Origin of the sequence: Chryseobacterium lathyri, from assembly GCF_019970085.1 — a bacterium.
Classification (GTDB): Bacteria; Bacteroidota; Bacteroidia; order Flavobacteriales; family Weeksellaceae; genus Chryseobacterium; species Chryseobacterium lathyri.
This window is the reverse complement of record NZ_JAHXYG010000003.1, coordinates 690,939-748,609: the sequence shown is the minus strand read 5'-3', so window position 1 is coordinate 748,609 and position 57,671 is coordinate 690,939. Positions and strand designations below refer to the sequence as shown.

At 36.9% G+C, this 57,671-nt stretch carries 58 protein-coding genes and 1 other RNA gene (2 of these 59 cut by a window edge); 14 read left to right on the top strand and 45 right to left on the bottom strand.

Translation table 11 applies throughout. The features are described from left to right. The 5 genes from LC418_RS12850 to LC418_RS12830 form a co-directional block, all read left to right on the top strand. On the top strand, positions 1–630 hold the 3' portion of the coding sequence (locus LC418_RS12850; RefSeq protein ID WP_111961053.1) for a PLP-dependent cysteine synthase family protein. It extends 408 nt beyond the left edge of the window; 630 of the gene's 1,038 nt are visible here — the last part of the coding sequence; the start codon falls outside the window, past its left edge; it ends in the stop codon at positions 628–630. 82 nt (positions 631–712) lie between these two features. Next, positions 713–1,984 carry an aminotransferase class I/II-fold pyridoxal phosphate-dependent enzyme gene (locus LC418_RS12845; protein WP_223559411.1) on the top strand — a complete coding sequence of 424 codons (1,272 nt, stop codon included), beginning with the start codon at positions 713–715 and terminating at the stop codon, positions 1,982–1,984. A gap of 76 nt (positions 1,985–2,060) precedes the next feature. Further along, a complete protein-coding gene (locus tag LC418_RS12840) occupies positions 2,061–2,948 on the top strand; it encodes a DMT family transporter (RefSeq protein ID WP_223559401.1) in 888 nt (295 codons plus the stop codon). A 64-nt stretch (positions 2,949–3,012) separates the two neighbouring features. Next, positions 3,013–3,795 (top strand): hypothetical protein, encoded by a 783-nt coding sequence (locus tag LC418_RS12835; RefSeq protein ID WP_223559400.1) that lies wholly within the window; start codon positions 3,013–3,015, stop codon positions 3,793–3,795. Between the two features lie 99 nt (positions 3,796–3,894). Then, positions 3,895–6,084, top strand: a complete 2,190-nt coding sequence (locus LC418_RS12830) for a B12-binding domain-containing radical SAM protein (RefSeq protein ID WP_223559399.1) — start codon at positions 3,895–3,897, stop codon at positions 6,082–6,084. Between the two features lie 79 nt (positions 6,085–6,163). Here the strand turns inward: LC418_RS12830 and LC418_RS12825 are convergent, their stop codons facing one another. From LC418_RS12825 to atpD, 3 genes are all read right to left on the bottom strand, one after another. Next, entirely contained in the window at positions 6,164–6,985 is an 822-nt protein-coding gene (locus LC418_RS12825) for a hypothetical protein (RefSeq protein WP_223559398.1), read from the bottom strand. A gap of 80 nt (positions 6,986–7,065) precedes the next feature. Continuing rightward, entirely contained in the window at positions 7,066–7,347 is a 282-nt protein-coding gene (locus LC418_RS12820) for a FoF1 ATP synthase subunit delta/epsilon (RefSeq protein ID WP_111957931.1), read from the bottom strand. 83 nt (positions 7,348–7,430) lie between these two features. Then, positions 7,431–8,939: a F0F1 ATP synthase subunit beta gene (gene atpD, locus LC418_RS12815; RefSeq protein WP_111957933.1), complete on the bottom strand. Its 1,509-nt coding sequence runs from the start codon at positions 8,937–8,939 to the stop codon at positions 7,431–7,433. Between the two features lie 206 nt (positions 8,940–9,145). On the opposite strand from atpD, the gene LC418_RS12810 reads away from it, so the two are divergent. Continuing rightward, the gene (locus LC418_RS12810) at positions 9,146–10,066 is read left to right on the top strand and encodes a bifunctional riboflavin kinase/FAD synthetase (protein WP_223559397.1); all 921 of its coding nucleotides are present in this window, start codon (positions 9,146–9,148) and stop codon (positions 10,064–10,066) included. Here LC418_RS12810 and LC418_RS12805 read toward each other — a convergent pair. Further along, the gene (locus tag LC418_RS12805; RefSeq protein ID WP_223559396.1) at positions 10,063–10,416 is read right to left on the bottom strand and encodes an MmcQ/YjbR family DNA-binding protein; all 354 of its coding nucleotides are present in this window, start codon (positions 10,414–10,416) and stop codon (positions 10,063–10,065) included. The two genes, LC418_RS12810 and LC418_RS12805, sit on opposite strands and share 4 nt — an antisense overlap. Before the next feature lie 97 nt (positions 10,417–10,513). Here LC418_RS12805 and LC418_RS12800 point away from each other — a divergent pair, with 97 nt between their 5' ends. Further along, positions 10,514–11,170, top strand: coding sequence for an NAD(P)H-binding protein (locus LC418_RS12800; protein WP_111957940.1), 657 nt, complete (start codon positions 10,514–10,516; stop codon positions 11,168–11,170). 120 nt (positions 11,171–11,290) lie between these two features. On the opposite strand, the gene LC418_RS12795 is transcribed toward LC418_RS12800, so the two are convergent. The 11 genes from LC418_RS12795 to LC418_RS12745 all read right to left on the bottom strand — a co-directional run bounded on the left by LC418_RS12795 (position 11,291) and on the right by LC418_RS12745 (position 21,412). Further along, positions 11,291–11,866, bottom strand: coding sequence for a glutathione peroxidase (locus tag LC418_RS12795; protein WP_223559395.1), 576 nt, complete (start codon positions 11,864–11,866; stop codon positions 11,291–11,293). 84 nt (positions 11,867–11,950) lie between these two features. Beyond that, positions 11,951–12,613 carry a histidine kinase gene (locus tag LC418_RS12790; protein ID WP_111957944.1) on the bottom strand — a complete coding sequence of 221 codons (663 nt, stop codon included), beginning with the start codon at positions 12,611–12,613 and terminating at the stop codon, positions 11,951–11,953. Positions 12,614–12,691: 78 nt separating this feature from the next. After that, positions 12,692–13,414 (bottom strand): 3-deoxy-manno-octulosonate cytidylyltransferase, encoded by a 723-nt coding sequence (gene kdsB / locus LC418_RS12785; RefSeq protein ID WP_111957946.1) that lies wholly within the window; start codon positions 13,412–13,414, stop codon positions 12,692–12,694. Positions 13,415–13,661: 247 nt separating this feature from the next. Beyond that, entirely contained in the window at positions 13,662–14,915 is a 1,254-nt protein-coding gene (locus tag LC418_RS12780; RefSeq protein ID WP_111957948.1) for a pyridoxal phosphate-dependent aminotransferase, read from the bottom strand. Positions 14,916–14,935: 20 nt separating this feature from the next. After that, positions 14,936–15,844, bottom strand: coding sequence for a hypothetical protein (locus LC418_RS12775; RefSeq protein WP_223559394.1), 909 nt, complete (start codon positions 15,842–15,844; stop codon positions 14,936–14,938). A gap of 10 nt (positions 15,845–15,854) precedes the next feature. Further along, complete coding sequence (locus LC418_RS12770) at positions 15,855–17,570, bottom strand: phospho-sugar mutase (RefSeq protein WP_223559393.1); 1,716 nt, start codon at positions 17,568–17,570, stop codon at positions 15,855–15,857. 72 nt (positions 17,571–17,642) lie between these two features. After that, a complete protein-coding gene (locus LC418_RS12765; RefSeq protein WP_111957956.1) occupies positions 17,643–18,344 on the bottom strand; it encodes a GIN domain-containing protein in 702 nt (233 codons plus the stop codon). Positions 18,345–18,351: 7 nt separating this feature from the next. Next, complete coding sequence (locus tag LC418_RS12760) at positions 18,352–19,080, bottom strand: DUF3667 domain-containing protein (RefSeq protein ID WP_223559392.1); 729 nt, start codon at positions 19,078–19,080, stop codon at positions 18,352–18,354. An 18-nt stretch (positions 19,081–19,098) separates the two neighbouring features. Continuing rightward, positions 19,099–19,473 carry a hypothetical protein gene (locus LC418_RS12755; protein WP_223559391.1) on the bottom strand — a complete coding sequence of 125 codons (375 nt, stop codon included), beginning with the start codon at positions 19,471–19,473 and terminating at the stop codon, positions 19,099–19,101. Between the two features lie 372 nt (positions 19,474–19,845). Continuing rightward, positions 19,846–20,796 (bottom strand): glycosyltransferase family 2 protein, encoded by a 951-nt coding sequence (locus tag LC418_RS12750; RefSeq protein WP_223559390.1) that lies wholly within the window; start codon positions 20,794–20,796, stop codon positions 19,846–19,848. 16 nt (positions 20,797–20,812) lie between these two features. Beyond that, on the bottom strand, positions 20,813–21,412 hold the full coding sequence (locus LC418_RS12745; RefSeq protein ID WP_223559389.1) for a DUF4199 domain-containing protein: 600 nt from the start codon (positions 21,410–21,412) through the stop codon (positions 20,813–20,815). Positions 21,413–21,542: 130 nt separating this feature from the next. Between LC418_RS12745 and ffs the strand changes: the two genes are divergently transcribed. Further along, an RNA gene (ffs, locus tag LC418_RS12740) (signal recognition particle sRNA small type) lies at positions 21,543–21,640 on the top strand. A 103-nt stretch (positions 21,641–21,743) separates the two neighbouring features. Here the strand turns inward: ffs and LC418_RS12735 are convergent. From LC418_RS12735 to gyrA, 6 genes are all read right to left on the bottom strand, one after another. Then, positions 21,744–22,430, bottom strand: coding sequence for a metal-dependent hydrolase (locus tag LC418_RS12735; protein ID WP_223559388.1), 687 nt, complete (start codon positions 22,428–22,430; stop codon positions 21,744–21,746). A 210-nt stretch (positions 22,431–22,640) separates the two neighbouring features. Beyond that, positions 22,641–23,087, bottom strand: coding sequence for an SRPBCC family protein (locus LC418_RS12730; RefSeq protein WP_223559387.1), 447 nt, complete (start codon positions 23,085–23,087; stop codon positions 22,641–22,643). A gap of 16 nt (positions 23,088–23,103) precedes the next feature. After that, a complete protein-coding gene (gene menA / locus LC418_RS12725) occupies positions 23,104–24,033 on the bottom strand; it encodes a 1,4-dihydroxy-2-naphthoate octaprenyltransferase (RefSeq protein WP_223559386.1) in 930 nt (309 codons plus the stop codon). Between the two features lie 90 nt (positions 24,034–24,123). Continuing rightward, positions 24,124–24,960 (bottom strand): 1,4-dihydroxy-2-naphthoyl-CoA synthase, encoded by an 837-nt coding sequence (locus LC418_RS12720; protein ID WP_111957974.1) that lies wholly within the window; start codon positions 24,958–24,960, stop codon positions 24,124–24,126. Positions 24,961–25,116: 156 nt separating this feature from the next. Continuing rightward, positions 25,117–26,142: a tetratricopeptide repeat protein gene (locus LC418_RS12715; RefSeq protein ID WP_223559385.1), complete on the bottom strand. Its 1,026-nt coding sequence runs from the start codon at positions 26,140–26,142 to the stop codon at positions 25,117–25,119. Positions 26,143–26,170: 28 nt separating this feature from the next. Continuing rightward, on the bottom strand, positions 26,171–28,759 hold the full coding sequence (gene gyrA / locus LC418_RS12710; protein WP_111957978.1) for a DNA gyrase subunit A: 2,589 nt from the start codon (positions 28,757–28,759) through the stop codon (positions 26,171–26,173). A 147-nt stretch (positions 28,760–28,906) separates the two neighbouring features. Here gyrA and LC418_RS12705 point away from each other — a divergent pair, with 147 nt between their 5' ends. Then, positions 28,907–29,221, top strand: a complete 315-nt coding sequence (locus LC418_RS12705) for a DUF4286 family protein (protein WP_111957981.1) — start codon at positions 28,907–28,909, stop codon at positions 29,219–29,221. A 43-nt stretch (positions 29,222–29,264) separates the two neighbouring features. Here LC418_RS12705 and LC418_RS12700 read toward each other — a convergent pair whose 3' ends face one another. From LC418_RS12700 to LC418_RS12690, 3 genes are all read right to left on the bottom strand, one after another. Further along, the gene (locus LC418_RS12700) at positions 29,265–29,498 is read right to left on the bottom strand and encodes a hypothetical protein (RefSeq protein WP_223559384.1); all 234 of its coding nucleotides are present in this window, start codon (positions 29,496–29,498) and stop codon (positions 29,265–29,267) included. Between the two features lie 171 nt (positions 29,499–29,669). After that, a complete protein-coding gene (locus LC418_RS12695) occupies positions 29,670–30,164 on the bottom strand; it encodes a GNAT family N-acetyltransferase (RefSeq protein WP_111957985.1) in 495 nt (164 codons plus the stop codon). Positions 30,165–30,169: 5 nt separating this feature from the next. Beyond that, positions 30,170–30,682, bottom strand: coding sequence for a DUF421 domain-containing protein (locus tag LC418_RS12690; RefSeq protein WP_111957987.1), 513 nt, complete (start codon positions 30,680–30,682; stop codon positions 30,170–30,172). 128 nt (positions 30,683–30,810) lie between these two features. Between LC418_RS12690 and LC418_RS12685 the strand changes: the two genes are divergently transcribed. Continuing rightward, entirely contained in the window at positions 30,811–31,359 is a 549-nt protein-coding gene (locus LC418_RS12685; protein WP_223559383.1) for a YqhG/Tai3 family protein, read from the top strand. Positions 31,360–31,408: 49 nt separating this feature from the next. Here the strand turns inward: LC418_RS12685 and LC418_RS12680 are convergent, their stop codons facing one another. Continuing rightward, positions 31,409–31,543, bottom strand: coding sequence for a bacteriocin-like protein (locus tag LC418_RS12680; RefSeq protein ID WP_111957991.1), 135 nt, complete (start codon positions 31,541–31,543; stop codon positions 31,409–31,411). 197 nt (positions 31,544–31,740) lie between these two features. Here LC418_RS12680 and LC418_RS12675 point away from each other — a divergent pair, with 197 nt between their 5' ends. Further along, a complete protein-coding gene (locus LC418_RS12675) occupies positions 31,741–32,220 on the top strand; it encodes a hypothetical protein (RefSeq protein ID WP_223559382.1) in 480 nt (159 codons plus the stop codon). Between the two features lie 36 nt (positions 32,221–32,256). Next, the gene (locus LC418_RS12670) at positions 32,257–32,637 is read left to right on the top strand and encodes a DUF7079 family protein (protein ID WP_111957995.1); all 381 of its coding nucleotides are present in this window, start codon (positions 32,257–32,259) and stop codon (positions 32,635–32,637) included. A 46-nt stretch (positions 32,638–32,683) separates the two neighbouring features. Here the strand turns inward: LC418_RS12670 and uvrA are convergent, their stop codons facing one another. The 5 genes from uvrA to LC418_RS12645 all read right to left on the bottom strand — a co-directional run bounded on the left by uvrA (position 32,684) and on the right by LC418_RS12645 (position 40,662). Continuing rightward, positions 32,684–35,515, bottom strand: a complete 2,832-nt coding sequence (gene uvrA / locus LC418_RS12665) for an excinuclease ABC subunit UvrA (RefSeq protein WP_223559381.1) — start codon at positions 35,513–35,515, stop codon at positions 32,684–32,686. Positions 35,516–35,776: 261 nt separating this feature from the next. Further along, positions 35,777–36,706 carry a DUF3829 domain-containing protein gene (locus tag LC418_RS12660; RefSeq protein ID WP_111957999.1) on the bottom strand — a complete coding sequence of 310 codons (930 nt, stop codon included), beginning with the start codon at positions 36,704–36,706 and terminating at the stop codon, positions 35,777–35,779. 27 nt (positions 36,707–36,733) lie between these two features. Then, positions 36,734–38,617, bottom strand: coding sequence for a type VI secretion system baseplate subunit TssF (locus LC418_RS12655; RefSeq protein ID WP_223559380.1), 1,884 nt, complete (start codon positions 38,615–38,617; stop codon positions 36,734–36,736). Between the two features lie 25 nt (positions 38,618–38,642). Continuing rightward, positions 38,643–39,083 (bottom strand): GPW/gp25 family protein, encoded by a 441-nt coding sequence (locus tag LC418_RS12650; protein ID WP_111958003.1) that lies wholly within the window; start codon positions 39,081–39,083, stop codon positions 38,643–38,645. Between the two features lie 163 nt (positions 39,084–39,246). Continuing rightward, a complete protein-coding gene (locus tag LC418_RS12645) occupies positions 39,247–40,662 on the bottom strand; it encodes an APC family permease (RefSeq protein ID WP_111958005.1) in 1,416 nt (471 codons plus the stop codon). A gap of 143 nt (positions 40,663–40,805) precedes the next feature. Here LC418_RS12645 and LC418_RS12640 point away from each other — a divergent pair, with 143 nt between their 5' ends. Continuing rightward, positions 40,806–41,315 carry a DUF4920 domain-containing protein gene (locus tag LC418_RS12640; protein WP_111958007.1) on the top strand — a complete coding sequence of 170 codons (510 nt, stop codon included), beginning with the start codon at positions 40,806–40,808 and terminating at the stop codon, positions 41,313–41,315. 81 nt (positions 41,316–41,396) lie between these two features. On the opposite strand, the gene LC418_RS12635 is transcribed toward LC418_RS12640, so the two are convergent. Beyond that, entirely contained in the window at positions 41,397–42,506 is a 1,110-nt protein-coding gene (locus tag LC418_RS12635) for a M14 family zinc carboxypeptidase (protein WP_223559379.1), read from the bottom strand. A gap of 840 nt (positions 42,507–43,346) precedes the next feature. Here LC418_RS12635 and LC418_RS12630 point away from each other — a divergent pair. Beyond that, complete coding sequence (locus LC418_RS12630) at positions 43,347–43,883, top strand: helix-turn-helix transcriptional regulator (protein ID WP_223559378.1); 537 nt, start codon at positions 43,347–43,349, stop codon at positions 43,881–43,883. A 58-nt stretch (positions 43,884–43,941) separates the two neighbouring features. Here LC418_RS12630 and LC418_RS12625 read toward each other — a convergent pair whose 3' ends face one another. From LC418_RS12625 to LC418_RS12560, 14 genes are all read right to left on the bottom strand, one after another. Continuing rightward, the gene (locus LC418_RS12625) at positions 43,942–44,961 is read right to left on the bottom strand and encodes a T9SS type A sorting domain-containing protein (protein WP_223559377.1); all 1,020 of its coding nucleotides are present in this window, start codon (positions 44,959–44,961) and stop codon (positions 43,942–43,944) included. A gap of 225 nt (positions 44,962–45,186) precedes the next feature. After that, complete coding sequence (locus tag LC418_RS12620; RefSeq protein WP_223559376.1) at positions 45,187–46,353, bottom strand: proline dehydrogenase family protein; 1,167 nt, start codon at positions 46,351–46,353, stop codon at positions 45,187–45,189. A 64-nt stretch (positions 46,354–46,417) separates the two neighbouring features. Further along, positions 46,418–47,347, bottom strand: coding sequence for a UbiA family prenyltransferase (locus tag LC418_RS12615; RefSeq protein WP_223559375.1), 930 nt, complete (start codon positions 47,345–47,347; stop codon positions 46,418–46,420). A gap of 10 nt (positions 47,348–47,357) precedes the next feature. Beyond that, positions 47,358–48,284: a mevalonate kinase family protein gene (locus LC418_RS12610; RefSeq protein ID WP_111958398.1), complete on the bottom strand. Its 927-nt coding sequence runs from the start codon at positions 48,282–48,284 to the stop codon at positions 47,358–47,360. 205 nt (positions 48,285–48,489) lie between these two features. Continuing rightward, positions 48,490–49,980 carry an MFS transporter gene (locus LC418_RS12605; RefSeq protein ID WP_111958019.1) on the bottom strand — a complete coding sequence of 497 codons (1,491 nt, stop codon included), beginning with the start codon at positions 49,978–49,980 and terminating at the stop codon, positions 48,490–48,492. Positions 49,981–50,086: 106 nt separating this feature from the next. After that, positions 50,087–51,265 carry an acetyl-CoA C-acyltransferase gene (locus tag LC418_RS12600; RefSeq protein ID WP_223559374.1) on the bottom strand — a complete coding sequence of 393 codons (1,179 nt, stop codon included), beginning with the start codon at positions 51,263–51,265 and terminating at the stop codon, positions 50,087–50,089. Positions 51,266–51,321: 56 nt separating this feature from the next. Continuing rightward, a complete protein-coding gene (locus LC418_RS12595) occupies positions 51,322–51,735 on the bottom strand; it encodes a hypothetical protein (protein WP_223559373.1) in 414 nt (137 codons plus the stop codon). Beyond that, positions 51,732–52,136 (bottom strand): hypothetical protein, encoded by a 405-nt coding sequence (locus LC418_RS12590; protein ID WP_223559372.1) that lies wholly within the window; start codon positions 52,134–52,136, stop codon positions 51,732–51,734. The genes LC418_RS12595 and LC418_RS12590 overlap by 4 nt, the downstream gene beginning before the upstream one ends. A 149-nt stretch (positions 52,137–52,285) precedes the next feature. Then, positions 52,286–53,377, bottom strand: a complete 1,092-nt coding sequence (locus LC418_RS12585) for a hypothetical protein (RefSeq protein ID WP_223559371.1) — start codon at positions 53,375–53,377, stop codon at positions 52,286–52,288. Positions 53,378–53,462: 85 nt separating this feature from the next. Continuing rightward, a complete protein-coding gene (locus LC418_RS12580; protein WP_223559370.1) occupies positions 53,463–54,179 on the bottom strand; it encodes a hypothetical protein in 717 nt (238 codons plus the stop codon). After that, positions 54,145–54,699, bottom strand: coding sequence for an RNA polymerase sigma factor (locus tag LC418_RS12575; protein WP_111958047.1), 555 nt, complete (start codon positions 54,697–54,699; stop codon positions 54,145–54,147). Before LC418_RS12575 ends, LC418_RS12580 begins: the two co-directional genes overlap by 35 nt. 116 nt (positions 54,700–54,815) lie before the next feature. Then, positions 54,816–56,198: a nucleoside permease gene (locus tag LC418_RS12570; RefSeq protein WP_111958049.1), complete on the bottom strand. Its 1,383-nt coding sequence runs from the start codon at positions 56,196–56,198 to the stop codon at positions 54,816–54,818. A 20-nt stretch (positions 56,199–56,218) separates the two neighbouring features. Then, positions 56,219–56,818 carry a bifunctional nuclease family protein gene (locus LC418_RS12565; RefSeq protein WP_111958051.1) on the bottom strand — a complete coding sequence of 200 codons (600 nt, stop codon included), beginning with the start codon at positions 56,816–56,818 and terminating at the stop codon, positions 56,219–56,221. A gap of 189 nt (positions 56,819–57,007) precedes the next feature. Beyond that, positions 57,008–57,671: the 3' portion of an electron transfer flavoprotein subunit alpha/FixB family protein gene (locus LC418_RS12560; protein ID WP_223559369.1), read on the bottom strand. 284 nt of this gene lie beyond the right edge of the window; only the last 664 of its 948 coding nucleotides appear in the window; its start codon lies off the right edge, out of view; the stop codon is at positions 57,008–57,010.

Sequence of the window (57,671 nt, the reverse complement as noted above, 5' to 3'; positions counted from 1 at the left end):
GCTTCAGAAACGCCAAATTCAGTTTACATCAATCAATATTTTAATGAATTGAATATTGATGCACACTACCAGACTACCGGTCCTGAAATTTGGGAGCAGACAGAAGGTAAGGTTACCCACCTCTTCGCCTGCACTGGAACGGGTGGAACATTGTCCGGTTCGGGTAAATTTTTAAAAGAAAAAAATCCGGATATCAAGATTATTGGTGTGGATGCTGATGGTTCTATCCTGAAGAGCTACCACGAAACAGGAGAAATCCATAAAGAAGATGTTCATCCTTATCAGATTGAAGGAATGGGGAAAAACTTGATCCCTGCTGCCCTGCTTTTTGATAAAGTAGATGAGTTTGTAAGGGTAAATGATGAAATGTCTGCCTACAGAACCCGAGAAATAGCCCTTAAAGAAGCTATTATGGGAGGATATACCACAGGAGCCGTAACCCAGGCGCTGATTCAGTATGCACAGTCTCACGAGCTTACCAAAGATGATATTATTGTCCTGATCTACCCTGATCACGGATCAAGGTATATTACTAAAGTATACAGTGACAAATGGATGGCCGAACAGGGTTTTGTAAATAACTGCGTACACAATTACGATGAAGTTTTCAAGACAGAATTCATTAAATAGATTTAAATAAACCACGATACAAATCAAGCCTTTTGTGTTTTACAGGAAAGGCTTTTTTTACTTAAAATTACGATACAAAATGTTGGATATTTTTGAAAGAATAAAAGAAAATCCAGGACCTCTTGGACAGTTTGCAGATTACGGAGAAGGGTATTTCATTTTCCCGAGATTAGAAGGACCTATCGGCCCAAGAATGCAGTTTCAGGGAAAAGAAGTGATTTTCTGGAGTGCTAATGACTATTTAGGATTATGCAACCACCCTGAGGTGCTGGAAGCTGACGCTAAAGCCGCTGCAGAATATGGGATGTTCTATCCTATGGGAGCCAGGGCAATGTCCGGTGAAACAGAACAACACCTTCAGCTGGAAAAAGAACTGGCAGATTTTGTACAGAAAGAATCAGCATATTTATTGAATTTCGGCTACCAGGGAATGGTTTCTACTATAGATGCTTTAGTGAGCAGAAACGATGTGATCGTATATGATGTAGATTCGCATGCCTGTATTGTAGACGGTGTAAGACTTCACTCCGGAAAAAGATTTACCTACAGACATAATGATATTGAAAGTCTTGAAAAAAACCTTCAAAGAGCAACCAAAGTAGCAGAAGAAACCGGAGGTGGTATTCTTGTGATTACAGAAGGTGTTTTCGGAATGAGAGGTCAGCAGGGAAAACTTAAAGAGATCTGCGATCTTAAATCTAAATACAGCTTCAGACTTTTAGTAGATGATGCACACGGATTCGGGACTCTTGGAAAAACAGGAGCCGGAGCTGGTGAAGAGCAGGGATGCCAGGATCAGATTGATGTATACTTCTCTACTTTTGCTAAATCTATGGCTGGTTTCGGAGCTTTCCTTGCGGGAAATAAAGAAATCATCAGATACCTGAAATTCAACTTAAGATCTCAGATTTTTGCTAAATCTCTTACCATGCCAATGGTAATCGGAGGTTTAAAAAGACTGGAACTTTTAAGAACCAGACCGGAAATTAAAGCCAAGCTTTGGGAAAATGTAAATAAATTACAAAGCGGACTTAAAGAAAAAGGATTCAATATTGGAGATACAAACACCTGCGTAACACCAGTAATGATGCAGGGAACTCCGGTGGAAGCCACACTTCTTGTAAAAGATTTAAGAGAAAATTACAGGATTTTCACCTCTGTAGTGGTTTACCCGGTTATTCCGAAGGGAATGATCCTGTTGAGATTAATTCCTACCGCTTCCCATACGGATGCAGAAATTAATGAAACATTAGCTGCGTTTGAAGCCATTCATGATAAATTAGTAAGTGGTTACTATAAAGAGCAAGAACAAAAACTTCTGCAGGAGCAGGGTTTAAGTTTTAAGGCGATTTAATGAAAAGATAAAAACCACTGAAAATTTCAGTGGTTTTTTTTATTACATATTCATCCTATCAAATTTGTGATTAAAAATGAAGTTCAAGGGTTATTTGTTAGGCATACTGTCGTCCGTCTCATTCGGACTGATCCCTATTTTCATCCTGCCGCTGAAGCAGGCCCATTTCTCTATGGATATTACGCTGTTCTATAGATTTTTGTTTTCTGCCTCAATGGTTGGCGGATATCTGCTGTATTCCGGAGAAAGCTTCAGGATCAATAAAAAAGAGGCTTTGATTCTTGCTGTTCTGGGAGTCTGCTATGCCCTTTCTTCAGAATTTTTGTTCATTGGGTATGATTTTCTTACCCCGGGAATTGCTTCTACCGTCCTGTTTATTTATCCGGTTATTGTAGCTTTGATCATGTTTTTCTTTTATAGGGAAAAACTCACAAAACTTTCTATAATCTCTCTGTTTTTAGCTTTTGCAGGGGTTATTGTTTTATGCTTAAAAGAAAATGGCCTGGAGATCAATTTTGCAGGTCTTGGAATTGTGATGCTGAGCTCATTATTTTATGCGCTTTATATGGTGATCGTTAATAAATCTGATCTTAAAGTATCAGGATTCAAGCTCTCATTCTACTCCATGCTTTGTACTTCTGCATTTTTTATGGTAAAAGCTTCCGCTGAAGGTGAATCTTTTGCCATCCCTTCCGTATCCATTTTTTTAAATTTTATTGTTTTTGCTTTTCTCACCACCGTTATTTCAAGTCTGTGTTTGGTGTATGCTATAAAATATATCGGGTCCACGCCAACTGCTATTTTAGGAGCATTGGAACCTGTGGTTGCAGTGATGGTAAGTGTCTTCATGTTTCATGAAAAATTTACGGTAAATCTTCTCATCGGTATTACGCTTATCCTTTTAGGAGTAACCTTTAATGTTATTGCAGACAACAGAAAGTCGAAGCTTACTCAGCCCACATAAAGTGACTGGCAGACAATTAACTGTTCTATAACAATTTTTTATATTATATTTACTCAACAAACTGATGAGCAAATACAATATGCGAATTATTCCGAAGATCGTTTTTTCTCTTATTACAAGAATATTTTTATGTACAGCTTTGTTGTTTTCGGAACCTGTATCATGGCAGTTTAGATTTCTATGCGTGATCATTTTTTGTATTCCCTGGATAAGATTTTTCATGAATGATTTTGACAGGAAAAATATTGATCTGTATCTTAGGTATAAGCTTCTGTTTCTTACCACCCCTGTTTTATATGCCCTTATCCTTTGGAAATTTTTTGAATGGTATCATTTCAGTTTAATTACCCAGTTAATTTTATTCCTTTTACCGGTAATAGTAAGTTTTTTTATTAAAACGAAAAGTAAAGATATTTCAGGCAACACTCAGAACATCCTACAGACAATGAATTACTATTGCATTCCGTTCTTTTTAGCGGTCAATATATCTTTTGATTTTTCCAAACCATCATCGAAAGAATATTTTATTACCTATAAAGCCAGTCCTATAGAAGAAAAATGGGATTCAGAAGGTTACTATAAAATTACGAACTATCAGTTTAAGGTTATTCCAAAAGAAAAAATGAATACTATTGAAGTTAAGAAATATAACATTCCTGCCAAATATAAAAACAATTATGAATATTTGAATTCATATTATTTAAAAGAATCTCCAAAATCTCTTACCATATATGTAAACCGCAAAACGTATCATAAATTTGGAAAAGGAAATTATCTTGATATTGAAACCTATTCCGGATTATTTGGGATAGAATGTACCTATTATCATTGGAAACTTAAGCACTAATCACTAAGCTTTATAAAGAATTAAAAAATACTTTTAAACTTTCCTGCTTAGCTTTTTCATTTTAGATGAATTTAAAATAACTTTGCAAAAATTTCCTGTTTGAAAGATCTTCTTCTCATTACTCCACCTTTTACCCAGCTCAATACTCCTTATCCGGCAACAGCTTATATAAAAGGCTTTCTGAATACCAAAAATATTTCCAGCTACCAAGCCGATCTGGGACTTGATGTTATTTTGGAGTTATTTTCGAAAAACGGACTTGAGAAAATTTTCAGCACAAAAATCAATCATCAGGAACTCTCAGAAAATTCACAACGGATTTATGCATTACGGGAAGAGTATTTAAGAACAATAGATCAGGTGATTCCTTTTTTACAGGGAAAAACCCCTACGCTGGCCAGACAGATCTGCAGCATGAATTTTCTGCCGGAAGCCTCCCGTTTCAACCAGCTGGATGATATGGATTTTGCATTTGGCAATATGGGGCTTCAGGATAAGGCGAAGCATCTGGCTACCCTATATTTAGAAGATCTTTCTGATTATATTATTGAAAATATTGATTCGGATTTCGGATTCAGCAGATATGCAGAACGTCTCGGAAAAAGTGCCAATTCTTTTGATGAGCTGTATTCAAAACTGTCAAATAATCCAACCTTTATTGACAGCTTTACCCTTAAAATTCTTCAGGAAAAATTAGAATTAGTTCAGCCAAAATTGGTATGCTTTTCAATCCCGTTTCCAGGAAATCTGTATGCCGGATTCAAATGTGCCCAGTTCATTAAAAAAAACTATCCCCACATTAAAACTGCGATGGGTGGTGGTTTCCCCAATACCGAATTGCGGGAAGTAAAAGATCAGAGAGTTTTTGAATTTTTTGATTTTATCACTCTTGATGATGGTGAGCTTCCTCTCGAGCTTCTTTACAACAACTTGCATATTTCAGAAGAAACCGCAGAGTACAAGAGAACATTTTTAATTGAAAATCAAGAGGTTACTTATAAAAATAATTCTAAAAGACACGATTATAAGCAGGCAGGTATCGGTACACCAGATTATACAGATTTAAAATTAGACCAGTATATTTCAGTGATTGAAATTGCCAACCCAATGCACAGTTTATGGAGTGACGGAAGATGGAACAAACTGACCATGGCCCACGGATGCTACTGGGGAAAATGTACATTCTGCGATATTTCTCTGGACTATATCAAAATCTACGAGCCTATTTCTGCTAAAATTTTAGTGGACAGAATGGAGGAGCTCATTAAAACAACAGGTGAAACGGGATTCCATTTTGTGGATGAAGCTGCACCACCGGCATTGATGCGGGAAGTTGCATTGGAAATTCTTCGCAGAAATCTTGTGGTTACCTGGTGGACCAATATCCGGTTTGAGAAAAGTTTCACCCGTGATTTATGTTATCTGTTAAAACTTTCGGGATGCGTTGCCGTTTCCGGAGGGCTGGAAGTGGCCAGCGACCGGTTGTTACAATTGATAGATAAAGGTATTTCTGTAGAGCAAGTTGCAAAGGTAACAAGAAATTTCACGGAAGCCGGAATCATGATTCACGCTTATCTGATGTATGGCTACCCTACTCAGACTGTCCAGGAAACAGTAGACTCTTTGGAAATGGTAAGGCAGATGTTTGAGATGGGAATTCTTCAAAGTGCTTTCTGGCATCAGTTTGCTATGACAGCGCATTCGCCTGTCGGAATAAATCCTGAGGAATTTGGAGTGACTCCTCTGAAGCAGGAAATTCTGTTTGCCAACAATGATATTGATTTTAAGGATAAAACCGGAATCGATCACAGCCAGTTCAGCTTTGGATTGAAAAAATCTCTTTTTAATTATATGCACGGAATCAATTTTGAATTTCCGCTTCAGGAATGGTTTGATTTTAAAATTCCAAAAACAACAGTTCATCCTGATTATATTCATGACTGTCTTCTGGATGATACCCAATTCGGCTTTAAAGGCAACTCTAAGGTTGTTTTCCTGACTAAAAACGTAATCGCTGAGAATCGCATAAAAAATAAAAAGAAATACTCCGGTGCATATACGCTTCTTACATTCCATTTAAAAACCAACATTGTAAAGATAGATCTGGAGCAGGATAAAGCGGAATGGCTGATGAAAGTGCTGGAAGAAAATTCTATAGAAAACCCTAAAAAAGTTACAGCTCAACAACTTAAGAATCAGTTTGAAGAAAATTTTGAAGATTTTGAATTATTCTGGTTTTCAAAACCTATACAGCAGCTTAAGGAAAATGGGGTGATTTTAAGTCTGTAATTTTTTAAAATTTATTAGAAAAAAAATCCTGGAAATTAAATTCTCAGGATTTTTATCAATATTCAAAATCAATATATTTTTATTTTTCAGCATTTCCTTTTACAACGTCACCAACAATCACTTTTTCCTGGACTTTAATAAAATTCGGGTCCATAATTGCTATTCTTTCTGCAATGGCTTTATAAGTAGGAAATTTTAACAGAGAAGCCCTGCCGGACATTTCCCTGTAGATGGTAAAAATTTTTCCGTTAGCTGTTTTGATCTGCTTTGTTGTGGTAATATATTTTCCAATATATTTACTTTTAGCATCATATACCTCAATATCTATGAAAGTTTTATCGGTAATGGTATCTTCAGAACCAAAACTTACCGGAAGATTGGTAAAATATCCGACAGGAATACCGTTGCTAATGATCTCTCCTACTTTATTAACCTCAATGTTGAGCTTATCAATTTTACTTCTGGTGGTATAGGCATCTTTGGTTTTGGTATCCAGCTTTCTTTTAGGAATATTTTTAAATATATCATCCAGGTTTTTAATATTGATTCCTTTATTATCAATAATCTTCAGACCTTTAATAGAAGTATAAACTGCTGATTTTTCTTCTCCGGAAAATGCTGACGGAGAAATATAGTCCATTTCTATTGTCTTATCCCTGTTGTAAACCCTGTTGAGTTTTATATAACTGTCTCTTACGGAATCCACTATACTTTTATCTACGAATTCTATGGTATACATCGGGGTCTCGTTCAGATCCATGAACGTATAGATACTGGATTTGTTGGAGATCTTGGCAACATGAACGCCATCAAGACTTATGATACCTCTTTTGGTTTTGAAATTTTGGGCATTACACAAAATTGCCAGAACGGTAAAGAATATGATTGTACTTTTCTTCATAGAATCAGACTTTTACACAACATAAAAAAAGTGTAACCAAAGTTACACTTTCTTGAAAATATATTTAGCTTTTCATTTAATTATTCACAAAGGATGATTCCTTTATCATGATTAAATTCTACAACACCGCTTTTGATAGGGTAAGAAAAAACAGAGTCTTTCTCATTTTCTTTAGTAAAGTTTTTAGCATAAGCTTCACCCACTGAAGATGTGAAAAGCTTTACTTTACCTCCGATCAAAGAAGAAACAATTGCTGCGTGATTTTTCATAATGTGGAATTCACCACTTTTTCCCGGCAACAATACAGAGTCTACTTCTCCTTCAAAAACTACGTATTCTGGTGTTAAAATTTTTATATTCATATTTCTTAGATTAAAGAGAAAAGAGAAAAGAAAAAAGAAAGAGACCATGTCTTTGTTCTTTTTTCTTTATTCTATTTATCTAGTTAAGCGTTTTCAGCTAACATTTTTTGTCCAGCCTCGATAGCTTCCTCGATGGTTCCTTTTAAGTTGAACGCAGCTTCCGGTAAATGGTCTAGTTCACCATCCATAATCATGTTGAATCCTTTGATGGTATCTTTGATATCCACCAATGATCCTGGAATACCTGTAAACTGTTCAGCTACGTGGAAAGGCTGAGATAAGAATCTCTGAACTTTTCTGGCACGGTAAACTACTGATTTATCTTCTTCAGAAAGTTCTTCCATACCAAGAATTGCGATAATATCCTGAAGCGCTTTGTATCTCTGAAGAATTTCTTTTACTCTCTGAGCGCAGTCATAATGTTCATCACCGATAATTTCCGGAGCAAGGATTCTTGACGTAGAAGCCAATGGATCCACTGCAGGATAAATACCCAATGAAGCAATTTTTCTGTCTAGTACCGTGGTTGCATCCAAGTGAGCAAACGTAGTTGCAGGAGCCGGGTCAGTTAAGTCATCCGCAGGTACGTAAACTGCCTGTACTGATGTAATTGAACCGTTTTTAGTAGAAGTAATTCTTTCCTGCATCGCTCCCATCTCAGAAGCAAGAGTCGGTTGATAACCTACCGCTGACGGCATACGACCAAGAAGTGCAGATACCTCAGAACCAGCCTGTGTAAAACGGAAGATGTTATCTACGAAGAAAAGTACGTCTCTACCTTGTCCGCTTTCACCACCGTCTCTGTAGTACTCAGCCAATGTAAGACCAGAAAGTGCTACTCTGGCTCTTGCACCTGGCGGCTCGTTCATCTGTCCGAAAACGAATGCAGCTTTAGATTCTTTCATAGCTTCTAAGTCTACTTTAGAAAGATCCCAACCTCCGTTTTCCATAGAATGCATGAAATCATCACCATATTTAATAATTCCTGATTCAAGCATCTCTCTCAAAAGGTCATTTCCTTCTCTCGTTCTTTCACCTACTCCGGCAAAAACTGAAAGACCTCCGTGTCCTTTTGCAATATTGTTAATCAACTCCTGGATCAATACTGTTTTACCTACACCGGCACCACCGAACAATCCAATCTTACCCCCTTTTGCGTAAGGCTCAATAAGGTCGATTACTTTAATACCTGTAAATAAAACTTCTGCAGAAGTTGAAAGTTGATCAAATTTTGGAGCTGGTCTGTGAATTGGCAGACCACCTTCTTTAGAAATATTTTGAAGTCCGTCGATAGCATCCCCAACAACGTTGAATAGTCTTCCGTTCACAGCTTCACCAATTGGCATTGTAATAGGATTTCCGTATCCGATTACTTCCTGCCCTCTTTGAAGACCGTCTGTAGCATCCATTGCAATACATCTTACTGTATCTTCACCAATATGCTGCTCTACTTCTAAGACTACTTTTTCACCGTTTCCTTTTGTAATTTCTAACGCGTCATAAATACTTGGAATTGCTTCCACATCTGTGAAGACAACGTCGATTACCGGACCAATAATTTGAGAAATTTTACCTTTAATTTGGTTTGCCATTGCTAAATTTTTTCTTGGTGCAAATATAATGATTCTTCATAAACCTACAATTGGTAAAAAAAAGATTTTTATCATACTTTTTTGTTAATGTACCAATATAACAATTTACCAGTCTAGCAATTATTTCTCCGCAAAAAATATTGGTACATTGTTATATTGATACATTGTTACATTATGTATATATTTGCAGTCAAATTTTTTCCGTTTTGAAAGTTTTCAAGAATTTTAAAGATTATCCCTCCCAAAAGCCTTTAGCATTGTCTCTGGGAATGTTTGACGGAGTACATCTCGGGCACAAAAGTATCATCGATGAACTGATTAATGTGGGTACAGAGAATAATCTGGAGACAGCGATCCTTACTTTCTGGCCGCATCCGCGTTTTGTTTTTAACCCGAATGAAGATCTTAAGCTTCTGAATACGCTGGATGAAAAGAAACAGCTGATCGAAAAATACGGAATCAATCATTTGTTCCTGAAAGAATTTGATGAAGAATTCAGAAACCTTACAGGTGAAGAATTTGTACGTCAGATCCTCATTGACAAACTGAATGTTAAATACCTTATTATTGGCTACGACCATTCATTCGGAAAAAATAAGAGCGGAAATTTCGAGCTTCTTCAAAAGCTTTCCAAAGAACTGGATTTTGTTGTTGAACAGATGGAAGCGATCAATCTCCACGAAAACAATATCAGCTCCACGAAAGTACGCAATGCTCTTCTGACAGGAAATATTAAAGAAGCCAATGAAATGCTCGGTTACTCCTACTCTGTTTCCGGAACCGTTGTTCATGGGAAAAAAATTGGAAGGACAATTGGCTATCCTACAGCTAACATTGATGCTGAATCTATTAAACTTCTGCCTAAAAAAGGAGCTTATATTGTAGAAACCGAAGTAAAAGGCCAGCAATATAAAGGAATGCTCAGCATTGGTACCAATCCTACTGTAAACGGAGAAAAATTAACCGTTGAAGTCTATATTCTTGATTTTGAAGGCGATATTTATGATGAAAAGATCACGGTAAGATTCAGGGATTTTCTTCATGACGAGATCAAATTCGAAGGCCTTGAAAAATTAATTGAGAGGTTGGATGAAGATAAAAGGCTGACCCGGGAGTTTCAATTCTAATTATTTATAATTTCTTCTTTTGCTTTTTTCGTTAATGAATTAAAAACCAATTCATAAGACTGATCTATTAACTTATAGATAAGATCTCTTTTCAAACCATCAGCCATGACAGAATTCCAATGGGTTTTATTCATGTGAAATGCGCCTGTGATCTGCGGATGCTGTTCTCGGAGTTCTGCGCTCCATTCAGGGTCAGTTTTTACGTTGATGCTCAATGGCTGTCTTTCAAGTCCCATTAATAAAAACATTTTTGTCCCTACTTTCATCACAAGGGTTTCGTTATCAAAAGGAAAAGTTTCTGTAACTCCTTTTTTAGCCAGGCAGTAATCTAAAATTTCGTTGGCATCCATGGATTTTATAAATGATAAGTGATAATGATTATTGATATTAATTTCAAATGTAGTAAATTTAAGAAAGAAAATACCATCTATATAAATCACAAATATTATGAAAGCTTTGGTTATTGGCGCAACGGGCGCTACAGGAAAGGATCTGGTAAAACAGCTGCTCAGCGATAAAGAGTTTGAGGAAGTCGATATCTTTGTAAGAAAGCCTGTGGATATCCAGAATGACAAGCTGAAAGTTCATGTGGTTAATTTTGAAAAGCCGGAAGAATGGAAAGATAAAGTGAAGGGTGACATTGCATTCTCATGCTTAGGAACAACACTGAAAGATGCCGGAAGCAAAGAAGCCCAGAGAAAGGTAGATTTTGATTATCAGTATGAATTCGCCAAAGCAGCGAAGGAAAATGATGTGGAAGATTATATACTGGTTTCGGCATATGGAGCAAACCCCACATCTAAAATTTTCTATTCTAAAATGAAAGGTGAGCTGGAAGAGGCTGTGAAACAACTTCATTTTAATAAGATCACTATTTTTAAACCAGGAATGCTGGAAAGAAAAGATTCGGAAAGAACCGGAGAGGTTCTGGGTAGCAGAATTATAAAATTTGCCAATAAGCTGGGATTGCTGGAAAGTCAGAAACCGTTGCCTACAGATATTTTAGCAAAAGCTATGATTAATTCATCCAAAATAAAAAGTAATGGTTATTCCAGTATTAAACTTGGGAATATTTTCTGTTTTGCTGAGAAAAGCAACGACTAGAAGCAGACAACTTGAATTATAAACGCTTCGACTCCGCTCAGCGTGACATTTCTAATACTATCTGTATTTTTCTAAGCTGTCACACTGAGCGGAGCCGAAGTGTTGTTTTTATAATTTATCTTACTTCAAATGCTTCGTGATAGCATCATCTGTAGGTTTTGTAGTACTTATGAAAGTATCGATCAGCTTTCCGTTTTCATCGAGCAGGAATTTCGTGAAATTCCAAAGGATGGTAGTGTTTTTTACCCCATTTAAATCTTTTTCCGTTAAATATTTAAAGATAGGAGCTGTATCATCTCCTTTTACAGAAACTTTAGCCGCCAAAGGAAAAGTTACTCCATAATTTTTCTGGCAGAAAGCACCAATCTCAGTATTGGTTCCGGGCTCCTGACCTCCGAAGTTATTGGCAGGAAAACCTACAATAACCAGTTTGTCTTTATATTCTTCATACAGCTTTTCAAGATCTGCATATTGTGGAGTAAATCCACATTCTGATGCTGTATTGACAATAAGGATCTTTTTTCCTTTAAAGTCTGCAAAGTTAATCTCCTTACTATCAAGGCTTTCAACTTTAAAATCATATATTGTTTTTCCCATAAGTTCTTTGGTTTTAGATTGAGAAATTTCACTTTTCTGATTGGTACAGCTCTGTAAAAATGCTACAAAAGAAAGCAGCCATAAGAAAATCTTTTTCATTCTTATAATTTTAGTTGGCAATTTTGCCGCGGTTATTTTCCAAAATATAATGCCGAATATTTTAAATAGGCATTATTTTCTAAATTAAAATTTAAATGTATTGGCAGGAAAAACTTTATTGACATCTATCCTGTTTAAGATCATAACGAAGTCTCCATCCTTTTTAGTACTTGAAGATTCAATTCTAAAAGGCATTGACAGATTTCCTACTTTCTTGTAATCGGCATATACCAACGTTTCATCTTTTTTGATTTCTTTTAAAAGCATGTACGTTTTTACATCAAAGTAATAGATGTTCTTATTTACATTTTTGGTGAGCTCCACTTTGTGACAGTAGATCTCACCTACTTTTTCTTTTCCTGCATATTTAGCATCAAAACCTTTATTTTCCCAGTCAATGAAATCATTATCAAAGCTTTCAGGTATGTATTCAGGGTATACCTGAAGTTTGTTGGCTGCATAATTCATTGCGTATCCTCTAGTACCATCAAAACCTTCAATGGCTGTTTCCTTTCCACCGATACTGATCACCGTTTTGGTAAGATTGGGACGCTGCTGGTAAATTTTTATAGGGTATTCATCTTTGATCCCTAAAATCACTTTTCCCTGTAACAGTACTGAATTTAAAAGCTTCCAATTCGTTAATCCTCCGGACAGTTCAATATTTTTGTCTATAATTTCTTTTGCGGTCTGCGCAAAAGACAACTGCGAAAGTATCAGTACGAATACTAAAAGTAATTTCTTCATTAATCTTATTTATTTCAAATATAAGGGGAATTGCGCGAAAAAACAAAAGGTGATGAGCAATGCTTTCACCATCTATTCTCAAATTAATTTCCGTGCTTTTTCCAGATCTTCGGGAGTATCGATCCCCACTCCGATGAAATTGGTTTCTATTAACTTAATCTTCATCCCGTATTCCAGATAACGGATGCATTCTATTTTTTCTGATATTTCAAGTGGTTTCATTTCCAGTTTGGAGAACTGAAGTAAGGCATGTTTTCTGAAAGCATATACGCCAATATGCTTAAAATAGCTAATGTCATAAGAGATTTCCCTATGAAAAGGAATCACGGAACGGCTAAAATAAAGGGCAAAACCGTTGTTATCCGTAATAACTTTTACATTATTCGGGTTTTCAATTTCTTCTTTTTCTGTTAGTCTGATTTTTAATGAAGCCAGAGAAATTTCCTGGTTAGTATCATCCTTGAAGACGTCGATAAGCTGTCTTAACGGCTCTAATTTAAGGAAAGGCTCATCGCCCTGAACATTAATCACGATATCGCAGTCGATGTTCTGTACGGCCTCCGCAATACGGTCGCTCCCGGTTTCATGCTGTCCGGTCATAACGGCTTTTCCACCATTTTTCACAATTTCATCAAAAATAATTTCAGAATCCGTAGCTACAAATACTTCATCAAACAGTCCCGTCTCGGCAACATTCTGATAGGTAGTCGTGATCACTGTTTTTTCACCTAACATCTGCATCAGCTTTGCCGGAAAACGGCTTGCTTCGTAACGGGCAGGAATGACAGCTATGATTTTCATTTATTATAAATTATGAGTTATGAATGATTAATTGATATAATTTGCTAAAAAGATAATTCCTAATGTTGAATAACTCAACAATTTGGTTTCCAGGAACGGCCTTTTTGGAAGTTTCATTAATAAAAACTAAATTTTTTCCGTATTTCTTATCTTCAAAAAATCGCTTCGACTACGCTCAGTGTGACACTTAATAATAACTTATACCGTGCCGTGTTAAGTGTAGCCGAAGCATATATATTTTTCTTAATTATTTTAAAGCATTCAAAGCATTTTCAAGCTTTGGTAGCATTACTTTGATCTCGTCAACCGCTAAACCTCCCACAGAAGCACGGAACCAAGGCTCAGATTTTGCCTCTCCGAATGCTGAGAATGGTACAAGAGCAACTCCGGCATCATTAATTAAGTAGAATACAAGGTCAGACGAATTTTCAATAACAGATCCGTCCGGTTTTGTTTTTCCGATATAATCTAATCTGATGGTAAGGTACAGAGCTCCCATTGGTTCAATACTTTCCACTGCCAGTCCTTTTCCTTTTAAGTCCTGGATTCCACCGTGAAGAACTTTTAAGCTTTCTTCCAGTTTTCCTTTAAAATCTTCTACGAAAACATTTACATTGTCAGGGTTTTCAAAGAATTTCGCGGTAGCTTCCTGTTCAGGCTTCGGTGCCCAGGCTCCAACGTGCGTTAACAGAGCTTTCATTTTATCTAAAATATGAGACGGACCGAATCCCCACCCTACACGTACTCCTGTTGCAGCAAGGCATTTGGAGATACCGTCGATATAAATGGTATATTCTTTCAATTCAGGGAAAAGAGAAACCGGATCTACGTGCTGTGCACCGAAAGTAAGATTAGAATAGATCTGATCATACATCAGGTATAATGGTTTTTCATCTTCCCCTCTTTTTCTGTTTTCTTCAAGAACCAATTCGCAGATAGCTGAAAGCTGCTCTTTTGTAAACATTGTTCCTGTAGGATTCAGCGGTGAACATAACGCTAAAAGAACTGCACCGCTTAAATGTGGTCTCAGATCATCTGCTGTAGGAAGGAAGTTATTTTCAGGGGTAGTTTTCACCTCTACAGCCTCTGCAGAAGTAAGGTAAGCGTAATGGTTGTTGTTCCATGACGGTGTAGGATATACTACTTTATCACCTTCATCTACGATTGTTTTATACACCGCGTAGATCAACGGTCTTGATCCGGCAGTAATTAAAATATCGTTCGGTGAATAATCCAGGTTCCATCTGTTTTTCAGATCTTTGGAAACTTCTTTTCTTAAAGATAAAAGCCCGTTGGCCGGCGGATAATTTGTCAGATTATTCTGATATGCCTTCTGAATCTCTTCCTTCAGCAGTGCCGGGATAGGATAGAGATTAGAATTCAGGTCACCAATAGTAAGATTGGCAATTTCTGCTCCTTTTGCTTTTAAATCATTTACTTCATTACCAATTTTTACAATTTCAGAACCAATCAGGTTCGCCGCTAATTTTGAAACTTTCACTTTATTTTTATTTAAATTTACTAATAATCGTTTTCCACGTTCATTTTCTCACGAATCTGATCAACAGGTATCTGAGCATCAAAAAGAGCCAGAAATTCCTGAACCCTTTTTGCGGTATATGAATTAGGATATTTTTTTATAATCCTTTTATATTCATTCCTGTTTTCGTCGTATAATTTTCCGTCTGCTGTTTCATACGTTGGGGTATTGTCCATTCCGTACAGATAATCATGCAGGTAATTGTTGTAATCTTTTTTCACTGTTTTCAGGAGCTGGCTTTCGGGATATTTCTTCATAAAATTTTCCCAGAATATCAATCTTTCTCCCAGTTCTTTCCAACTAATGATCAATCCGGCATCTGCAGCATAGTTCTCTTTTGCTTCCATTGCCATCTGAGCAATGTAAGAATTGTAGTCCGGGGTTACCTTATTTTTAAATATGGTAAAATAATGATCAGGCACAGACCAGATTTCGGTGTAACCTTCTCCTACTTCCCTGAACTCCAATCCTTCTTTCTTAAACTGAGCTGCGAGCTTTTTTATATTTTCCGGAAACTTGTAGCTGTCGCTGCCGGAATCATAATAATTGACATATTTATCCAGAATATCGGTATGCAGTCTGCTCAGGCCTTCAATATATTTATTCCTTACTTCAACGTAATCTTCGTACACCTTATTATTCTGCTCCGGACTTCCGGCTGCTATTTCTCTTTCTGTTTTAGATTGATAATACTGAAGCGCTTTTATATAATCCTCCGTTGTATTTTTTGGAGAATAGGCTGTATCAACTGGTTTAAAAAGATCTTCTTTTATTTCTGTTTTGGTAACTGAATCATTAACTGCTTTTACTTCTGTCGTTTTAGAAACCTCTTTTTTACAGGAAAAAACAAGTACAGAAAGCATACAGACCGCAAAACTCTTTTTTATCATTCCTACAAATTTAGTCCAGCTTCAGATCTTTTCTTACGTCCTCGATTTTTGCTTCTAATGATTTTAATTTATCTTTAAAGTCGGTTTCAGAAGTAACCGTATCTTTTACAGAAATATAAAATTTAATTTTCGGTTCTGTTCCTGAAGGCCTTACGCAGACTTTAGTTCCGTCCTGAGTATAATAAATGAGTACATTCGATTTCGGAATATCATTCATTACTTTGGTTTCATTCTTTGAAACGGAGAAACTGGTCTGTTCTTTAAAATCCTTCACTTCTTCTACCAGTGATCCTGCCAATTCTTTTGGTGGGTTTTCACGGAAGTTTTTCATCATGTTCTGAATTTCTTCAGCTCCTTCTTTTCCTTTTCTGACAATATTGACTAAGCCTTCATAATACATTCCAAGATCCTGATAAATCTCGATCATATATTGGTACATTGTTTTCCCGTTAGCCTTACACCATGCTGCAATTTCGCAGGCTAAAACGATACTTCCACAGGAATCCTTATCGCGGACAAAATCTCCGGTCATAAAACCGAAACTTTCTTCACCACCGCAGATGAATTTCTCTCTTCCTTCTGCCTCACGGATCATTTTTCCGATCCATTTAAATCCTGTAAGTCCAACTTTACAGTCAACTCCGAATTTCTTTGCAATGTCAAAGAAAATATCTGAAGTCACAATCGTAGAACCAATAAATTCCTTCCCTGTAATCCTTCCCTGCTTTCTCCATTCATTTAAAATATAATAAGTAAGAATTGTATTCGTTTGATTACCATTCAGAAGCTGCATTTCGCCATCAAGGTTTCTTACGGCAATTCCTAATCTATCCCCATCCGGATCTGTTCCGATCACGATATCTGCATTGGTAATTCTTGCCAGATCCATAGCCATTTCAAGTGCTGCAGGTTCTTCTGGGTTCGGAGATTCTACCGTGGTAAAATTACCGCTCGGGATCATCTGTTCTTTTACAAGATCTATCTTTTTGAATCCTGCTTTTTCCAAAGCCTTTGGAACCGTAGTATAAGTTGTTCCGTGGATAGAGGTAAAAACAATATTTAAGTTCTCTTTTCCTACATTCTGATAGGTTGAATTTTCAATACAGGCGTCAATATACACATCGTCCTGCTCTTCCCCGATCCATTCGATCAGGTCATCATTTCCGCTGAATTTAATTTCTTCGAATTTTACAGAATATACTTCATTAATAATTGCTTCATCATGTGGCGGAACAATCTGCGCCCCATCATTCCAATATACTTTATAACCATTGTATTCAGGCGGATTATGTGATGCGGTTAATACAATTCCCCCGTTACATTTTTTGTCTCTTACAGTGAAAGACAATTCCGGGGTTGGTCTGTGATCTTTGAAAAGAAGCACTTTAATTCCATTTGCGGTTAAAACATCAGCAACCAGTTTCCCGAATTCTTTTGAATTATGGCGTACATCGTAAGCAATGGCCACCTTAATTTCTTCTCCTTTAAACTGTTGAAGCATATAATTAGCCAGCCCCTGTGTAGCCTGACCTAAAGTATATTTATTCAAGCGATTGGTTCCTACTCCCATGACACCTCTCATGCCTCCTGTTCCGAATTCAAGTTCTCTGTAGAAAGAATCCTCGAGATCCGGAGAATTGCTGTCAATTAAGGTTTGTACAGCATCTCTTGTTTCTTTATCGAATGTATCACTTAACCAAAGTTTCGCTTTTTCTAATGTTGTCATATGTGTATTTTGCTCTTTTATAGTTTTGTAAAGTTCCAGTTTTAAATTTAGCAGTTTTTCTAACCCTCCAAATTACTCCAATTTCTTATTTTCAACCTTGGTCGTCTTATCAATTTTGAATGCACGAATCGGGTTATTGTAATAGATAAATTTTGCCGTGTTCTGAATATTTCCTTTTAAAGAATCTTTTACATTAACTTCTGCATAATTCCCATTTTTAGAATCGATATTCAGGTTCTCTATTTTCCAGTACGGCGCGATCAGACTTGCTGTGTCAGAGATCTTTATCACTGCGTTTTTGGTAAGTCCCAAAAAGTTAGCGCGGCTTCTGTTCTGCATTTCTACTTCTGCTCTTCTCGTGTTCACTGAACCCATAAAAGTAGCATAATTTTTTAAATTAAGCCTAAAATTATCGGTCTTAATTTCACTTGAAATATTCATTTCTACAGAATCTGCCACTGAAACTTTTTCAAGGTTATATTTTGAATAGATGGTCACATTATAAAAATCCACCCCTTTTGTTCCTCTTTTTTCTTTGATAATAAGAGTCTTGTCTTTAACATCAACATCCAGATTACTGGCTACGTTTGGGTAAGTTTCGATCTCTACAAAATTTTTAGCCCCTCTGGCATAAAAGACACGAAATTTTCCTTCCAGGTCCAGGTTCACAAATTCTGAAACATCTACATCTTTCCTTTCAATATTTCCTTTCGGAGAAACTTTTCCACAGGAAACCGCCGCTACAAGTAAAAATGGGTATACTATTTTTTTCATATTCAAATTAAAGTATTCTATATAAAATTGCGATGATGACAAGGCTCTCTATTCCCATCAAAACATACAGTAATGATACTCTCCAAAGCAGACCAGGTTTTGAGTATGATTTTTTAAATGCATTCCAATACGTAACTGCCGGAAAGAGAATGAAAAGAATAAATGAAGCCTTCTCCAAAATACCGAAAATCTTCGCTGCGGGTTTCCACAGGCCTATAAGACTTACCATATCATTAAACAAAAATATGATTAAAATTCCTAACAGGCTTACTGTTCCGATGATAAAATGCTCGGCAATATTCAATTTCATTCTTTTGAAAATGAAATAGGCATTGGTCCCGAGTATGGGAATGATGACAAAAAGGATTGTTTTGGAGTATCGGGAGAAAAATTCAAAGATTTTTGAGCTTTCTTTCTGAATTTCGTTCGGATTCAAATCCAAATAAAAATGCATGGTTAAGACATTGAATCCAAACAAAATAAGCAACAAAGAAAATAGATTATAGTACTTGATTCTTTTACCTGAAATATAATCCATTGCCATTCTGCCGGGTCTAAATAAAACATGCTTCAGGCTCCGGAAAAACCTTTCTTCTATATGCCAGATTGATCCTAAAATATCAGTTTTAATCAATGAACGAGGAGTTATTCTTGCTGTATCTGCCTTTTGCCCGCAATGAGAACAAAACTCATCGGAAATTTCATGACCACAATTCAGACAACTTTTTGGGTTCATTATAAAAATTCTTACATTTTATTTTTTTCTGTAAAACCAGGTTTTCGGATCCTTTCCTGCCGACAGCAATAAATAATTTTTGCTTAAGTAAGAAATATTCATTGCAACAGTATCCAGACCAGGATATTTCATCTTCAGTATTTTATTTTTTCTTTGATAACTTCCTTTTTCTTCCATTGAGGTAAAGGAATTGCCTTTATCAAAAGTCAAAGTTCCTGTTCCGTATCTGGAATTATTTTCTTTGGATTTTAAACTATCAATTTCAGTTACCACTCCATCATATAAATCTATGAATTCCCAGGAACCCAGAAGTTTTGATGATCCGCAGGAAGACAGTAAAAGAATAGAAAAACTTATTAAAATGAGTTTTACCGGCTTGTTTTGTGTTGCCAATTTTATAAATTACACACAAATATAAAGAAAAATAGCTTCGGAAATGGTTCTGCGATTGTGTTTTCTGCCAATATTTTATATTATCTGATTTGTTGAATTATATTGGCGTAATGGTTTGAGTTTTCGCAAGGGCGAGAGGGTTTTCACCTACTTTGTGCTGTCAAGGCACTAGGATTTATCTGCGATAAAATGGATTAATGCTCAAATAAACCCTGTTGAAAATCTTTGATTTCCTTGCGTCCTAACAATAAGTAATAATGCAAGGTCGCAAAGACATTTGTTCTTTCCAGTACAAAAAATGACATAAAAATCCCCGGATAGTTTAGATCTTCCCGGGGATTTTATTAGTTTAATGATGGTGTATTTAACGTATTAAATCACTTCATCAATATTATAATTCTTATGTTCCCTGTTGGTTCTGATGATCATTTCTCCTAAGAATCCGGCTATGAAAAGCAGAGTTCCCATAATCATCATTGTCAGAGCAATATAAAACCACGGATTGTTTGTAATCAAATGTCCGTAAATTCCTCTTGCTACATCGATCAGTTTTGAAATTCCCAGCCAAAGTGCCGAAAGAAATCCCACGATAAACATCACAGTTCCCACCGCTCCGAAGAAATGCATGGGTCTCCCTCCGAATCGGCTTACAAACCAAAGGGTTACCAGATCCAGAAAACCTCTGATAAATCTTTCGGTCCCGAATTTTGAAGTTCCGTAAGGTCTTGCCTGATGTTGTACCTCTTTTTCCGTAATTCTTCTGAATCCCGCATTAGCAGCCAGTACAGGAATATACCGGTGCATATCTCCATATACGTCAATTGATTTTACAACCTGCTTTTTGTAGGCTTTCAGACCACAATTGAAATCATGAAGATAGACTCCCGACACTTTTCGTGCTGCTGCATTGAACAGTTTTGACGGAACATTTTTCGTCATTACGTTATCAAAGCGTTTCTTTTTCCAGCCTGAAACAATATCGTAATTATCTTCAGTGACCATTTTATAAAGTTCAGGAATTTCTTCGGGAAAATCCTGTAAATCAGCATCCATGGTAATCACCACTTCTCCGTTCGTTCTTTCAAAAGCAGCATGAAGAGCCTGAGATTTTCCATAATTCCTGGAAAACTTTATTGCATGGATCTGGGGATGCTGAACCTTCATATTTTCAATAATGCTCCACGACAGATCGGTACTTCCGTCATCTACAAACCAGATTTCATAGGATAAGCCGTTGGAATAACAGACATTATCAATCCTTGAAAAAAGTTCTTCCAAAGAGTCCTCTTCGTTTAATAACGGAATAACTATAGATAAATTCATTTAATTTTAATAAAAATTATTCTTGATTTTCGGTTTCCTGGTATACGGATCTCGTTCTGAAAAACGCACCAAAAAACACTGACAAAACTACGTAAAATATAAGAATTGCTGCAAAATATCCCGAAAAATGACTGGCAGTAAGCATATCTTTTCCTTTAATGGCTTCCGGAGAAAAACTTGGCAGCCTTTCCTTGTACTTTTTGTCTAATTCATCAATGTCTTTTTGATGTTTCAGGATTTTTCTTGCAGACTGATACTCAGTATCTAGTTCCGTTTTCTGTCTCTGCACATACTGGTAATTCAGCAGTTTTTTAGCATCAGGATCTACGAAATTAAGGAACGCATAAATGCTGAAAATAGAAAGAATTCCTCCGATAAACATCGGAATAAATGCTCTTGAGAACGCATCTTTAAAGCTTACGACTCTATTTTTGTTCCAGAAAGATTTTACGGACCAAAAAGCACCACCTGCATATAAAATAGGCAGAATAAATGCATTGATTTTCAGAGAGATGTCAAAATAATTGATACCTGAGAAAAAGTAATAGGCTACAAAAAAGATGATCATTGTAGCGATAAAAAGTATAATTCCTAATGTTGATGGACTTTTCGTCATGTTAGATTTTTTAGAAAAAGTTGAAAAATTATTGCCCTAAATTCCAGCTGTTTAGCTTTATTACTGCCTTTTTTCGACTAATTTTCTTTAATAATATTTTGAAGTTTATAAATTATTCCTACCTTTGCAACGGCAAGTCCTAAACAACCAGCTCCTGAGAACCCTCCAGGGTGGGAACACAGCAAAGGTAATTGGTCGTAGCGGTGTGATTTAGGTAGCTTGCCATTTTTTTTGATTTAAGTTGAAGTAAGGTAATTGGATGATTATCTTTTTTTGTTTCCATACTTTTCAGCATTTCCATTCTAATTTCCAGATTACCTTTCATTTTTATTTAAAATTCAAACTCCTCTCCCAGTTTAGGAAGAACCAATTCTACATTTTTATCTGCAAAATGTTTCAATGCACTTTCATGGTTGATCTCAATGGCAGGGAATGTATCGAAATGGCATCCGATCACTTTTGGAGTTTTTAGTAATTCTGCTGCAGCAAAAGATGCTTTTCTTGGGCACATCGTGTAGTGGCTTCCGATGGGAAGGATAGACAGGTCAATATTCCCGAAAAGTCTTGGGAAAAGCTCCATATCAGCCATTACTCCGGTATCTCCGGCCAGATAAATGTTCTTCCCTTCAGGAAGTCTGAAAATATATCCTACCGGAACGCCTCCATAGCTTCCATCCGGGAACGAACTTGTATGGTGAGCCGGTACCATGGAAATTTTAAGATCGTCGATTTTTGCTGATCCTCCTAAGTTCACATCGTCTTTGTTTTTTGCAGTTTTAAAATAAGCACAGACCTCAGGAACACCAATAACTGTTGCTTCCGGATGAAACTGCAACACTTCCTCTACATCAGCAATATGATCACCATGAGCATGAGTCAATAAAATATAATCGATCTTCTGAGCCGATATATCAAAGCCGGATTCCGCTTTTTTGTAATTGTAAAAAGGATCGCTTAAAATTGTTTTGTCTTTGTATGTAAACAAAAAACAGTTTTGTCCTAAAAATTGTATTTTCATTTTAATTGATTTATTAATTAATTTTTAAACATTCAAACACAAATAGCTCAAATATTTTTCACGAATAACACTATAAAATATTAGTGAAAATTTGTGTAAACATTGGTGTTATTTGTGTTTTATTTAAACGCAAAGAGTGCTAAGATTTTTAATAAACTAAATGTTTTTAAATTCGCAAAGGCGTTAACTCAGCGAAGGTTTTATGTCAGATTATTTCTGTGGAAATTTATCCTCAATCAATCTTAAATTAATTCCATGTTCTAAATACGCTTTGCAACCATCGAGAACTGTCGTAAAACCGCCAGTATTATCATTAATTACTTTTAAAAGGTCTTCACCCGTCTGGCTGAACCCATAGCTTTTAATAACAACTAGAATTCCTTTCTCCATTTGTTTGAATTCATAATCTACATGTACTGACGGATCTCCCCACTCTGTTTTTATCAGCTGGTTTGGAATAATCTGGTGAACTTTTACTTCAGATTTTGCGCCATACATTTCCCACTCCCAGGTAATCGTTTTACCCTCCTCCAATTTTCCGGTAGATTTTGTAAACCAGAAATTGGTAGTCACTTCAGGATTGATAAATGCCTCAAAGACATCTTCAATCGGTTTTCTGATAAGCATTTGAGCTTCAACATAGCTATTTGAACTCATAGTAATGGAAATTTATTTATTTAAAAAAATTAAGTCCAATTGCTGTAAGAACCGCCATGGTAAAGGTAAGGATACCCACCTGTTTCAAGAATGGATCCAAGTCTTTAGGCTCTTTTACAGACATAATTTTCCTTCTGAGCTTAGCAAATGGAATTAACAGGATCATTACAATGAAAACGTAATAGTTTTGAGACTGTATGAAACCATTTAATCCTAAAAATATAAGAATTAAGACCAAAGGAAGCTGTAACAGGACCATTTCGTAAATCATTGCATTTTTGAAACCTATCCTCAATGCAAAGCTGTTTTTCCCAGACAGTCTGTCACTTTCTATATCTCTCATATTGTTAAGATTAAGAACAGCCATACTCATCATTCCTACTGCTGTTCCGGGTAATAGCATATCCCAGCTGAAAGTTTTTGTAAACAGAAAATAACTCCCGCAAACCGAAACTAAGCCAAAAAATACAAATACAAAAAGATCTCCCAATCCCATATATCCGTAAGGTTTTTTTCCAACTGTATAGCCGATTGCCGCCAGAATACAGGCTACTCCCAATCCTATGAAAATATAAAATTCATTCATATAATTGGGGATGAAAGCGATATATAAGAGTGCAATTGTGGCAACAAAGGATAATGCAGAAAAAAGGATCACCGCATTTTTCATTTGCTTTGCCGTAATTTTTCCTGAAGCTACGGCTCTGGATTCTGCCTCATTTATTCTTTTGGCATCAGTTCCTTTTACGCCATCCCCATAGTCATTGGCATAGTTTGATAAAATCTGGTATAAAAGGGTTACCAGAATCGCCAGAGCAAAAATTTTCCAGTCCCAGGTACCTCCTTCTCCGTAAAGTCTCCATTTTGCAATGAAAGCTCCCATTATAATTCCGCTTAAGGAAAGCGGTAAAGTTCTTAGCCTTGCGGCTTTTATCCAATCCGACATAAATATTTAGATGTTAGATAGTAGAAGTTAGAAGTTAGATTTAAAACCATATAAGCTTACTATCTAATTTCTAACCTCTAACTTCTTATTTTAAGATATCCATTGATTTTCTCCGAAGTCTGGCTTTCTTTTTTCAAGGAATGCATTTCTTCCTTCCTGCGCTTCTTCTGTCATATATGCCAAACGGGTCGCTTCTCCTGCAAACACCTGCTGACCAACCATTCCATCATCTGTCAGGTTCATTGCGAATTTCAGCATTCTGATAGAAGTTGGTGATTTTGCTAATATTTCCTGTGCCCATTCATAGGCTGTATCTTCTAATTCGGCATGCGGGATAACGGCATTGACCATTCCCATTTCTAAAGCTTCCTGAGCAGAATAGTTTCTTCCTAAAAAGAATATTTCACGGGCTTTTTTCTGACCAACCATTTTCGCCAGGTAAGCGGATCCGTATCCACCATCAAAACTCGTCACATCAGCATCGGTCTGTTTGAAGATAGCATGTTCTTTACTTGCCAGAGTAAGGTCGCATACCACATGAAGTGAATGCCCTCCTCCTACTGCCCATCCCGGAACAACAGCGATCACTACTTTCGGCATAAAACGGATCAGACGCTGAACTTCAAGAATATTCAATCGGTGTCTTCCGTCTTCGCCTACATATCCCTGATGTCCTCTTGCTTTCTGGTCGCCTCCACTACAGAAAGCCCAACCTCCATCTTTGGCACTTGGACCTTCTCCTGAAAGCAGGACAACCCCTATTGAAGAGTCTTCATAAGCGTCATAGAAAGCGTCATACAGTTCTGAAGTGGTCTTGGGTCTGAAGGCATTTCTTACTTCCGGTCTGTTGAAAGCAATTCTTGCTACCCCATTACATTTTTTATAGGTAATATCTTCGTATTCTTTGGCGGTTTTCCACTCAATCATCTTATAAAAATTTTTCCCAAAGATACGGAATTACAGAGAATTTTCAGGGTGAAATTTAACGATAATTAAGGTGAAAATAAAAGCATATTTCAGATCAAAAAATAAAAAACCGGAACATTTCTGCTCCGGTTTCATTTATAATTTAACTAAGAATTATTATTTTGCTTTTGCTTTAAGCTCAGCTTCCTTAGCTTTCAGATCTTTAATTTTATCTGTATTTTTTGTTACGATATAGATCTCTTTCAATGCAGTAAGGGCATCAAGATTTTCCGGTGCTGCTTTGTACCATCCTTCAGCATATGGAAGTGCTTTAGTAAATCTTTCTCTTCTTGCATCGATTAGTTTAGTCGCTTCTTCAGGCTTATCTTTTCTTGTTGCGTTAATCTGCTCTACAATTTTGGAATCGTCTCCAATTATTGTATAAACAAGGTTCTGATAAGCATTATCAAAGTCAGGTTTAATCTCGATAGCTTTCTTGAATGATGCAAGTGCATCCTCCACTGTTGCAGGATTCTTAGACTGCATTACTCCAAGATTATACCAGTTGGTAGCATCGTTAGGGTTTTTAGCAAGCTGCTCTTTAAGTGCTCCGATGAATTTTTCCGTATTTCCAGAATCATAATAAGCTGTAGCCTGAGCTTCTTTAAGTTTGGCATTATTTGGATATTTTGCCAAACCTTTTTCAATAATTGTCAATGCTTCATTAGGCTTCTTTGCGTTCATAAGCAAAGTCGTTAATGTTTCATACAGTTCCGGCTCAACACTTGGTGTTTGCTCTGTTTTGAAATCTGAATAATCAGGATTCTTTTTCATAAGCTCCCAAGTAGCTTTGTCTAAATTCACTACCTGACCAGACTTTTTCTCTTTCGCAGTATACGTTGTCTGAACTCCAGTAAAACCTGAATTAATAAGATCTGTATATATTTTGATGGATTCGGTGCTGTTATTTGCCAAAGCATAGCTCAGACCTGCGTAATACATATATATCTTATCATCCTGGCCATTGGTTTTTAATAAGTTATAAACTTCTAAAAACTTAGGCGCGGCAACGGTATAATTTTTTGCATTATATGCATCCATTGCAGCTTTGTTCGCTTCCTGCAGCTTGGCATTTACATCGCCCTTCTGACCGAAAACGAAAGCAGAAGCTACGATTGCTATACCTAAAATGAGTTTCTTCATAATAACTATATTATATTAATTGTACGTTTTATTCTTCAGAATCAGAATTCTCATTTTCTCCGGCCGGGTTTTCTTTTTCAGCCTGTGGTTCTGTATTGTTTTCTTGGTTATCTGCTACAATTCCTGTCCCTTCTGCATTTTCTTCAGAGTCTTCTTCTGCTACCTCTTTATCCATTTCTACTTTTGCAATGGCTGCAATTTCGTCATTTTTCTTAAGGTTAATCATTTTTACTCCCTGGGTATTTCTTCCCATTACTCTCATTTCATCCATATTCATTCTGATGGCAACACCGGACTTATTGATGATCATCAATCCGTCTTCGTCTGTCACATTCTGAATAGCGATCAGATTTCCTGTTTTTTCGGTAATGTTCAGGGTAATAACTCCTTTTCCTCCTCTGTTGGTGATTCTGTAGTCTTCTACAGCAGTTCTTTTACCGTATCCTTTTTCAGAAACCACAAGAACTGTCTCTTTTTCTACATCATTCACAACAATCATACCAATTGCCTCGTCATTATCGTCCATAGTGATACCACGTACCCCAATGGATCCTCTACCTACTTCTCTTACTTTTTCTTCAGGGAAACGGATACATTTACCATTTTTAGTTGCAATCATGATCTGAGAAGTACCATTGGTAAGGTATGCACCCAATAATTGGTCATTATCTCTGATCTCGATGGCATTAACCCCATTAACTCTTGGTCTTGAGTACGCTTCAAGAGAGGTTTTCTTAATGGTTCCATTCTTGGTCACCATCACTACACTCATTTGGTTTACGTATTCAGCATCTTTCAGGTTATTGGTTCTGATGTAGGCTTTGATCTTGTCATCCTGCTCAATGTTGATCAGGTTCTGTACTGCTCTTCCTTTGGATGTTTTTGACCCTTCAGGAATTTCAAATACTCTTAACCAGTAACATCTTCCTTTTTCTGTGAAAAACAGCATATACTGGTGGTTGGTCGCAGAAACAATATATTCAAGGAAATCTTCGTCCCTTGTAGTTGCTGCCCTGTTCCCTACACCACCTCTGCTCTGAATTTTGTATTCAGAAAGTGAGGTTCTCTTAACATATCCTGCGTGTGAAATGGTAAGAACTACGGCTTCATTCGGGATAATATCCTCGATAGACATTTCTCCTCCTGAATAGTCGATTGCAGTTCTTCTTTCGTCACCATATTTTTCTTTGATTTCAAGCAATTCTTCCTTGATGATCTCAAATCTTCTCGGTTCATTGGCTAAGATATCTTCCAGGTTCATGATCTCTTTCATGATCGTGTCATATTCATCACGGATCTTGTCAAGTTCCATTCCTGTAAGACGTGCCAGTCTCAGATCAAGAATGGCCTGAGCCTGAATGTCAGAAAGTTCAAATGCTTCGATCAAGCCTTCTTTTGCTGCCTGAGGGTTAGCACTGTGACGGATAATAGAAATGGCTCTGTCTAAAGAATCCTGAGATCCTATCACTTTCATGAAACCTTCCAGGATGTGAGCTCTCTCTTTGGCTTTCTTAAGCTCGTACTGAGTTCTTCTCACAATCACTTCGTGTCTGTGCTCTACGAAATGGTGGATGATATCCTTTAAATTAAGCTGTTCCGGTCTTCCTTTAACCAGCGCAATATTATTAACGCTGAAAGAAGTCTGAAGTGCTGTATATTTATATAGTAAGTTTAGGACAACATTAGGAATAGCATCATTTTTCAGTTCGTAAACGACACGCAGACCGTTTCTGTCCGATTCGTCTCTGATCTCATGAATTCCTACAATCTTATCATCTTTTACGAGTTCCGCAGTTCTGGCGATCATATCAGCCTTGTTTACCTGGTATGGAACTTCAGTAACGATAATAGCATTTCTGTTTCCGATTTCTTCGAAATTCACTTTTGCTCTCAGCACTACTCTTCCTTTTCCTGTATGGAAAGCATCCCTTACTCCATCGTAACCGTATATAATACCTCCTGTAGGGAAATCCGGCGCTGTAATATGGTGCATTAATTCATCGATAGTAATCTCTCGGTTATCGATATAAGCACAGATTGCATCAATAGATTCTGATAGGTTGTGCGGTGCCATATTGGTCGCCATACCTACTGCAATTCCGGAAGTACCATTGACTAAAAGGTTAGGAACTTTTGTAGGCAGCACGGTAGGCTCCTGCATACTGTCGTCAAAGTTATTCTGAAAATCAACAGTTTCTTTGTCCAGATCTGAAAGAATCTCATCAGAAATCTTTTTCAGTCTTGCTTCGGTGTATCGCATTGCCGCAGGCGGGTCTCCGTCCATTGAACCGAAGTTACCCTGCCCATCCACCTGGGGATAACGCAAGCTCCATTCCTGAGCCATTCTCACCATTGCATCATATACTGAAGAGTCTCCATGCGGGTGATATTTACCCAAAACATCCCCAACGATTCTTGCAGATTTTAAATATTTTCTATTAGAAAAAACCCCTAATCCATACATACCGTAAAGTACTCTTCTATGAACGGGTTTCAGGCCGTCTCTTACGTCCGGCAACGCTCTTGAAACGATAACCGACATCGAATAATCGATATAAGACGATTTCATTTCATCAACAATGTTGATAGGAATCAGTCTTTCTCCTTCTTTTTGCATAAACAAATTTATTATAATGACAGTCAGACCTTTAGCTGTGCGTCTGAAAATTATTTATTTCCAATTTTTATTAACGGGCTAATTTACGAAATTTTTACCGATTTTTGCACTAGAATTTATCCACAAAATCTTAAAAATTCATAAAATATGAGCTTATTGAGTATAACTTTCCACTGTACGAAAAACAATATCGAAGAATGGGAAAATTATATTGATGAAACACTGGTGCTGATGGCGGAAAACCTTATGGATGTCAATAAATATATTCTTTCTGAAGTACACAGTGATTATATTGAAGAGGGGAAGAATTATAACTTGCTTCTGATGTTTGACAATGATGATCTCAGAGAGGATTTTATCAAAAGTGAAATGCTCAACATTTCGGAAAGAATTGAGAAAAAATTCGGAACGGAAATAATGATCTTTAATACATTCCTGAATCCAAAAAAATCAAGATTTTAATACAAATCAAAAGCCCTGAAAAATCAGGGCTTTTTTATTTTTCTTAATCTCTGTGTCGTTTGTGTCCTTTGTTTTTATGATGATGACCTCTGTTGTCATAATCATAATAATACACTCGTTTTTTCACCTGTCCCGGAGCATAGTATCGTGCACTTCCTCCATACACTTTTTTAGCTTGTCCCGGCGGGAGTCTCCTTACATGATGATCATGCACCACACATGATGTCATCATAAACATAATGGTTAACACCCCTACAATTTTCATTAAACCTTTCATATTTTCCACTTTTTCAAATTTCAATAGGGAGATAACAAGGTTAGTGCCAAAGTACACCGGAGCATTTTTGAAAGGGAAGCTTACGGGGTTTGAAAGCCAATATTTTTAGAACAAAAGTGATTTATTTAATTAAAAATGAAAGATTTAAAGAATTGTCCGGTTCTCTTTTATTTATTCTATACTGTCACTTCGCTTTTCGAACAGTACGACATCTTTCCACTGTCCGTTTAGCTTTCCAATCTTTTTTCTGACTCCTACAGTTCTGAACCCGTTTTTTTGGTGAAATCTTATAGAAGCTTCGTTTTCGGGAAAGATGCTGGCCTGAAGAGTCCAGAAACCATGGCTTTCGCTGTCAAGAATCATCTTTTTCAGCAGAACTGATCCTAAGCCTTTCCCCTGATACGTGTTGTCAAAATAAATGCTCACTTCAGCTACTCCTTTATAACATTCTCTTTTGCTTACCGGCTTCAAAGCACACCACCCTACTATTTCATTGTTTTCATTCTCAAGTACCCAACGGCAATCGTTGAAATATTCCATATTCCAGGCTTCGGCAGTAGGAACTTCTGTTTCAAAAGTGGATACCCCTCCGTCTAATCCCTGCTTATAAATTTCCAGCACTCTTTTTTCATCACCGGGAAGCATTTCTCTTAATTCGTAATTCATTCTATTTAATAGTATTTTCTTTTATTTTTTCTTTTGATTCTTGAATAGTGGGTCTGCTTTTCTTTCTCATCTTCTGAGATAACGCTTATATTACCATCGACTTCAAGAATAGAAAGCTTAACATCTCTTATTTTCTCCACACCGTGTTCTCTTATGGCTTCTTCCAGCTCATCACGGGTGATCTTCACCCTGTTCAGAGCAGTCTGGTCTATTACCCCATCTCTGATCAGGATTACAGGGTCTTCTTCCATAAATGTTTCGAATTTCCGGTTGGAGAACATGAGTCGTTTTAGAATAAAGTTGGCCGCAAACAGAACGAGGGCTGCAATAAGACCACCCTGCAGAGAGGTATTCTGGCCCACCATTGCATTCTGAACCGCATTGGAAATAAGAAGGAGCAGAACCACATCTCCTGCATTAAGCTGGGAAAGCTGGTTTTTACCAAAGAGACGGATAGCGATCACCATAAAAAGGTAAACGCAAAGGGAACGTACTACAACATCAAGAATAGGATTCACAGATCATATTTAATAATCAAATGTATTAAATTTTATGATTGGCTGTTTAAATTATTTTTAGGCTTAAGAAACAAGCTGACAGAATAAAAGATGGCACATGATTTGACCATTGAATTTAAATTTTATTGATGAAAAAAATCTTTCTATGCTTAGGAATTTTTCTCTTTTTAGCAGCCTGCAAAAATAATGGATCCCGTGCAAATTCGGCCGAAGAAACCTCTGTTATACAAAAGGTCAACGAGCTTTACCGTTTATATGGAGGCTCAAATGATGCTCTTTATAATAAACCCTTCTCTGACAGCCTTTTTTCTCCGGAACTCAAAAGAACACTTGAAGAGGCTTTGAATGCTTCTAAAGCTGATATTGAAAAGGTAAAACACAGTGATCATCCGGATGAAAAACCATTATTGTTTGAAGGAGCTGTTTTTTCAAGCTTATATGAAGGATACAACAGTTACAAAATAAAATCTGTTGTTATCAACCCTTCGGGTACCTCAGCGGATGCGGCGGTTACTTTTGAATACATGATGTCTCAGCCTAAAGTTATATGGACCGACAAAGTACATTTGATAAAGTCCGGCCAGGAATGGAAGATTGATAACATCAGCTTTGACAGTATTGCAAATTCGAAAGATCTGAAAGCAAGCCTGAAGAATTTTGCTCAAAGCGTGAAATAATCATTAAATCTGATCATAAAAAAAGCTGCTCTAAAGGCAGCTTGAATTTTTAAGGACATTGAGAAATATGGGCTTCACTACACACTGTTTTATTGAGTCTTTCACAAAATACACAATAAATTACAGGTGCACCCCCATACACTGATTTCAATTCATTCTTGTTAAGTTTCTTTAAATTTTTCATATTGTTTTAATTTGTTTGACAAATATAGAACGCTTTTCCTGAACATTTATTATGTTTTGCACTTAAAATTTTAATTATTTATAAAAATTATAAGAAATTTCAAACAATACTTTAATATCATATATCTTTATGGTGAAATATTATTTATAATATATTATGTATCTTTAAATAAACCAAAACAATAAAATAATATTAAAATGATCACACCAAAAGGAGCCCAGGTCGGGCAATTCGAACCAGCGAAAAAATCACTGATATCCAATGGCCTTCTTTCCGGGCAGGACGAGATGGCCAATTACAACAAGGGCGTATGCCATGATGTGGTAGCTTATGCCTTGTACATGAGAGGTGCAGCCATATCTCCGGATGAACTTGTACAGTTCCGTGCACAGGGATGGCTCAATAAATTCAACTATCCTGCAGGCGATAAGTGGGATGGTTATGCTATAATTCCCAAAGGAAAAGCCATCGGTTTTTACAGGCTAAGAGATAAAACGTGGTTCCATTCGGCGGTCACTACCGGAAACGGTGCGGAGATCAGATCCGTGAACGGATTTTCACTGGGTACGGCATGGTCTGTTCCTGTAGACATGAAATGGGTTCTGGGTAAAAAGAATGAAGACGGAACCTTCAACTACGACGGTACAAAAATAGAAGTTTATATATCCTCTCTATAATTGATTTGATCAATCCATCTATCAAAGGAATTGTCAATGCTAAAACCTGTTAATATTGAAGAGCGAAAACCTGTATGGATCGCTCTATCTGATTTTTATCTGGATACAGAACTTCAGGATTTTAATTTTCAATATATTGTTAAAACAATTCTGGAAAGTCCATATTCTTTTGACGATGTGAAAACCATTAATATATATGAAGTCTTTCCTGTTTTACAGCCCAATCTGTTACAGGCAGCAGGTGAATGGGCCGGATTTAATGAAAAATGGCTGCTGGAAGCCATTACAGATTACCTTAAAACAAAAACCGTTTCTGATAACGCAATGATCAGCACCAATTATAAAAAATATGCTTGGATGCAGGAAGACTATTGGCAGAAGCTTGAAAGCATTTACAACGAAATGCAGGAGAAATAAAAAAGCCACAACAAGTATTATGGCTTTTTATATTTAATTTTAATTATTATTCTAATTCTCTTTTTAGAAACTTACCGGTCAAACTCTTCTTAGATTTCACAATCTCTTCAGGAGTTCCCTGAGCTACGATCTGGCCACCGTGTTTTCCTCCTTCCGGTCCTACATCGATAATATGGTCTGCCAATTTGATCACATCCATATTATGTTCGATGATGATGAATGAGTTTCCTAATTCTACCAGCTGGTTAATGGCATCCATCAGGATCTTTACATCTTCAAAGTGAAGCCCCGTCGTCGGCTCATCTAAAATATACAATGTATTTCCAGTCTGTCTTTTCGAAAGTTCTGTAGCCAACTTGATACGCTGTGCCTCTCCTCCTGAAAGTGTTGTCGACTGCTGTCCCAGTGTAATATATCCTAATCCTACATCCTGAAGGGTTTTTACTTTAGCAAAAATCTTAGGGATCGGTTGGAAGAAATCTACCGCTTCACCAATCGTCATATCCAGAACGTCGGAAATAGATTTTCCTTTGTAACGTACTTCCAGGGTTTCTCTGTTGAAACGTTTTCCATTACAGGTTTCACAATGTACGTATACATCGGGAAGAAAGTTCATTTCAATTACTTTCAGCCCACCACCCTGGCAGGTTTCGCATCTTCCGCCTTTTACATTGAATGAGAATCTTCCCGGCTTATAACCACGGATTTTACTCTCCGGAAGTTCAGCAAAAAGGTTTCTGATATCTGTAAACATTCCTGTGTAGGTTGCAGGGTTTGATCGCGGAGTTCTTCCGATCGGAGTCTGGTCTACGTCTACAATTTTATCAATATGATCAAGCCCTTCAATCTTTTTGTATGGAAGAGGCTCCTGAACGGCTCTGTAAAAATGTTTGTTCAGGATCGGATATAAGGTTCCGTTGATCAGGGAAGATTTTCCGCTACCTGAAATTCCTGTTACTACAACCAGTTTTCCTAACGGAATATCCAGGGTAACATTTTTAAGGTTATTTCCAGTAGCTCCTTTTAACAGTATATTTTTACCATTCCCAGCTCTTCTTTCCGCAGGAACTGCTATCTTTCTTTTTCCGTTGATATAATCTGCCGTAATGGTATCTGCTTTCAACAGGTCTTTCGGTTTTCCCTGCCAGAGTATTTCTCCACCAAATTTTCCGGCTCTCGGACCAATATCCAATACCTCATCGGCCTCCAGGATCATATCTTTATCATGCTCTACAACAATGACGGAGTTCCCAATATCTCTAAGGTTTTTCAATGAATTGATCAGTCTCTCATTATCTCTCTGGTGAAGCCCAATACTTGGTTCATCCAGAATATACAGAACATTCACAAGTTGTGACCCGATCTGCGTGGCAAGACGTATCCTCTGGGATTCTCCGCCTGAAAGGGTTTTAGAGCTTCTGCTTAAGCTCAGATAATCCAAACCTACATCCAGAAGGAACTGAAGTCTTGTTTCAATCTCTTTTAAGATTTCGTAGGCAATGATTTTATGTTTTTCTGAGAATTTATCTTTAACGTCGGATAGCCATTCTTTTAAATCGGATAAGCTTAAAGCATTTACCTCAGCGATATTCTTTCCGTCTATTTTAAAGCTTAAGCTTGCAGGCTGAAGACGGGTTCCGCCGCATTCCGGACAGGTTTCTTCAGTGGTAAAATGTCTTTCCAGCAATACTGCCTCGTAAGATTCTCTTTCTTCAATGATCTCTTCCATAAAAGTGATCAGACCATCGAAGCTTATTTTTATCTTTTTGGTAATCCCTGCGTATTTCAGATCTTTATTAAATTCCTTATGGCATCCGTTGTAGATATAGTCCAAAGCCTCGTCCGGAATATCCTTCATAGGTGTTGCCATGCCCAATCCGAAGATCTCAAGGATATTTTTGATCTGTGAGAGTATCCATTTGTTGGATTTAATATCTTCCAGCGGCAACAGTCCGCCCTGGTTAATGGAAAGTTTAGGGTTTTCAATAAAGTAATCTGTATTGATCTTTTTGATAGTCCCCAAACCTTTACATTCCGGACAGCTTCCTTTCGGAGAGTTAAAAGAGAATGTATTGGGTTCCGGAAGTGCCAGTGAATGTCCTGTTTCAGCATCCATCAGATTTTTCGAAAAATATTCTATATCTGTGCCTCCCAGTTTCTGGATTCCGATGATCCCTTCGCCCATCTCAATTGCGGTACGCAGGGATTTTTCCATTCTGGATTCGGAAGCATTTTCACCGATGATCCATCGGTCGATCACAATGTCTATATCGTGGGTTTTATAACGGTCCAGCTTCAGATCATATTCTATATCCTGCAGCTCACCGTCAATCCTTGCCTGACCGTAGCCTTTTTTTGCCATCTGTACAAAAAGCTCATGGTAATGGCCTTTTCTGGAACGTACTACAGGCGCAAGAAGCATTATTTTTTCGCCTTTATAATTTTCCTTGATTGTGTCCAAGATCTGGTCTTCCGTATAGCTTACCAACCTTTTTCCACTGGAAAGAGAGTATGCATCGGAAACTCTTGCATATAACAAGCGTAGATAATCATACAGCTCAGTTACGGTTCCTACGGTAGACCTTGGGTTTTTATTGGTAGTTTTCTGCTCGATGGCAATTACGGGAGAAAGACCTTCTATCTTATCTACATCCGGTCGTTCCAGACCGCCCAGAAACTGGCGCGCATATGCCGAAAATGTTTCGATATAACGACGTTGCCCTTCGGCAAAGATGGTATCAAAAGCCAAAGATGATTTCCCACTGCCGGAAAGCCCGGTAATTACTACCAGCTCGTTGCGAGGAATCTTTACATTAATATTTTTAAGATTGTGTTCACGTGCTCCGTAAACTTCTATATATTCTGTTGATTTACTCATAATTTGGGGTGATCCTGCCTGAAAATCACAATGTGCAAAATTACGGAATTTTATGGAATTGTATGAACCTGAAAGATTTTATTAAACTTTAATTTTAGTTAAATTTTTAAGCTTCTGAAATGATTAATTCTTCATGAATTTCGTTCGTGAAATTTTGTTTATGCTCTGCGTGATACTGCTGATATTAACTATACTCCTATTCCCGCAAATAAAAAAGACTGATACATTGCATCAGTCTTCTGTTATAGGTTCATACCTTTTTTATTTCACAAATGAATTGTAGGAGTTCAGTACAGATTCGTAGGAGGAATCGATCTGCTGAATATCGCTGTCTGAAATTTTTCCAGTGCCTTTAGCATCACGAATCAGTTTTCGGTAAGTATCCAAAAAGCTGGACGCACTTTTATTAAAGCTTTCAAACAATGTTTTTTTGTAAGAATACTGCGGATCTTTCACATTGAATTCTAATTTTGAATTGGCTTCTACTGCTTTGGCAAGCTCATCATATTTTTTCTGAGCCTCCGCTTCGTTGAATTTTCCTGAATACTGCTTATCCAGTACATCAATATTAGAGTCCAGGGAGTTCATTACGCTTTTGGAAGAGATGATATACTCTTTCATAGGATGGTCTTTCAGAACCACTTCTTCTGCCGCATCTGTTGCAGGTTTGATCTTCGCCACTACATTTTCTCCCGAGGTAAATAAAGCCTGGGCTTCGGTTTCAATATCCTTTGTTATGGCATCTGCTTTTGCTCCTTTGTCATCTTTATAGTCTTCAGAATTCATATAGGATTTAAGCTCTTCGAACTTTTTCTCTATACTTTCCTTTTTAGCTTTATAGGTATTGAAGTCGGCTTCTATTGCTGCCTTGTCTTTTCCAAAACCTGACGGTATTTCTTTGATCTTGCTGAATGAGTAATCCATAGAACCTATTACGGGCATTATCATAGCATTTCCGCCTTTTGCTTTCGCTACAGCTCCATCTGCATATCTCAGAATACTTTCTATATGTTTGGATGTATTCTTATAAGAATCCAAAAAGTTGTTATTGAAATCGATGATAGCATTCGCTTCGTCAGCACCACCAAGGTTCAAAACGGATTTACCCAGTTTACTGACGTCTTTTTTACAGCTGATCACACTGACTGATGTGAAGGTCAGGGCCATAGCAAGGACAATAATCTTTCTCATATTTTATAGTTTAAGTTTAGTTGTGATTTATATTTCGTCAAGATCAATATCTTCATTGCTTATTTTTACTACATATTCGATTCCGTCAATCGCTTTCGAAATGATTTGATTTCTAAGGATATTGGCCATATTTTCCCAGTAGGCCCTTCCATAGAATGAATAATTCTGAGGAATGATTTCTATTTCAACGGTTCTTACAAAACCTTCTTTTGGGCGGTTGCTGATCATGGTTCCTCTTCTTACCCTTACTTCTTTTACCTCATCTTTCAGGACCATTCTGCAGTAGTTTTTAACATCTTCGAGAGAAATGATCTTGTCTCTTGTGGTTAAGGCGTATCTGTAAGCCTGAATACTGTCTGTTCCTTTCTGTTCTTCAGAACCGCCTATAGTTTCTGTGAGAAGTACAACAGTCTGTGATTTTAACTGATTAGAAAGTTCTGTTCCGGGACGCATATGGTTGGCCAGTGTGCAGTGTGTCACCCAGAATGAGGCATATGTATGGTCTGTTTTTTCTACAGGCTCCATAATGACGTAATTCAGTTCCTGTCTGATATTTCTCTTCGCATTGTTCACTTTCTGAACCATCGTCTTCATTTTATCTGACATTTCACTTAGCACTCCTTTGACATTATCCCTGTTTAACAGTGAAAATGCAGCAATTTCATCTCTTGTCAGTTCCAGAACATTGGCGATCATATCTACGGCATTTCTATTGGTGAAACGCTCCATTCCGCCTTTTCTTACTGTATACAATCCTTTTTTAAGATCATCGGCAGGAGTAAAAGGAATCTCAGTATATTTTCTTCCGTCTCCATCCTGAACTTCATCCACATACAGGAAATGTTCGCCTTCGTCTGTAACGAGAGGAATATTGTTTCCCATGATATCCAGGCTGTATTCTGTCTTCTTCCAGCCTCTGTTGTAAATAGGGAAAGCATTCATTACAAATGAAAAATTATCTAAGATCTCCGCAGAAAACTGCGGCGGGAATTCAAAGGTAAGCCACAAATAGCGTTTGTCTCCGATCTGCTTTCTGATCTCTTCTTTTTCGTTGAGAAAGTCTAAATTTTGTGGCAATACGCCAGGCTCCGAAAAGAGGCTGCTTGAAAGTCCGGTGATCTCTATGAATTTATGACGGTAAATACTTTTAATATCTTCAATAACTTTATTCCGGATCGACTGTTCTCTGAACATCTGCTCGTATCCATCCTGCTGGCTGTTCGTAAGATAACTCAATCCCTCTCTTACAAACAAAGGATTCCCATTACTGGTAACGGTAATATAAGGAAGCAGCTTGTAGACGAAATCTATATGCTCAAAAGCAGGATTGGAACAGAATACGCTGATGTATTTGGGGAAATTTTCAGTGGCATATCGGCTTACATCCACTCCTATCGTAATCTTTCTGTAGTCCTCAGGTTTTCCCTGGAATCTTGCAACCGGTATTTTATTCAACCTGTCATCTACACTATAGCAGGTATTTCCTACAAACATTATTGCCGTCTGTATTTTATTAATTCTTACATTTCCTACGGGTGTAAAAGGAATATTAAGCTGTTTATCCGATTCTGATTTTACCGTTGATGTCATCTGCTTGCGGAAAAAGAATTCGGTATGTTCCAGTAGGACTTCCGAAGATTCGTAAGGCAACGTAAAGGCAACCGCATGGGCCGGAATCGGATGGGTATAGATGGATGGTGTCAGAAGTTTTGCCAGTTTCTCAAGGATTCTTGCATTTACTGTCTGAATCTCGTTATTAGCCTTAAAAACTTCTGTACTGAATGCGTCTATCAGTAGTTTTACAAAAGGGTCCAGAGACTGCGGGCTTTTCAGTCCCCACACTTTGGTGGCGTTCTGAAGCATTCTTGCCTTTACAGATTCTTTGGAATATATATTTTGATCTAAGTTCATAATTTTTTCTTGCTTTTAAAAACAATTAGTCAATAGACATCGGGCTTAAAAATAATTCTGTAGAAAAACTGAAACGCTCTCCTGTTGCCTCCATTTTTGCATTGATGGCAATTCTTACTTTCTTTTTGATCTCTGTATGTTCTTTGGTATCGTAGCTGTGCTCTACAAATTGGATGTGGGCATCAATCTGCGGGTTCACGATGCGGGGCTCATATTCCTGAATCTGCCTTCTGAGGCTTTTAATGAAAACGCTCTCCCAAACGGCACTGGTGACTCCATTGTCGAATTCCAGATTCCATACGTCGTTTCCATAATTGTCATCATATCTGTTTTCGCCTTTTTTAGTAGTGATCAGCAGCATGATATTGTGCGCAATGCTTTCGCCCATGTCGCAGATATCAATACTTCCTCCTTCAGTCATGAGTGTTGAAGGCACGAAAGGCATTCTGTAATTTGGTGTGTCCATAGTCAGCTTCTTATTTTACATAGTCTAGTTTTCTTAAAAAGAACTACCAAAATACACATTTTCATGAAATAAATATGAAAAGAAATCAAAAATCTCATTGAAAAAAGGGCTTCCAAACGAATTTGAGAGCCCTGATATATTATAGAAACGGTTGAATCTTAACCTATTGATCTGTCTGCTTTTTCCTGTTGATGAAATAATACACAGGAAGTCCCAGGAGCACCATTAAAAATCCGGGCCATGTATATTGCTGTTTGTAAATCAGGAGAAGTACACAAAACCCTGTTCCTATCAAGAGATAGATAATAGGCGTTACAGGGTAAAGCCATGTTTTATAAGGTCTTTCAAGATCCGGCTTTTTGATTCTTAAATAAATAACTCCGAAAACCGTAATCATGTAGAACAGAACGATCACAAAGGAGATCATGTCCAGAAGATTACCATACTGTCCGCTAAGGCATAGCACCGAAGCCCATATTCCCTGCATCCATAAAGCATTTTCCGGAACTTCATTTTTATTATTTTTCTCTGCAGATTTAAAAAACATTCCGTCTTTTGCCATAGTCTGAAACACTCGGGCTCCAGCCAGAATCAGCCCGTTGTCACACCCGAAGGTAGAAACCATTACAAGAACTGCTATAATGATGGTGCCTGCACTTCCGAAAATATTCTGTGAGGCTGCCACCGCAACCCTGTCATTGGCTGCAAAAGCAATACTGTCCCTGTCCAAAGCATTCAGGTATACATAATTGACTGCCAGATAAAGGATCATCACTGCAGAAGTTCCATAGATCATTGATTTGACAATATTTCTCTTAGGATTTTCAACTTCTCCGGAAACGAAAGTTACACTTTCCCAGGCTACTGAACTGAAAACAGATCCTACCATGGCTGCTGCGATGCCTCCGAGCAGGGTCATTCCACTAATTGGTTCCCAGCCTTCTTTTAGAAAATTACCGCTTATATCTTTTTTAAGGTTATTAAATGAATCAAAACCCAGGCTGAAATTTTCAGCTAAATGCGAAAAATCAACTAGAATAAATCCAACAGCAATTAAGCCCAGTAAAGCAATGATTTTTGAACCCGTAAATACATTCTGAAGCAACTTTCCGCTCTGTACACCTCTTGTATTAATATAAGTAAGTAAAAGGATAACGGCTATTGCCAGAATCTGTATCCACGTGATTTTGAATTCTCCACTCTGGAAAAGAGGAGCTGCATCATTCAGTGACGGAACCAGATAAGCGGTGAATTTACCGAAAGCCATTGCTACTGCCGCAATGGTTCCTGTCTGGATTACCGTAAACAGGCCCCAGCCGTACAGAAATCCCATCTTTTTCCCAAAGATCTCTTTGAGATAGGTATACTGCCCACCAGCTTTTGGAAACAGCGCAGAAAGCTCTCCATAGCTGATTGCCGCTGCTACAGTCATCACTCCGGTAATGATCCAGACTACGATCAGCCAGAAACCGGATCCCAGGTTCCGCATCATATCGGCACTTACAATAAAAATTCCGCTTCCGATCATAGATCCCATTACCAACATAATGGCGTCCCAGAGTTTCAGTTTTTTCTGCATAGTCAAGTATAGACATCAAATATAAACAAATCTGAGATTGATTTTGATATTTGTTGAAAATTTACTGCATCACCTGCTTTTTATCAAGTTTTTATCGAATTGTTATTCAATTTTAATTAGTACTTTTGGAAAAAATATTAAAAATGAAATTCAAGGCTATATTATTTGCAGCAGCTGTAAGTATTTCTACTTTAGCTTTTGCACAGGAGACATCACAGAAAAAGTCTGGACCACCGGAAGGAAGTGCTATTGTAGGTGACGCATATGGAGCCGGAGTAACTTCAGAGTCTAAGGCCATCACAGTTGATAAACTGAGCAAAAAACTTAAGAAAGACAATAAAAAAGTTGAAAACGTAGCAGTTAAAGGAAAAGTAACTGATGTATGTGAGAAAAAAGGATGCTGGCTTACCATCCAGACTGAAGATAATTCTCAGTTTTTCGTAAAAATGAAAGATTATGCATTCTTTGTTCCAACAGCTTTAAAAGGTAAAAATGTTGTATTGGAGGGTACTGCAGAAAGAAAAGTAACTTCAGTAGACGAACAGAAACATTATGCTGAAGATGCTAAGAAACCTCAGGCTGAAATTGATGCCATCACGACTCCTAAAGAAGAGATCAGGTTCGTAGCCAATGGAATTAAAGTGGTAAACTAATCCTATATATACTATCAAAAACGTCCTCAGGAAGTAATACTTTTTGAGGACGTTTTTATTTTATGAAAATCTTAAGCTTTTCTAATCTTCTATTGTAAATTCTACAGGCGCATCCAGTTTCGGATATTTGGTAGCAGATACAAATCTTTTCCCTGTACAATCTATTTCCAGCCAGCCTTTTCTTTTTTTCACATCTCCCACTTCCATCACAAAAGGTACAAATGATATTTCATCCTTACCTTCTTCCATAATTTCGCGGTACTGAACTGCAACATCCAAAATGCATTCATGGTCTGTATTCAGCTTTACATTTCTGTAAATAATATCATAATGTGTTTCCTGGTTTTCGGGAATTTCAAGATATTTTTCCCACCCTTCTGTATCCGAATTCAGCTCACTGATTGCTTTTAAAGCATAATATAAAGCAACCGTATAGTATTTTCTGGTTCCTTTTCTTGTATAATCATCTACGAAATGTCCGCCCTCAAATAAAATAGTAGGCATTCCGGCCTTAATGAAGTTGTCGCCTGTAGAGGTAGGATAAAACTCATCAGAATATCTGCCGATCTGATTCGGAATTAATTCTTTTAAATGATCATACATTCTTCCAATTACAGCCATGCATTTCTTCCTGTTATCCGTTATCGTACGTTCTTCATTTTCAGAGGGAGCCAAAAAAGAAAGCGTTGCCGGATGTATTCCGTCTGTCGTAAAAATAGTCCTCTGTTCATGTAGGTTTAATGCATAATCATATTTTTTTGAGGCCACTATTTTTTTAAGGAATTTAATTTCCGTACTCGATTCATTATGAAAATCTCTATTCAGGTCAATATCTGCAGCATTTAGTCTTGTCCATCTTTCTGAGCCGTCAGGATTGAGCATAAAAATAAAATCCAGCCTGATTTTACTGAAAAGATCTTGCTTCATTTCGGGATTCTTATCCAAAGTTTCCAAAAGGTCAAGCATGGCATGGCTGGCATTGGATTCATTTCCGTGCATCTGTGACCATGCAAGAACATTAATAGTTCCCGTTCCTATGCTTAACTGATAAATAGGCTTGTCTAAATAGGATCTTCCAATCTCCTGAATATAATCGCTGAGATTGGCCTGTAAGTAAGAAAATAATTTTTCAGGAGAAATATAGCGGTTTGAGAAATTAGGATTCGGAGAATAGAGCTGTTCAAAATTCATTATAAATAATTTACAAGAGTCAAATTTAATGATTTTTAGGCAAAAAATACTAGTTAACATTTGTAACTTAATTAAACAATGACAACTGCCATTTTGTCTGTGGATAAAATTGTTAATTGAAAACATGATACTTATAATTATGTAAAATATTTAAATTCAACAACTTATAAAGCTTATATCAATTACATTTAGAATCTTACTTTAAGTGAATAAAAGCCTATTAATCAGTAAATAGGCATAATATTGCTAAACAAAATTAATGTGGAAAACTTCGTTAATTAAATACATATACAAATGTAAATTGTTGTTTTTTTTGTATTTATCAAAGAAATTCAATCTAAATTTAACTATCATATGACCTTCATTACTCTTATCAGAAAATAAGGATTTATTAGTAAACAAAGTTTTAATATATTTATCCATAAAATACTATTAATAAGTTACTTACGATTATAATTTACGTTTGTATACAGCAAATAAAGATCTTTTACTGCTTAAAATCTTTTATTTCTCAGTAAATATGCTTTACTTCTGAATATATTTTAAAACACTACTAATCATTGATTTAGCATATAATTAATAGACAACACCTGAATATTGGAGACCCAACAAAACAGAAGGTTTCAAAGTAATTAATCAAGGAAATTTATCAGCTTAAAATGGTGTTTACTTTGTTAAATAGAGTTATAGTGGAAAGAGAATTATTATAAACAGCTCTATTTAAGCTTATTATATCCATTTACATATGTATATTTATAAAATTAAACTTCGTTTACTTATGTAATTTGCATATGTGAATTTTATTATTTACATTTGTAACATAATTGACAACTTATTTTTATGAGTTTAAACGAAAGAATTTCAAAAGTTATTGAGTATTCCAACCTCAGCCCTTCCGAGTTTGCAGATGAGATCGATGTACAGCGTTCTTCCATTTCGCATATCACTTCCGGAAGAAACAAGCCGTCTCTGGAATTTATTATAAAGATAAAGTCAAGCTTCCCGGAAATCCTTTGGGACTGGCTGGTTACGGGTGAAGGTGAAATGCTGAAATCCGAATTACCGGAAGTAAAATCTGCTTCAGAAGAAAAACCGGAAGATGAAAAAGGGAAACCCACTCCGCTACCCGATCTGTTTACGATGATGAAGGATGATGAAGATTTCGGAGCTGAAGAGGAATCTGACACTCTGAAAGAGAGCCCACGAGAATCGTTTATACCACCCCCATATAAGACTCAGGAAAATTTATCCAATTCTCAGCGATTAGAAAATACTAATGATAAAATATTAAGCCAAGTTATTGGTAATCAAGAAAATAAGATAAAAAGGATTGTACTCTTTTATGAAAATGGAAAATTTGAAAGTTTTGAGCCATAAAAAACCCGGTCAAAGAAAATGGCCGGGATAAAAAATAGTTGAAGAAGAAAACTAAAGCTTACTGCTTTATTAGTTTTGTAATTTTTGTATGTCCACCTTCATTCTTGATCTTCAGAATATAATTTCCTTTTGGCAAATCTGAAACACTATACTCTTCGGAACCTTTCAAGGTCCTTACTATTTTTCCGGAAACATCAATAATTTCTACACTGCTTATTCTGAACCTTTCAGGATTATTGATTCTGAAATGGTCTTTTATCGGATTAGGATATACCTGGATCCTGTTGTCATACTGCATGGTTTCCTGTGTACCTAGCGTAGTCGCTGTAAATGTAATAACAAACGGCATATCTAAAGGGACATCAGGAGCTGAAGTAGGGTTTCCGGCATCAACTAGAGAAGTCCACGTTCCTAAAATGGCATCAAATTGTTTAGCATTAAAGGCAGGAAGTCCCCGGCTTCCAACAATCGTAACCGGTGGTAAAAAGCCTGCATTAGCCATCACCACATTCTGCAGCTGGTACTTTATCCAGTATGTTCCGGCTCCCAGAGTAACAGGGGTATTGGCTGTTATTTTCCATATTTTTCTAGTGGTACCAGGAACTGCTGCAGCAGGTACGACAGTATTTCCAGTTCTATACATGGTAGCATCTACTCCTGCAGAAAACCTGTTGGTAGTATCATCTCCAAATACACTTGTTGCTCCTGCTACGGAAGGGTCAGAATTGAATATGTTTACTCTTACTGTATTAAAAGGAGCCGTAGTTCCTGCATAATTCGTCTGATAGGCAAAAAAATCTATGGTTGTAATCTGCCACGAACTTCCGGCGGGAACAGTAAAATCATCAGCAAGAAAAAAACTTGCCGCGGCTGAGCTGGATGTTCCGCCCAAACCAAGGCTGGTATTGGACTCTGTAGTATTTCCTGTATTATTCTGAAGTTCAGACCATGTGTATCCGGCAGGTGCTGCTGTTCCGCTTTTAGAAGTAGCTCCGGTACTTAAACCTCCGTTATTATAGGTTTGTGCTATGCCAAAATTAGCTGCTATAAAGGCAGCAATGAGTAATGCTTTTTTCATAATATTAGTTTTTAATGGTTTCAATCAAATATAACAAATAACAATGAATAAAACAATATATATTAAATATTTTTATTATATAATTAATAGATATGTAAATATTGTAAATTATAAATAATATTAAACTGAGGAAACTTATAATAGATACAATTCTTTTTCACATGCATATAGCAAATTAAAAAGACCTGCAGTTTCTGCAGGTCTTTTTGTATATTTTATAAAATATTATTTCTTTCTTCTTTCCAATTCTTTCTTGATGAGACCTAGTTCTCTTCCGGTTTGTCCGGCTACAGAAGTGTTTTCTCTGGCTCTTCTTGTAAGATAAGGCACAACATCCTTTACTGGACCGTATGGAAGGTATTTAGCTACATTATAGCCTTTATCTGAAAGATAGAAGGTAATATTATCGCTCATTCCGTAAAGCTGTCCAAAGTAGATGTGAGGATTTCCATTTTCAAGCGCCTTGGATTTCATTTTATCCATAACCAATTCAGATGAGATCTCATTATGAGTTCCAAAGAATGCAGATACTTTATCCAGATGATTCATTACAAAATCAATTCCGGCATTATAATTCTTGTCTGAAGCCTCCTTATTAGGCTGTATAGGATCCGGATATCCTTTTTCTTCCGCTCTGGCTCTTTCCTTTTCCATATAGGCGCCACGCACAATCTTATATCCTATGAAATAGTTCTTTTCTCTGGCTTTCTGAAGATGAGCTTCCATATACTCCAGCCTTCCGGTTCTGTACATCTGGATGGTATTCCAAACAATTGGCTTTTCCCGGTTGTATTTCTCCATCATTTCTTCACAAAGCTGGTCTGCTGCATCCTGCATCCAGGTCTCTTCAGCATCTACCATTACTTTTTTGTCATGCTCATGGCAAAGACCGCATACCTCATCAAATCTTCTTACAACTCTTTTCCATTCTTCTTTCTGACTTGAAGTAAGTTCAGCTCCACTTCCTACCGCTTCATACAGGTCAATTCTTCCAAAAGCAGTCGGTTTGAATACAATAAAAGGAATAGCAGGATTTCCCACAGAAAATCTAATGATATCTTTGATCTCTTTACATACTGCATCAAAGGTTTCCTCATCCTCTTTACCTTCTATAGAGTAATCGAAAATACTTCCCACTCCTCTTTTGAAAAGCTGTTTTACCGCCTTCATACTTTCCTCACGGGTCTCGCCACCACAGAACTGTTCAAACAAAGTACTTTTTACAATTCCGGTCACGAAAGGAAAATTATTGTGAACCGTAAAATTAAGAACAGAAGTTCCAAGACTGGTAAGAGCGGGCTGTTCAATCATTTTAAACATCCAGTACGCCTTTCTCAATTGTGCATCAGACTTGTCTGCAAATGCTACTTTAGTATCGTTAAAAATGGGCATTCCTTTTTATTAAATTTAGTTTTGCAAAGGTAATAATAACCTCAGTTTATTTAAAGAAAATTTTCTAGAATTTGCTTTCGATTCCGTTCAGGAGCATTGCCATAATTCCTACAAAAACCCAAAATCTTAATATATTGAGTGTGAATAACTTACTCCTTCTGGTAGATTTAAGCAAAAGGTAAATACAGAAGATCATTACAAATAAACCTCCGGTAAAGTAATATGCCATAAAACCTGATATCCCTGTTTTGGTGATTAGTTTCATGGAAACGGCCATTGTGGTAATCAACAGGGAAATGATTATGATCTGGGTATTTTTATTTTTAAAATAGTTGGGAATGGTTGTATATCCGAATGCTTTGTCTACACTTTTTGTAAGCATATCTTTCACAATATCGATACACAGAAGGATCAGAAAAAGGAAAATAGCCATCAGCAATACCTTTTTGGAAAAGGTTTCGTAATACACCATCATTCCGAAAAAAGGATAAAGAGTTAGGCTTACAAAAGTAAGATTGTTAATGATCAGTAACCGGCTTAATTTATGACTGTAAAACCACATGAAGAACTGGTATACAAGAAAAAAAACAAAAACCTTATGGGAAATCATCCATGCGACCCCAAGAGAAATCGCTGTCAGAGCAAGGTAAGCATACAAAAAATATTTCTGCTTGATAAAGCTTTGGATTCTGGTCCGGAACGGTTTTACCACATGGTCTTTTTCCAGGTCATAAAACTGATTGATGATTCCACCCGCCAGAATAGTTATAACGGTGCAGAAAATAATACCGTGTACCTTAAAATCGAAGACAAATTTACTAAACGTTTCATCCTGATTGAAGAGAAAAAAAGTAGATACATACAGGGCAAATGTAAGGAGTGCCGCAACAAAAAACCGGGCACCGATCAGAAAACCCACGAATTGTGATAATCTGTAAAATATAGATTTAGAGATATAGTTTTTAGATTGGAAAGTTTCTTTTTCAGAATTCATTCCAGCCTGTTTAAAATCTGTAAATCACTTCTTTTTGGAAGCCTTCAAGCATTTTTTCTGCTTTTGCATAATCTTTAGTGAAACCCAGGATATATCCGCCACCGCCGCTTCCGCAAAGTTTCAGATAATAGGCATTAGAATCGAGTCCTTTTTTCCAGATGTTGAAAATACTTTCAGGAATCATCGGACGGAAATGTTCATATGCCCAATAGGAAAGCTTTTTCAGGTTCCTGAAGAAAGGATTCATGTCTTTTTTAAGGAAAGATTCAATGCATGCGTTGTTGTAACGGATGAATTCTTCTTTCAATGTTTTTCGGAAACCTTCAGTTTTCATTTTTTCAAAGAAAATCTGTATCATAGGCCCTGTTTCTCCTGTAATGCCGCTGTCGATAAGAAATATGGCTCCTTTTCCAGCTTCCCCTTCCGGGATGGAAACTCTATCGAGGTTTTCTTTATTCTCGATAAGGATCGGAAGGTTCATATAGCAGATCAGAGGGTCCATTCCTGAACTTTTACCATGGAAATAGCTTTCCATTTCTCCAAAAACGGTTTTTAATTTTTTCAGATTGTCTTTTGAGATTTGTTCAGGATCCAACTTATTGAGCGCATATTTTTCAAAAATAGCAGCTACCAAAGCTCCTGAACTTCCTACGCCGTATCCCTGGGGAATATTGGAATCGAAGAAAAGTCCGGATTCAATATCATTTTTAAAGCTTTCGATATCTAATTTAAAATCATCAGAAAGGTCAAGCGTTGCAAGGAAATCAGAGTATTTCTGCAGATGTTTGTTCGATTTAAGTTCAAATTCAGAACTCAAATCTGAGAATTTCAGGGTTCCTTTATAGAAACTGTAAGGTACTACAAGCCCCTGGGAGTCTTCAATCATCCCATATTCTCCAAAGAGAATTATTTTTGCATAAAATAGAGGGTTCGTCATTTTGACAATAAATCTTTTTGCAAAGTTAAAATTATTCCGCTGAATATAAGCAAAACTTAAGCCGAATTCCAATTTATTTAAGCAGAAAACGTTTTTCAGGCTTTTCTCACTACAAAGAGCGGAAAACCATTTTATCCGCAGACAGCAAAAAAGCCTGAAAGATCAGGCTTTTATGATAGTTTAATTAATTTTTATTGATAGTTGGTTATAAAGTATCTCTTTCTTTCCGCATATTAACTTTAAGAAACCGGATCAGAACAAGTCCTGCCGCGAAAAATAAAGTCATCGAAAGGGCTGCAATGCGCATATTATTAAAATGTTCAATCAGTGTTGCAAAGATGAATGTTCCGATAATGATCGCAATTTTTTCCAATACATCATAGAAGCTGAAATATGTAGTATTTTCCATAGAGTCTTCAGGCAGAAGCTTTGAATAGGTTGATCTTGACATAGCCTGAAGTCCACCCATTACCAATCCTACTACTGCTGCCACTCCATAGAACTGATATTCTACCGTAGGATTTTCTTTGTTCAGGAAATAAGCCCAAAGACACGCAACAATCCAAAGTACGATAGCGATAGAAATCACGTTTCTGTTTCCTATTTTTCTTGATAACCTGGAGAATATGACTGCTCCGATAATCGCTTCGATTTGAATAACCAAAAGGGTTCCTATCAGTTTATCCTGAGCCAGGTTGATTTCACTTTTTCCAAATAACGTAGCCATCAGGAAAATAGTCTGCATTCCGACACTGTAAAAAAAGAAGCTGGAAAGGAAGAATTTTAGGTTTCTATCCTTAAACAATACTCCACCCACTTTGAAAAGCTCATGAAAACTTTCTTTGGCAATGTCTTTATAAAAGCTCATATTGTCTTTAAGAACCTCAAAGAAACCACCCTGTTCTTCATGTTTTTTAAAGATATTCTTATAATTTAAAAGGACAAGATCTTTAGGCAGTTTTTCTTTAACATCTCCAAACTGAGGAAGATGTTTGAAAGTATACTGGGAAAAACCAAACCACCATGCACCGGTCAACAGGAAGCTTATTCTTGTAAATAAAAGCTGCTGTGCCGCTCCTTTTGCAAAAACCTGAATAAGTACCAGACAGATCACCACAAGAACGACAGAGCCTATATATCCGTAAACATATCCTCTTGCAGACAGCGCATCCTGTTTATCCCGGGTTGCAATATCGGGCAAAAATGAATTATAAAATACCAAACTTCCCCAGAACCCGACACTCGCCGTAATACTGAATAGAAGGCCTAAAAATACATTATGCATTCCCGTAAACATAGCCAATCCCATACATGAAGTTGCCCCAAGATAACAGAAAAACTGAAGGAATGATTTTTTGTTTCCGATAGTATCCGCTAATGAGGATAGGAACGGAGAAAGCAGCACTACAATAAAAAACGATATGGTCAGTGAATATCCGTACACAGCATCCGGCTGGTATTCTTCTCCGAAAATCTTTATCATATGCCTTACCGGAACATCAATCCATGATTTTGTTTCTTCCACATACTCCTTTTTCTCATAAGCAGTTGTCAGTATGGAATAGTAAATAGGAAAAATAGTAGAGGTAATAACCAATGAGTAAACAGAGTTCGCCCAGTCGTATACAGCCCAGGCTTTCATAATCCTTGGATTATTCTTTATGTTTTGAGGCTGTTGATTCTCAATTTCAGACATTTCAAATAAATATTAGTAGCACAAAAATAGAAAAACCATTAAGAAATCGATTAGAATTTAGAAAAATTATCGATTCCTTAATGGTAAAATATTCTTCGAGAGAATATTACATATTTTCAATCACGATAGCAGAAGCTCCTCCACCACCGTTACAGATAGCTGCAGCACCGTATTTTGCATTATTCTGCTTCAATACATTGATCAGTGTTACGATGATTCTGGATCCTGAACTTCCCAGCGGATGTCCAATGGCTACTGCTCCACCGTTTACGTTTACTTTGGATGCATCCAGACCTAGAATTTTGTTGTTGGCAAGACCTACTACAGAGAATGCTTCATTAAATTCAAAGAAATCAATATCAGAAATTTTTAAACCTGCTTTTTTAAGAGCAATTGGTAAAGCCTTTGCAGGAGCAGTCGTGAAGTTTTCAGGCTCCTGAGCTGCATCAGCATAGGAAACGATTCGTGCTAGAGGCTTTAAGCCTAATTCTTCCATTTTTTCTTTAGAAACAAGGATTAAGGCAGAAGCACCATCATTTAATGTAGACGCATTGGCAGCGGTTACTGTTCCTTCTTCTTTCTTGAATACGGTAGGAAGCGTTGCAATTCTGTCAAAATTTACTGCTTTATACTCTTCATCTTCAGAAAAAATTACCGGATCTCCTTTTCTCTGAGGAATTTCAACAGGAACCACTTCTTCAGTAAATTTTCCTTCGCTCCATGCTTTTGCTGATCTTTTGTAAGATTCTATAGCAAAATTATCCTGATCTTCTCTTGAAATACTGTAATCTACAGCACATTTCTCTGCACAAACTCCCATATGCACTTTATTGTACACGTCTGTAAGGCCATCCAGCACCATTCCGTCCTGCATTTTGATATCGCCTAATTTAGTGGCAACTCTTGCATTATAGTAGTGTGGAACCAGCGACATATTCTCCATACCTCCGGCAACAATTACTTCTGCATCACCTGCCTTGATTGCCTGCGCTGCCATAGTTACTGCTTTCATTCCAGAAGCACATACTTTATTGACTGTAGTAGAAGGGGTCTCAACAGACAGCCCTGCACCCAAAGCTACCTGACGGGCAGGGGCCTGGCCTTCTCCTGCCTGCAGTACATTTCCCATATAGATCTCCTGAACATTCTTAGGATCAAGACCGATTTTATTTAATGCTCCTTTTACAGCAGCAGATCCCAGCTTTGTAGCAGGAACGGTTGAAAGGCTTCCCATAAAACTCCCGATAGGTGTTCTTACTGCGGAAACGATGAATACTTCTTTCATGTGTATTATATTTACTTTTTTTAACAAATGCTGCATTCCGACTGCATTATACTATTCTATTTTTTTGCTTTTATATAAATAACCTCATATTGGCTATTTTCAATTTTGGAATGTATTTTCAGGGCGTTATCCTGAGTTTCTACAATTTTATTGCTGAAAACATCTCCTATACGGATACGGCCATCATTGACTGTCTTATCCAGCACGATCGCTTTATAATTGCAGTCGTCCACAAAAACCAGTGAGGATTTTATGTAGTCTTTACCATTATTGAAATATTCGGTCTGAATATTATCTTTAATGGTCATATACCAGATTCCCTCGGGATAATTCGGGCGAAGGAATTTCCCTTCTCTTATATTTTTACATTTAGCCGGCTGATCCGGCTTGTCAAATGTTGTCTTTTGAGACTTAGCCTGAGAAAATATCAACATCAATAAAGCTGCTGATCCTAATTTTAAATGCTTCATATTTGTGTCCGTTGATTTATTTTTTTATTTCCTGCAGCGAAAACCATAAGGAAAGCGCCTAAAAATTCTATAACCCAGCCCCATTTCAGCTTTACAACTCCTGCAAAAGCTTCTCTCCATGATTTGAACGGCAGAAAGCTGAAGTATTCCAGAGACTGCATCTTTACGGCAACGAGTGTAAATGCAAATAACAGAATCAGCAACACTCCAAAGAACCTTACTACTTTCATACTGTTATTGACAATACCAAAAACTGCACATGCGGCAAAGATCCAGCATGCAATAGCCAGATAATGATCCAGTTTCCAGTAATTCCAGTTTCCAATAATGGGAACATGAACAAGAGGAAGAAAACTACCCGCCACCACTAATAATAATCCTAATAACTGAATATTTTTCATATTTACTAAAGTGCCAAAATACAAAAAAAAACACACTTTTAAACAGTGTGCTTTAAAAACGGATGATTCCTTTACAAACATTTGTTAGCCTCAATAAAAATTGATTTAAATTAAATTATCTTTAATAAATATCCGGTTTTATTACTGAATTAGAAAATGATATTTACGAATTCTATGCCGAGCTGAACTCCATATTTATTCTTCAGAATAGCCCTGTCATTGAATACGGGTGTAAAATCTTTCTGAACAAATACTTTAAGACCTCCATAACTGATTCCGAATTTTCCACCGACGATAAAATCGTTCACTCCATGCATTATTCTTTCTCTTTCTACAATCCTTCTGGAGTTTTCATTTGAATATTTTATGTAATTCACACTTCCCACTTTCACACCGCCATAAATCCCCATTACCAGGCTCAGTTGTCTTTTTTTGTTATCAAGATACTGAACCCCGTCATATTCTGTATATTTTGGATTCAATACAAATCTTAAATCTACAGGAATGTATAGGTATGTAATGTTGAATTGGGTTTTCTTTAAATTCCCCCTGTCAAAATCATCTACGAACAAAGCGTTGTCTTTCTGCTTAAAAACTCTTCCGTATTTGGGAACATACTGGTCGAATCTGACTCCTAAACCAACCCGGTAAAATACAGGGCTTTTAAAGCCCCCGATCTGGTCCTCATATCTGATTGCCATTTCTGAAGAGTTGATGATGGTGTTCCTGGTATCAGAATCTTTATTATAAAAGTTAAAAGGTTCATTTTTTGAGGTCAGGCCTGCTCCCATTATACTGCCGGATAATTCTACCGTCTGTAAGGACTGTTTTGGATTTTTTGTCCCCTTTTGCCCCAATTTCATATTAAGACCATTAAATCCCAGCCACATTTCGTTTTTATTTGTACTGTCCCGATCCATAAAAACAGCATTTCTAACCATTTCTGTTGTCGCAGCCTGCAGTTCGTTTTGCTGGGCATCTACTTTTTCATTAATAGTTTGTTGATATTTTGAAGCAATTTCGGAGCGTTTTCTCTTCTTTTCCTCCGTTGTGATTTTATTATCTTTAAAATCTTTATCAACGATGTCCAGCTCTGCATTCATTTTGGATTTCTCTGAAACCACAATGCTGTCAATTTTTTTCGAATAGAGTTTAATCTGCAGATTCATATCCGGTTTTTCCTGAGCCGCACTGTATGTAAAAGCCATTACAGCAGCCATAAAGATCAACTTTGTTCTCATATTTATTTTATTAATTTTTAAACAATATTTTAGCTCTGTCCCTGTTTCAGGCCAGTATTATTTGGATTTTATAAAAAATTCAGTTTTATTTGGATTCCAGATAGACCGTTACTCCCAAAACGGTTACATTGCCTACATTCGGAACAATATTATCAAATTTGAAAGCTCCTAATTTACGTTCATCTTTACTGGCTTTTTCCCGGGCTTTATCAAATTCTCTGCCCAAAAGAAGTTCATCAGGATTGATATAGTTTGATTTTGATTTCTTGACTTCTGCAAGTACTGGAGGATTTGGCATCACAGTATTCTCCGCTTTTTCATTGTTAATGATATTATTTTCCGGTTGAATAACTATATTTTGCTCTTCTTTATGTTCGGCAATCTGAGTATCGTTCGATCTTCTTTCTTTTTTTGGAATTAATGCATGATCAGAACTAAATTTTTCCAGATTTTTGTTTACAATTTTCACTGTATTCTCCCGGATAGGCTCATTCGAAATAAGTCTTTGATCTTCCAAGCCTGCATTTATAGGATTTACTGTCTTTTTAAGAGTTTTTTTAACAATATAATCTGTTTGTTTACTCTCAAATTTTGTTTTATAATTGTTATAATAAATAAATGTTCCTGCAGAAATAAAGAGCAATACAGCAGCAGCATACTTCCACCACTTAAAAGACCGGTTTAACGGCATATCAGGTATATTATCCAACTTCTGGTCTAATTTATCCCAAAGATCTTCAGAAGGCTTAATTTCGAGTCTTTCGTAGTCAGACTTTAACTGTTTCAGTATCTCTTTTTTCATTTTCTTCTGCTTTTAAAAATTCTGTAAGCCATTTTTTAGCTTTGCTTAGCTGGCTTTTACTTGTTCCCTCTGAAATATTCAGCATTTTTGCGATTTCCTGATGTTTTTTTTCTTCAAAAACATATAAATTGAAGATCAGCCTATACCCTGCCGGCATCTTTAAAAATATTTCTTCAATATTGATTTCTTCCAGCCGTTCATTTATATCTTCATCAGAATACTCGTCTGCAATTTCTATATCGGCATAAAGAATATTCCTGTTCTTCCTGACAAAACTGATAGAATCATTGACAACAATTTTTCTCAGCCAAAATGGAAAGCTTTTCCAATCTCTACATTCGTCTAGCTTGGTAAAGCATTTCATAAACGCGCTGATCAGGATATCTTCTGCATCATGAAGATTATTCGTATAAGAATTTGATATGGCAAGCATTTTAGCCGAAAACATTTCGTAAAGAGCCTTTTGGGCCATCCGGTCCTGTTTTTTAGCCAGTAAAAAATTCTTTTCGAGGTTCTCCATGTATCGGTTTTCTAACTATAAGACGGAATTTATTCTAAAAGGTTGCCTGAAAATAAAAAAATTGCACTTTCTTTCAAAAAGTGCAATTTAATATTTTAATAATCAGATCAGTAGAATTAGTGTTTTACTGAAGAAACTTCTTCCGGATTGTGTTTATGTCTGAATAAAACAGCAAAGAAAATGGCCAGGATCAATGCATAAATTGCAAATGAGAGCCATATATTCTGCCAGTCTTTTACCATGACTACAGATGAAAGCGTTCCGTCAGCATTCACTGCTGAATTGAAGCTGTTTTTAAGGATTTCCAGGAAAGTAGGATTATCTGCTGTTGTGTCAAGATAAGCAGATAAATCTGAAGCATTCGTAAATTTGTGCGTGAAAAATTTATCGATAGCCCAACCTGCAATATAGCTTCCGAAAAGAGCACCAAAACCATTGGTCATCATCATAAATAATCCCTGAGCAGATGATCTTATCTTTTTATCAGTCGTTGTTTCTACGAAAAGAGAACCGGAAATATTAAAGAAGTCAAATGCCATTCCGTATACGATGCATGAAAAAATGATCAGTGAAAGCCCAAATCCATCAGGAACACCATAAGCAAAGAATCCGAATCTAAGCACCCAGGCCAACATAGACATCAACATTACTTTTTTAATTCCAAATTTTCTTAGAAAAAATGGGATTGCCAAAATAAATAGTGTTTCCGAGACCTGCGAAATCGACATGATAATCGTAGACCTCTGTACTACAAATGAGTCTGCATATTTGGGGAAGTGTGAAAATTCACTTAAGAATACATCTCCGTAAGCGTTAGTTAGCTGAAGTGCTGCTCCCAAAAGCATTGAAAACAAAAAGAACAAGGCCATTTTATAGCTTCCGAAAAGCTTAAATGCATTAAGGCCTAATTGTTCAGATAATGGAGCATTTTTATCAATCAGCTTCTGAGGCGGACATTTTGGTAAAGTCAGAGCATAGATTCCTAGAAATATCGCAATAGCTCCGCCAATATAAAACTGTCCTTCTGTAGCCTTGTTTCCTGTAAGATTGGTAATCCACATCGCTACAATAAACCCGATAGTTCCCCACACCCGGATAGGCGGAAAATCTCTCACGACATCCAGATTACTGTTTTTCAGGATCGTGTAAGAAATAGAGTTTGCCAGGGCAATGGTAGGCATATAAAAGCACATCGCCAGAAGCATTAGCCAAAAGAAAGAATTAGGATCTGCGGAATGAGGCAATACAAAAAGGATAACCCCATAAAGGATATGCAGTACAGAAAATATACGTTCTGCATTCACCCAGCGGTCGGCAATAATCCCGGTAATGGTCGGCATAAAAATAGAAGCTATTCCCATGGTTCCGAAAACGGCTCCAAACTGGGTTCCGTCCCAGTGTTTTGTACCGAACCAAAAATTAGCCATCGTAATCAGCCATGCTCCCCAAACAAAAAACTGAAGAAAGCTGAGGATGGTAAGTCGTAATTTTAAATTCATAGTTTAGTATAAGTGTTCTTTTAATCAATTCTCTTTTTCCTCCTTTTAATTTCTTCCTGAATTTCCAGAGCAGTATCAAAATCTTCTTCCTTTACGGCTTCATCCAGTAATTTTTGCAGCTCTTCCATAGATACCGCTTTTAAATTATCTTCAGACTGCTCGGTTTCGGAGAACGGCTGTTCTTCTTTTGAAACATCTTCCAGCTCAAGAAGAATTCCCGCTTCATTAAGAACCTGCTGAGTGGTAAAAATAGGGGCGTCAAATCTTACGGCCATTGCTACTGCATCAGAAGTTCTTGCATCCAGGATCAGCTCTTCGTTATTAGCTTTATTTTTGAAATTAATATTAGAAAAAAATACGCCGTCTACGATCTGGTAAATAATCACTGAAACCAATTCATAATGGGCAGAAACTATAAATTTTGTGAATAAATCATGGGTAAGCGGACGGGGCGGATGGATGTCTTTTTCCAGTCCCAGCGAAATAGACTGAGCCTCGAAATTTCCTATAACAACAGGTAATTTTATATGTGATTCTTCATGTTCCAATAACAAAGCGTAAGCCCCCGATTGGGTCTGGCTGTACGATATTCCGCGAATAATTAGCTGCTTATAATCCATAGCTACAAATATAAATTAATTTTTTATTGTAGGTTTCACTTTTAGACAAAAATAAAAGCCCGGAAGCCGAGCTTTTATGCTATTGTTGATAAGTGTCAAAAGTCAATAGTGAATTTTGCTTCGCAAGTGAATTAATTTATCTGAAAAAATTGACAAGCGTAGCGTATTGACTATTAACCATTCACTATTCTATCCTTTAATTGCTTTAATTTTCTCTGTTAATGCAGGAATAATCTGGAATGCATCTCCTACTACTCCATAATCCGCAGACTTAAAGAATGGTGCTTCAGCATCATTATTAATAACTACGATGGTTTTAGAAGAGTTTACCCCGGCTAAGTGCTGAATAGCTCCGGAAATACCTACTGCAATATAAAGATTAGGTGAAATTGCTTTTCCTGTCTGTCCTACGTGCTCTGTGTGAGGTCTCCATCCGATATCAGAAACCGGCTTGGAACATGCAGTAGCAGCCCCAAGAACATTAGCAAGATCTTCAATCATTCCCCAGTTTTCAGGACCTTTCATTCCTCTTCCTGCAGAAACTACCACCTCTGCTTCTTTAAGGTCTAATTTCCCTGAGCTCTGCTCGTGAGAGATCACTTTAGTATCTTCATTAGCTACTGATAGATTCTTAACTTCTTCTGATCCTGATACAGCGCTTTCTTTTACACCGAAAGCATTTTGAGAAACTGTGATGATCACCCCATTTCCTTCAGCTTTTGCATGCATAAACCCTTTTCCTGAAAAAGCTTTTCTTTTTACCTGGAACGGGGAAAGGCTTTCAGGAGCTTCAAGTACATTGGTAATCAAAGAATAATTCTTCATTACTGCAAGCATAGGAGCGATAGAAGAA

Coding starts and splice junctions, on each gene's coding strand:
- LC418_RS12840 (WP_223559401.1), top strand. CDS start 2,061: ATGAAGTTCAAGGGTTATTTGTTAGGCATACTGTCGTCCGTCTCATTC.
- LC418_RS12835 (WP_223559400.1), top strand. CDS start 3,013: ATGAGCAAATACAATATGCGAATTATTCCGAAGATCGTTTTTTCTCTT.
- LC418_RS12825 (WP_223559398.1), bottom strand. CDS start 6,985: ATGAAGAAAAGTACAATCATATTCTTTACCGTTCTGGCAATTTTGTGT.
- LC418_RS12820 (WP_111957931.1), bottom strand. CDS start 7,347: ATGAATATAAAAATTTTAACACCAGAATACGTAGTTTTTGAAGGAGAA.
- atpD (WP_111957933.1), bottom strand. CDS start 8,939: ATGGCAAACCAAATTAAAGGTAAAATTTCTCAAATTATTGGTCCGGTA.
- LC418_RS12805 (WP_223559396.1), bottom strand. CDS start 10,416: ATGGATGCCAACGAAATTTTAGATTACTGCCTGGCTAAAAAAGGAGTT.
- LC418_RS12800 (WP_111957940.1), top strand. CDS start 10,514: ATGAAAGCTTTGGTTATTGGCGCAACGGGCGCTACAGGAAAGGATCTG.
- LC418_RS12795 (WP_223559395.1), bottom strand. CDS start 11,866: ATGAAAAAGATTTTCTTATGGCTGCTTTCTTTTGTAGCATTTTTACAG.
- LC418_RS12790 (WP_111957944.1), bottom strand. CDS start 12,613: ATGAAGAAATTACTTTTAGTATTCGTACTGATACTTTCGCAGTTGTCT.
- kdsB (WP_111957946.1), bottom strand. CDS start 13,414: ATGAAAATCATAGCTGTCATTCCTGCCCGTTACGAAGCAAGCCGTTTT.
- LC418_RS12775 (WP_223559394.1), bottom strand. CDS start 15,844: ATGATAAAAAAGAGTTTTGCGGTCTGTATGCTTTCTGTACTTGTTTTT.
- LC418_RS12770 (WP_223559393.1), bottom strand. CDS start 17,570: ATGACAACATTAGAAAAAGCGAAACTTTGGTTAAGTGATACATTCGAT.
- LC418_RS12765 (WP_111957956.1), bottom strand. CDS start 18,344: ATGAAAAAAATAGTATACCCATTTTTACTTGTAGCGGCGGTTTCCTGT.
- LC418_RS12760 (WP_223559392.1), bottom strand. CDS start 19,080: ATGAACCCAAAAAGTTGTCTGAATTGTGGTCATGAAATTTCCGATGAG.
- LC418_RS12750 (WP_223559390.1), bottom strand. CDS start 20,796: ATGAATTTATCTATAGTTATTCCGTTATTAAACGAAGAGGACTCTTTG.
- LC418_RS12745 (WP_223559389.1), bottom strand. CDS start 21,412: ATGACGAAAAGTCCATCAACATTAGGAATTATACTTTTTATCGCTACA.
- LC418_RS12735 (WP_223559388.1), bottom strand. CDS start 22,430: ATGAAAATACAATTTTTAGGACAAAACTGTTTTTTGTTTACATACAAA.
- LC418_RS12730 (WP_223559387.1), bottom strand. CDS start 23,087: ATGAGTTCAAATAGCTATGTTGAAGCTCAAATGCTTATCAGAAAACCG.
- menA (WP_223559386.1), bottom strand. CDS start 24,033: ATGTCGGATTGGATAAAAGCCGCAAGGCTAAGAACTTTACCGCTTTCC.
- LC418_RS12720 (WP_111957974.1), bottom strand. CDS start 24,960: ATGATTGAGTGGAAAACCGCCAAAGAATACGAAGATATTACCTATAAA.
- LC418_RS12715 (WP_223559385.1), bottom strand. CDS start 26,142: ATGAAGAAACTCATTTTAGGTATAGCAATCGTAGCTTCTGCTTTCGTT.
- gyrA (WP_111957978.1), bottom strand. CDS start 28,759: ATGCAAAAAGAAGGAGAAAGACTGATTCCTATCAACATTGTTGATGAA.
- LC418_RS12705 (WP_111957981.1), top strand. CDS start 28,907: ATGAGCTTATTGAGTATAACTTTCCACTGTACGAAAAACAATATCGAA.
- LC418_RS12700 (WP_223559384.1), bottom strand. CDS start 29,498: ATGAAAGGTTTAATGAAAATTGTAGGGGTGTTAACCATTATGTTTATG.
- LC418_RS12695 (WP_111957985.1), bottom strand. CDS start 30,164: ATGAATTACGAATTAAGAGAAATGCTTCCCGGTGATGAAAAAAGAGTG.
- LC418_RS12685 (WP_223559383.1), top strand. CDS start 30,811: ATGAAAAAAATCTTTCTATGCTTAGGAATTTTTCTCTTTTTAGCAGCC.
- LC418_RS12680 (WP_111957991.1), bottom strand. CDS start 31,543: ATGAAAAATTTAAAGAAACTTAACAAGAATGAATTGAAATCAGTGTAT.
- LC418_RS12675 (WP_223559382.1), top strand. CDS start 31,741: ATGATCACACCAAAAGGAGCCCAGGTCGGGCAATTCGAACCAGCGAAA.
- LC418_RS12670 (WP_111957995.1), top strand. CDS start 32,257: ATGCTAAAACCTGTTAATATTGAAGAGCGAAAACCTGTATGGATCGCT.
- uvrA (WP_223559381.1), bottom strand. CDS start 35,515: ATGAGTAAATCAACAGAATATATAGAAGTTTACGGAGCACGTGAACAC.
- LC418_RS12660 (WP_111957999.1), bottom strand. CDS start 36,706: ATGAGAAAGATTATTGTCCTTGCTATGGCCCTGACCTTCACATCAGTC.
- LC418_RS12655 (WP_223559380.1), bottom strand. CDS start 38,617: ATGAACTTAGATCAAAATATATATTCCAAAGAATCTGTAAAGGCAAGA.
- LC418_RS12650 (WP_111958003.1), bottom strand. CDS start 39,083: ATGGACACACCAAATTACAGAATGCCTTTCGTGCCTTCAACACTCATG.
- LC418_RS12645 (WP_111958005.1), bottom strand. CDS start 40,662: ATGCAGAAAAAACTGAAACTCTGGGACGCCATTATGTTGGTAATGGGA.
- LC418_RS12640 (WP_111958007.1), top strand. CDS start 40,806: ATGAAATTCAAGGCTATATTATTTGCAGCAGCTGTAAGTATTTCTACT.
- LC418_RS12635 (WP_223559379.1), bottom strand. CDS start 42,506: ATGAATTTTGAACAGCTCTATTCTCCGAATCCTAATTTCTCAAACCGC.
- LC418_RS12630 (WP_223559378.1), top strand. CDS start 43,347: ATGAGTTTAAACGAAAGAATTTCAAAAGTTATTGAGTATTCCAACCTC.
- LC418_RS12625 (WP_223559377.1), bottom strand. CDS start 44,961: ATGAAAAAAGCATTACTCATTGCTGCCTTTATAGCAGCTAATTTTGGC.
- LC418_RS12620 (WP_223559376.1), bottom strand. CDS start 46,353: ATGCCCATTTTTAACGATACTAAAGTAGCATTTGCAGACAAGTCTGAT.
- LC418_RS12615 (WP_223559375.1), bottom strand. CDS start 47,347: ATGAATTCTGAAAAAGAAACTTTCCAATCTAAAAACTATATCTCTAAA.
- LC418_RS12610 (WP_111958398.1), bottom strand. CDS start 48,284: ATGACGAACCCTCTATTTTATGCAAAAATAATTCTCTTTGGAGAATAT.
- LC418_RS12605 (WP_111958019.1), bottom strand. CDS start 49,980: ATGTCTGAAATTGAGAATCAACAGCCTCAAAACATAAAGAATAATCCA.
- LC418_RS12600 (WP_223559374.1), bottom strand. CDS start 51,265: ATGAAAGAAGTATTCATCGTTTCCGCAGTAAGAACACCTATCGGGAGT.
- LC418_RS12595 (WP_223559373.1), bottom strand. CDS start 51,735: ATGAAGCATTTAAAATTAGGATCAGCAGCTTTATTGATGTTGATATTT.
- LC418_RS12590 (WP_223559372.1), bottom strand. CDS start 52,136: ATGAAAAATATTCAGTTATTAGGATTATTATTAGTGGTGGCGGGTAGT.
- LC418_RS12585 (WP_223559371.1), bottom strand. CDS start 53,377: ATGAGAACAAAGTTGATCTTTATGGCTGCTGTAATGGCTTTTACATAC.
- LC418_RS12580 (WP_223559370.1), bottom strand. CDS start 54,179: ATGAAAAAAGAGATACTGAAACAGTTAAAGTCTGACTACGAAAGACTC.
- LC418_RS12575 (WP_111958047.1), bottom strand. CDS start 54,699: ATGGAGAACCTCGAAAAGAATTTTTTACTGGCTAAAAAACAGGACCGG.
- LC418_RS12570 (WP_111958049.1), bottom strand. CDS start 56,198: ATGAATTTAAAATTACGACTTACCATCCTCAGCTTTCTTCAGTTTTTT.
- LC418_RS12565 (WP_111958051.1), bottom strand. CDS start 56,818: ATGGATTATAAGCAGCTAATTATTCGCGGAATATCGTACAGCCAGACC.